The sequence below is a fragment of the Acidomonas methanolica genome (genome assembly GCF_004346035.1).
GTDB lineage: Bacteria > Pseudomonadota > Alphaproteobacteria > Acetobacterales > Acetobacteraceae > Acidomonas > Acidomonas methanolica.
This window is the reverse complement of sequence record NZ_SLZN01000003.1, coordinates 1-57,671: the sequence shown is the minus strand read 5'-3', so window position 1 is coordinate 57,671 and position 57,671 is coordinate 1. Positions and strand designations below refer to the sequence as shown.

42 protein-coding genes (1 of these 42 running past the window's edge) are annotated in these 57,671 nt (G+C 66.0%); 12 read left to right on the top strand and 30 right to left on the bottom strand.

Translation table 11 applies throughout. The features are described 5' to 3' along the window. From EDC31_RS03675 to EDC31_RS03635, 9 genes are all read right to left on the bottom strand, one after another. Nucleotides 1-1,667 carry the 5' portion of a TonB-dependent receptor gene (locus tag EDC31_RS03675; RefSeq protein ID WP_042055914.1) on the bottom strand. It extends 613 nt beyond the left edge of the window, so only the first 1,667 of its 2,280 coding nucleotides appear in the window; the start codon lies at nucleotides 1,665-1,667; its stop codon lies beyond the left edge, outside the window. A 286-nt stretch (nucleotides 1,668-1,953) separates the two neighbouring features. Continuing rightward, entirely contained in the window at nucleotides 1,954-3,045 is a 1,092-nt protein-coding gene (locus tag EDC31_RS03670; protein WP_042055912.1) for an ABC transporter ATP-binding protein, read from the bottom strand. 46 nt (nucleotides 3,046-3,091) lie between these two features. Then, nucleotides 3,092-4,297, bottom strand: a complete 1,206-nt coding sequence (locus tag EDC31_RS03665) for an ROK family transcriptional regulator (RefSeq protein WP_042055908.1) — start codon at nucleotides 4,295-4,297, stop codon at nucleotides 3,092-3,094. Further along, nucleotides 4,294-5,112, bottom strand: coding sequence for a carbohydrate ABC transporter permease (locus tag EDC31_RS03660; protein ID WP_042055906.1), 819 nt, complete (start codon nucleotides 5,110-5,112; stop codon nucleotides 4,294-4,296). The genes EDC31_RS03665 and EDC31_RS03660 overlap by 4 nt, the downstream gene beginning before the upstream one ends. After that, complete coding sequence (locus EDC31_RS03655; RefSeq protein WP_081797409.1) at nucleotides 5,112-5,996, bottom strand: carbohydrate ABC transporter permease; 885 nt, start codon at nucleotides 5,994-5,996, stop codon at nucleotides 5,112-5,114. The genes EDC31_RS03660 and EDC31_RS03655 overlap by 1 nt, the downstream gene beginning before the upstream one ends. Before the next feature lie 25 nt (nucleotides 5,997-6,021). After that, complete coding sequence (locus EDC31_RS03650; protein WP_132126917.1) at nucleotides 6,022-6,939, bottom strand: ROK family protein; 918 nt, start codon at nucleotides 6,937-6,939, stop codon at nucleotides 6,022-6,024. An 8-nt stretch (nucleotides 6,940-6,947) separates the two neighbouring features. Beyond that, nucleotides 6,948-7,820 carry a sugar phosphate isomerase/epimerase family protein gene (locus tag EDC31_RS03645; RefSeq protein WP_042055898.1) on the bottom strand — a complete coding sequence of 291 codons (873 nt, stop codon included), beginning with the start codon at nucleotides 7,818-7,820 and terminating at the stop codon, nucleotides 6,948-6,950. Then, complete coding sequence (locus tag EDC31_RS03640; protein ID WP_052511576.1) at nucleotides 7,817-9,112, bottom strand: extracellular solute-binding protein; 1,296 nt, start codon at nucleotides 9,110-9,112, stop codon at nucleotides 7,817-7,819. Before EDC31_RS03640 ends, EDC31_RS03645 begins: the two co-directional genes overlap by 4 nt. Continuing rightward, entirely contained in the window at nucleotides 9,109-10,212 is a 1,104-nt protein-coding gene (locus EDC31_RS03635) for a glycoside hydrolase family 76 protein (protein ID WP_158310291.1), read from the bottom strand. Before EDC31_RS03635 ends, EDC31_RS03640 begins: the two co-directional genes overlap by 4 nt. A 452-nt stretch (nucleotides 10,213-10,664) precedes the next feature. Here EDC31_RS03635 and EDC31_RS03630 point away from each other — a divergent pair, with 452 nt between their 5' ends. From EDC31_RS03630 to EDC31_RS03620, 3 genes are read left to right on the top strand one after another with little or no spacing between them, the layout of a single operon-like run. Then, nucleotides 10,665-13,520, top strand: a complete 2,856-nt coding sequence (locus EDC31_RS03630; RefSeq protein WP_052511572.1) for a TonB-dependent receptor — start codon at nucleotides 10,665-10,667, stop codon at nucleotides 13,518-13,520. Next, nucleotides 13,520-15,817 (top strand): Ca2+-dependent phosphoinositide-specific phospholipase C, encoded by a 2,298-nt coding sequence (locus EDC31_RS03625; protein ID WP_081797396.1) that lies wholly within the window; start codon nucleotides 13,520-13,522, stop codon nucleotides 15,815-15,817. Before EDC31_RS03630 ends, EDC31_RS03625 begins: the two co-directional genes overlap by 1 nt. After that, nucleotides 15,814-16,911, top strand: coding sequence for a Gfo/Idh/MocA family protein (locus EDC31_RS03620; RefSeq protein ID WP_132126915.1), 1,098 nt, complete (start codon nucleotides 15,814-15,816; stop codon nucleotides 16,909-16,911). Before EDC31_RS03625 ends, EDC31_RS03620 begins: the two co-directional genes overlap by 4 nt. Nucleotides 16,912-17,105: 194 nt before the next feature. Here the strand turns inward: EDC31_RS03620 and EDC31_RS03615 are convergent, their stop codons facing one another. The 18 genes from EDC31_RS03615 to tssH form a co-directional block, all read right to left on the bottom strand. Continuing rightward, nucleotides 17,106-17,516, bottom strand: coding sequence for a hypothetical protein (locus tag EDC31_RS03615; protein ID WP_132126914.1), 411 nt, complete (start codon nucleotides 17,514-17,516; stop codon nucleotides 17,106-17,108). Between the two features lie 139 nt (nucleotides 17,517-17,655). After that, nucleotides 17,656-18,474: a response regulator gene (locus EDC31_RS03610; protein WP_052512187.1), complete on the bottom strand. Its 819-nt coding sequence runs from the start codon at nucleotides 18,472-18,474 to the stop codon at nucleotides 17,656-17,658. Continuing rightward, complete coding sequence (locus tag EDC31_RS03605; RefSeq protein WP_042061550.1) at nucleotides 18,471-19,184, bottom strand: PP2C family protein-serine/threonine phosphatase; 714 nt, start codon at nucleotides 19,182-19,184, stop codon at nucleotides 18,471-18,473. The genes EDC31_RS03610 and EDC31_RS03605 overlap by 4 nt, the downstream gene beginning before the upstream one ends. Before the next feature lie 17 nt (nucleotides 19,185-19,201). Next, entirely contained in the window at nucleotides 19,202-20,215 is a 1,014-nt protein-coding gene (locus tag EDC31_RS03600; protein ID WP_042061552.1) for an FHA domain-containing protein, read from the bottom strand. Continuing rightward, on the bottom strand, nucleotides 20,212-21,858 hold the full coding sequence (locus EDC31_RS03595; RefSeq protein ID WP_052512189.1) for a serine/threonine-protein kinase: 1,647 nt from the start codon (nucleotides 21,856-21,858) through the stop codon (nucleotides 20,212-20,214). Before EDC31_RS03595 ends, EDC31_RS03600 begins: the two co-directional genes overlap by 4 nt. Then, entirely contained in the window at nucleotides 21,855-22,715 is an 861-nt protein-coding gene (locus EDC31_RS03590; protein WP_042061554.1) for a c-type heme family protein, read from the bottom strand. The genes EDC31_RS03595 and EDC31_RS03590 overlap by 4 nt, the downstream gene beginning before the upstream one ends. Nucleotide 22,716: 1 nt before the next feature. Beyond that, nucleotides 22,717-23,916, bottom strand: coding sequence for a peptidoglycan-binding domain-containing protein (locus EDC31_RS03585; RefSeq protein ID WP_132126913.1), 1,200 nt, complete (start codon nucleotides 23,914-23,916; stop codon nucleotides 22,717-22,719). Further along, nucleotides 23,913-25,631: an ATP-binding protein gene (locus EDC31_RS03580; RefSeq protein ID WP_042060639.1), complete on the bottom strand. Its 1,719-nt coding sequence runs from the start codon at nucleotides 25,629-25,631 to the stop codon at nucleotides 23,913-23,915. Before EDC31_RS03580 ends, EDC31_RS03585 begins: the two co-directional genes overlap by 4 nt. A 151-nt stretch (nucleotides 25,632-25,782) precedes the next feature. Continuing rightward, nucleotides 25,783-26,400: a type VI secretion system-associated protein TagF gene (gene tagF / locus EDC31_RS03575; RefSeq protein WP_052512090.1), complete on the bottom strand. Its 618-nt coding sequence runs from the start codon at nucleotides 26,398-26,400 to the stop codon at nucleotides 25,783-25,785. After that, nucleotides 26,400-29,870 (bottom strand): type VI secretion system membrane subunit TssM, encoded by a 3,471-nt coding sequence (gene tssM / locus EDC31_RS03570; protein WP_132126912.1) that lies wholly within the window; start codon nucleotides 29,868-29,870, stop codon nucleotides 26,400-26,402. Before tssM ends, tagF begins: the two co-directional genes overlap by 1 nt. Further along, nucleotides 29,867-31,219 (bottom strand): type IVB secretion system protein IcmH/DotU, encoded by a 1,353-nt coding sequence (icmH, locus tag EDC31_RS03565; RefSeq protein WP_052512094.1) that lies wholly within the window; start codon nucleotides 31,217-31,219, stop codon nucleotides 29,867-29,869. The genes tssM and icmH overlap by 4 nt, the downstream gene beginning before the upstream one ends. Next, nucleotides 31,216-32,541 carry a type VI secretion system baseplate subunit TssK gene (gene tssK / locus EDC31_RS03560; RefSeq protein WP_042060641.1) on the bottom strand — a complete coding sequence of 442 codons (1,326 nt, stop codon included), beginning with the start codon at nucleotides 32,539-32,541 and terminating at the stop codon, nucleotides 31,216-31,218. The genes icmH and tssK overlap by 4 nt, the downstream gene beginning before the upstream one ends. Then, the gene (tagH, locus tag EDC31_RS03555) at nucleotides 32,538-34,133 is read right to left on the bottom strand and encodes a type VI secretion system-associated FHA domain protein TagH (protein WP_042060643.1); all 1,596 of its coding nucleotides are present in this window, start codon (nucleotides 34,131-34,133) and stop codon (nucleotides 32,538-32,540) included. Before tagH ends, tssK begins: the two co-directional genes overlap by 4 nt. 124 nt (nucleotides 34,134-34,257) lie before the next feature. Next, nucleotides 34,258-36,060, bottom strand: a complete 1,803-nt coding sequence (locus tag EDC31_RS03550) for a type VI secretion system Vgr family protein (RefSeq protein ID WP_042060645.1) — start codon at nucleotides 36,058-36,060, stop codon at nucleotides 34,258-34,260. Nucleotides 36,061-36,189: 129 nt separating this feature from the next. Continuing rightward, nucleotides 36,190-36,669, bottom strand: a complete 480-nt coding sequence (locus tag EDC31_RS03545) for an Hcp family type VI secretion system effector (RefSeq protein WP_052512096.1) — start codon at nucleotides 36,667-36,669, stop codon at nucleotides 36,190-36,192. A 300-nt stretch (nucleotides 36,670-36,969) separates the two neighbouring features. Next, the gene (locus tag EDC31_RS03540; protein WP_042060647.1) at nucleotides 36,970-38,076 is read right to left on the bottom strand and encodes a hypothetical protein; all 1,107 of its coding nucleotides are present in this window, start codon (nucleotides 38,074-38,076) and stop codon (nucleotides 36,970-36,972) included. A 32-nt stretch (nucleotides 38,077-38,108) separates the two neighbouring features. Next, nucleotides 38,109-39,119 carry a hypothetical protein gene (locus EDC31_RS03535; RefSeq protein WP_042060650.1) on the bottom strand — a complete coding sequence of 337 codons (1,011 nt, stop codon included), beginning with the start codon at nucleotides 39,117-39,119 and terminating at the stop codon, nucleotides 38,109-38,111. A gap of 59 nt (nucleotides 39,120-39,178) precedes the next feature. Further along, nucleotides 39,179-41,797 (bottom strand): type VI secretion system ATPase TssH, encoded by a 2,619-nt coding sequence (gene tssH / locus EDC31_RS03530; RefSeq protein ID WP_042060652.1) that lies wholly within the window; start codon nucleotides 41,795-41,797, stop codon nucleotides 39,179-39,181. 236 nt (nucleotides 41,798-42,033) lie between these two features. Here tssH and tssA point away from each other — a divergent pair, with 236 nt between their 5' ends. From tssA to tssG, 8 genes are all read left to right on the top strand, one after another. Beyond that, complete coding sequence (gene tssA, locus EDC31_RS03525; protein WP_042060654.1) at nucleotides 42,034-43,149, top strand: type VI secretion system protein TssA; 1,116 nt, start codon at nucleotides 42,034-42,036, stop codon at nucleotides 43,147-43,149. Between the two features lie 71 nt (nucleotides 43,150-43,220). Then, entirely contained in the window at nucleotides 43,221-43,727 is a 507-nt protein-coding gene (gene tssB / locus EDC31_RS03520; protein ID WP_042060656.1) for a type VI secretion system contractile sheath small subunit, read from the top strand. A gap of 4 nt (nucleotides 43,728-43,731) precedes the next feature. Continuing rightward, on the top strand, nucleotides 43,732-45,228 hold the full coding sequence (gene tssC / locus EDC31_RS03515; protein WP_042060658.1) for a type VI secretion system contractile sheath large subunit: 1,497 nt from the start codon (nucleotides 43,732-43,734) through the stop codon (nucleotides 45,226-45,228). Nucleotides 45,229-45,243: 15 nt separating this feature from the next. Continuing rightward, nucleotides 45,244-46,914 (top strand): type VI secretion system contractile sheath large subunit, encoded by a 1,671-nt coding sequence (gene tssC, locus EDC31_RS03510; protein ID WP_052512098.1) that lies wholly within the window; start codon nucleotides 45,244-45,246, stop codon nucleotides 46,912-46,914. Continuing rightward, entirely contained in the window at nucleotides 46,914-47,744 is an 831-nt protein-coding gene (locus EDC31_RS03505) for a type VI secretion system accessory protein TagJ (RefSeq protein WP_042060661.1), read from the top strand. Before tssC (EDC31_RS03510) ends, EDC31_RS03505 begins: the two co-directional genes overlap by 1 nt. Nucleotides 47,745-47,748: 4 nt before the next feature. Further along, nucleotides 47,749-48,237 (top strand): type VI secretion system baseplate subunit TssE, encoded by a 489-nt coding sequence (gene tssE / locus EDC31_RS03500; protein ID WP_042060663.1) that lies wholly within the window; start codon nucleotides 47,749-47,751, stop codon nucleotides 48,235-48,237. A gap of 5 nt (nucleotides 48,238-48,242) precedes the next feature. After that, a complete protein-coding gene (gene tssF, locus EDC31_RS03495; RefSeq protein ID WP_042060666.1) occupies nucleotides 48,243-50,075 on the top strand; it encodes a type VI secretion system baseplate subunit TssF in 1,833 nt (610 codons plus the stop codon). Nucleotides 50,076-50,080: 5 nt separating this feature from the next. Then, entirely contained in the window at nucleotides 50,081-51,154 is a 1,074-nt protein-coding gene (gene tssG / locus EDC31_RS03490) for a type VI secretion system baseplate subunit TssG (protein ID WP_052512100.1), read from the top strand. A gap of 130 nt (nucleotides 51,155-51,284) precedes the next feature. Here the strand turns inward: tssG and EDC31_RS03485 are convergent, their stop codons facing one another. The 3 genes from EDC31_RS03485 to EDC31_RS03475 are packed head-to-tail and all read right to left on the bottom strand — an operon-like array spanning nucleotide 51,285 to nucleotide 56,421. Beyond that, nucleotides 51,285-51,797, bottom strand: a complete 513-nt coding sequence (locus tag EDC31_RS03485) for a hypothetical protein (RefSeq protein ID WP_132126911.1) — start codon at nucleotides 51,795-51,797, stop codon at nucleotides 51,285-51,287. Continuing rightward, a complete protein-coding gene (locus EDC31_RS03480; protein WP_081797777.1) occupies nucleotides 51,794-55,978 on the bottom strand; it encodes an RHS repeat-associated core domain-containing protein in 4,185 nt (1,394 codons plus the stop codon). The genes EDC31_RS03485 and EDC31_RS03480 overlap by 4 nt, the downstream gene beginning before the upstream one ends. Next, on the bottom strand, nucleotides 55,975-56,421 hold the full coding sequence (locus tag EDC31_RS03475; protein WP_042060668.1) for a DcrB-related protein: 447 nt from the start codon (nucleotides 56,419-56,421) through the stop codon (nucleotides 55,975-55,977). The genes EDC31_RS03480 and EDC31_RS03475 overlap by 4 nt, the downstream gene beginning before the upstream one ends. Nucleotides 56,422-56,616: 195 nt before the next feature. Here EDC31_RS03475 and EDC31_RS03470 point away from each other — a divergent pair, with 195 nt between their 5' ends. After that, on the top strand, nucleotides 56,617-57,564 hold the full coding sequence (locus tag EDC31_RS03470; RefSeq protein ID WP_042060670.1) for a GlxA family transcriptional regulator: 948 nt from the start codon (nucleotides 56,617-56,619) through the stop codon (nucleotides 57,562-57,564). Nucleotides 57,565-57,671 lie beyond the last annotated feature (107 nt).

The following is a 57,671-nucleotide window of genomic DNA, read 5'->3' as shown; positions in this document are numbered from 1 at the left end:
TGGTAACGCAGCTTGTAGCCGACTTCATATTCCTCGGCGCGTCCGATCGGCAACGCGATATTGGTGTTGGTATAATACTGGCTGTTCGGCGTCACCGGACCCGCTTCGACCGACCGGCCATAGGTGAAATAGAACGTCTGGTTATCGGTCGGCTTGTACATCACGCTGGTCGTCGGGCTGAAGGCCGCGTTGGCCGAAAAGGTTTTCCTGAGGGCGCTTCTGGCGTTCAGCGCACCGTGCTGGTCGATCCAGCTCCAGGCCAGCGTCCCCATGATCGACCAATGCCGGTCGAATGTCAGCGTATCGCCGACGATGAAGGACTGGCTGACAATGCTGCTGGATTTGTAGCGCCCCTCGTAATAAGGCTGCCTGCCGTTCATGGGCGCGGGGCCATACAGGGAGTATGTGCCCAGACTCTGCGGGGGCGTGACCGCCTTCACCGGGTTGTAGTTTCCCATCATGTAGCCATTGGTGCCGATGACCAGGTCATGCCGGACGGGGCCGGTGTAAACGCGGCCGTTGACATAGGCCATGTTGCTGCCGACGCGGAAATCGTCCGCCGTCGTCGTCGCGGTAGCCTTCGACGCATAGAAGCCGTCAGTGCCGCCCCTGGCGGTCAGGGTGTCGCTGATGCCGAAGGACTGGCGCAGGGCGTCCTGATAGAGGCCACCGAGGGTGAAGCTCCAGTCCCGGGAGAACTCATGCCGGATCTTGGCCAGGTAGGTGTTGGTTTCCATGTTGTAGCCGCTCCAGCCCGGGGCGAGGCGTCGGCCGAGATCGGGGGCTTCGGGCAACTCGCCGCCGATGCCGGTGGGGTTGGCGGCGGTGCCGGCGGGAATGCCGAAGCCGGGCGCGAGGCCCCGCGCGTCATAGGTGTAATGGCTGGCGTCGATTTCGATGACCGTCCTGTCGTCCAGATGGATATCGAAATCGCCGCTGACCATTTCGCGTCGTAGCCAGCTCCCCGACGCATAGCTCGTGCCGTCGGCATGGAGCATGTTCAGGCGGTAGCCGAACCAGCCCTTCCGCCCGACGCGGCCGGAGATGTCGCCGTTGACGAGCGGGGTGCCGATGGAATCGACGCCGACCGACAGCCGCTCGGTCCGCCGGTCGGTCGGGCGCTTGAGGGTGTATTCGAAGACGCCGGCGGGATTTTCCGGCCCATACATCGCCGCGGCCAGACCGTTGAGGACTTGCAGATTATCGACCCATTCGGCCGGATAAGGGGTCGTGGAGACCACGTTCAGCCCGTCGAGACGGGAATTGGCGATGATATCGGCCTCGAACCCGCGCGACTGCGGGCGGGAGATGTTGGGGTCGCCGCGGATCTCCAACTGAACGGAGGGCAGATACTGCGCCATGTCGTTGATGTTGCGGAGCTGCTGGTTGACCACGACGTCATGCGGAACGCCCATGACGGAATAGGGCGTGTCCAGCGTGTCCCGATTGCCCAGCGGGCCGAGATAGATGGTCTTGTTCATGTATCTGGCCGCCGTGCCGTCCGCCACATGGCGGCCGTGGACGACCATTGTCTCGCCATTCGAGCCGTCCAGCGTTCCGGCGATGGGCGCCGCATTGACAGGTTTCCGCGCGGCGCGGGGTTTGGCGGCGGTCTTTTCCGGGGGCGCCGACACCTCGGCGGCCAGGACGCCGTGTGCGAACAGCATGCCCCATAATAGTGCCGACAGGGAACGAACCGATGCGCGGGCGGCGCGCCCTGTTCCTCGCGGCCGTGGACAGTGGCGCCTGACATCGTAAGCGCGATCGGGCATATTTCTTCGTGCTCCTGTAAGGGTGGGGCCCGGCTGGAGAGCCCGCCCCCGGCCGATGCCGTTATATTCAATCAAATATAACGGAAAATCCCCAACACGTGCCACGCCAAATCGTCACCTCGCCTGTCGTGACGACGTGACGGCCAGAGACGCCATGGCGTGCCGATCGGACGCTTCGTCCCTACCCGGCCAGGGCGCAGGACACGCCCGCCGCATCGAAAAGATGGCAGTGCGCCGCCGGGAAGGCAAAAGAGAGATCCGCCCCGATCCGGAGATCCGCGTCGCCCTCCGCCTGGATCACGACCATCCTGTCGTCGGGGAGGCGAACATGCACAAGCGTCAGGGCGCCGAGATGCTCGACGGCCAGTACGTTTCCGCGAAACGCCGCCTCATCGCCATGCGCGATGCGGACATGCTCGGGGCGGATGCCCAAAGTGGCCGGGATGCCGACGAGCCGTGTCTGGTAATGGATCGGGAGCGTGAGCGAAACGCCGCCCGCCAGTTCCACCCGCACTTCATGCGTTTCCGTGGGCACCACCGTCAGAGGCAGGAAATTCATTGCCGGACTGCCGATAAATCCGGCGACGAAGCGGTTGCAGGGACGACGATAAAGCTCCAGCGGCGTGCCGACCTGCTCGATCGCCCCGTCGCGAAGCACGACGATACGATCGGCCATCGTCATGGCCTCGACCTGATCGTGAGTCACATAGATGGTCGTCGCGCCCAGTCTTCGATGCAACGTCGCAAGTTCGACCCGCATGTGCCCCCGTAATTCCGCGTCCAGATTGGACAGCGGCTCATCGAACAGGAACAGCTTCGGGTGACGCACGATGGCGCGGCCAATGGCCACGCGCTGTCGCTGGCCGCCGGACAGCGCGCCGGGCTTGCAGTCGAGATACGGCTCCAGTTTGAGGATGCGCGCGACCTCGCCCACCCGCTTCGCACGTTCGGCATCCGGCATCCTTGCCAGCCTGAGACCGAACTCCATGTTCCGCCGCACGGTCATATGCGGGTACAGGGCGTAGGACTGAAACACCATGGCCAGACCCCGCCCGGCCGGCTCGACGGCGTTCATCACGCGGCCGTCCATCAGCAGTTCGCCCGACGAAATATCTTCCAGCCCCGCGATCATGCGCAGGAGGGTCGATTTTCCGCAACCGGACGGTCCCACGAACACCACGAATTCACCCGGCTGGATGGTCAGGGAGACGCCCCGGACGATTTCCGCCGCATGATAGGTCTTGCGGATGTTTTTCAGTTCAACGAGGGCCATGGACAGGAGGCTCCGCGGCTACGATCGGAAACAGGGCGACGCGCGTTCAGCGATGGTCGAAAGGCCGCTCGTCGCCAGCGATGTGCCGGATATAGAGATGGCGAAAATCCGAACGTGTGTTGACGAAAATCGGCAGGCTCATGCCGCCGATGACCGGACCGTCGGCCAGACCGGCGACGGAAAAGCGCGGCAGCTCGCGCGCGCGGATGGCGCTGAGCGACGGCAGGAGCGGGTAAGTGCGTTCCACCAGCGCCGAGAGGATCGAGTCCGGCAATGCGCCGCCCAGCAGGACGGTCTCCGGATCGAAGGCCGTTTCCATGATGGAAATGAGGTAGCGCAGCGTGGAGGCGGCGTCCTCCAGCCAGTGCATCAGCCGGCTGTCGCGCCGCCGATGCAGCTCGGCCAGAATATCCGGCGTCAGCTCCTCGACCGGCCGCTTCAGCAACCGGGCAACGGCATGGAGCGAGAGCAGATCGTCGATCACGCCTTCGCCGCCGGGCGCGGGCAAGAGGCCGAACTCACCCGCATTGCCATGCACGCCCTTCATCGGCATGGCATCCACGACGATCCCCGCTCCGGTGCCATAGCCGATATAGACGAGCACGAAATTGCGCAGCGATCCGCCGGACTGATGAAGAAGCGTGCCGACCGCCGCCGCCGTGGCATCGTTTTCCATCAGGACAGGTATCTTGAGGCGCCCCGCCAGATCGGCCGCCGGGTCGAATCCACGCCACATTTCCCAGCCCGGCATGCGCATCTCGACTTCATACATGTCGGCATTCAGCGTGGGCAGCACCAGGCCCAGCCCCCAGACGGACGCCTGCCGGGCCCCGCTGCCCGTCATGAGCTGTTCGACCATCCCCGCCATGACCGCCATGGTGGCGGCGGGATTGCTGGTATCGCCGGACCAGTCGACACGGGCGACGATATTGAGCAGAAGATCTCCGAGCACGGCGGAAATCCGGCCACGATCCACATGCATGCCGATCGCGTATCCCGCCTCGGGATTGGGCGCGAGATAGGTCTGCGGCTGGCCCCGCAATCCCGAGGATCGCCCGGCCTCGCGGATGAGCCCCTGATCGAGAAGCTCCCGCGTGATGCCGGAAATCGTCTGCGGCTTGAGACCGACGCGCTGTGCGATATCCACGCGACTCAGCGGGCCGTTCTGATGCAGCAGTTCGAAGACGAGACGGCGATTATAGATGCGCGAGAAGGCCTGTCCCGCGCCGTCGGGTGAGTCGTGCTCGCTCATTTCACCGCTCCCGCCGTCAATCCGGCCGCGATGCGATGCTGGAACAGCAGAACGAGGAAAATCGGAGGCAGGGTCGCAAGCAGGGACGCAGACATGATGATTCCGAATGGGAGTTCGAACCGGCTCGGCGCGGAGATGAGACCAATGCTCACAGGCAGCGTACGCGCGGAATCGCTCAGGGTGAAGGTCAGGGCGAACAGGAATTCGTTCCAGCAGTTCATGAAGGTCAGGAGACCGGTCGCGACGATGCCGGGCCAGATCAGCGGCATGTGAATGAGCGTCAAACGCCGCAACACGCCGCATCCGTCCAGCATCGCCGCCTCGTCCAGATCGCGCGGCAGATCGCGGAAGAACCCCGCCAGGAGCCAGATCGCAAAGGGCAGCGCAAAGAAGAGATCGGCGAAAATCAGGCTGCCGAGCCGGTTATAGAGACCGAGCCGGGAGATGAGGGTGAACAGGCCGGACAGGATCGCGATCTGCGGCAGCATCGAGCAGCCCAGCAGCAGGGCGAGAATCACGCCGCGCCCCCGAAAGGACATCCGCCCCAGCGCATAGGCCGCCGGCAGCGCCAGCAACAGGGCGATCACCCCCACTGCGCTCGCCGACAGGAGCGAATTGGCGGCATCGCGCCACCAGCTCGGGTCCGAGAGTACCTGGCGATAATTGCCGAAATCCGGCCGGGCGAACGGCGCGGTGGAAAAGAGCTGCGGTCCCCGGCGGAAGGACGTCACGAGCGCCCAGTAGAGCGGAAAGAGCGTCTGGACGAGAGCCACGGCGAGAGCCAGCCGACGCGGGAAGGGCGAGCCGGGCCGCATCAGGAACGGCTCCCGCGCCGCGTCACGGTGACGCAGCGCCAGAACAGGATGACGACGAGCGCAATGACGCCGAGCGTCGCCAGCGCCGAGGCCGCCCCGTAGCCCGGCGCGCCGAATTGCACGATCTGCGTCTGGACGAATACGGACAAGGTCATGCCGTTCATGTCCGCCCCGTAGAGCACGCTCGAAAGATCGAACATTCTCAGCGCGTCAAGGAGACGGAACAGGGCCGCGACGATCAATGTCGGCCAGAGCAGCGGCAGCGTGACGTGACGGAAACATTGCCAGCCGGTCGCGCCGTCCATGCGCGCGGCATCCAGAACATCCGTCGGCACGGCCTGAAGTCCCGCCAGGGCGAGCAGCGTCATGAACGGCGTGGCCTGCCATATGTCGACCACGATCATGACGACAAGCATGCCGGTCGGCCCCGCCGTCCACGCGATGCTGTGCCGGATCAGCCCGACATCGAGGAGCACGGCGTTGATAATCCCATACTGGTCGTTGAGCATCCAGCCCCATAACCGCGCGGCCACCACGCCTGGCACCGCCCAGGGTAGCAGCATGACGGCCAGCACGATCCCCCGCGTGGCCGTGTCCAGCTTCTGAAGAAGCAGGGCCACGCCCAGCCCGAGGACAGTTTCGGCGAGAACCGCGCCCAGTGCGAAGAGGATTGTCGTGCGCACCGCATGCCACCAGCCCGAATCGCCCATCAGGATGCGGAAGTTCTCGAGCGTCGCACCCGCCCGCGCGGGAACGAAACCGTGCGGATCATGGCTGAACGCCAGGTGCAGCGTCTGGACGAGCGGCACGAGCACCAGCGCCGCCAGCGTAAGGAGCGCGGGCGCCAGAAGGGCCCATGGCCGCCATGCGGGAGTCTTGTGCATCAGGCTTCCGCGCAACATCGGGCGCCTATCGTGCCGCACAGGCCGCCAGAGCGGCGCCTATGATGCCGGCCTCCTCGCCCAGCCCGGCCACGAGCAGAGGAATATCGGCGCAGGAGCGTTCCCAGATATGGGCGCGGATCTGACTTTCGAGCTGCGCGCGATAGACGCCCGTGGAGCAGCCGAGGCCGCCGCCGAGAACGATCTTCTCGGGATCGAGCATGTTCACCGCCTGCGCGATCAGGCGTCCTCCCATCCCCGCGCCATCGGCGATGACGCCCAGCGCCAGGAGATCGCCCTGCGCGGCCCGTTCATCCAGGCTGTGCACGCCCTGCGGCAGCGGGTCGCCGCCCCTGTCCTCCCACAACCGCGCCATGCCCAGCCCCGAGGCGTACTCCTCGGGAATCGCCGCCGCGAGCGTCGAGCGATCGCTCACCGGCACGGCCATTTCGGAACTGGCGAAATGGATCGCGAAACCATGCGCGCCCGCATAGGGACGACCGTGGAGGCAAAGCGTGAAGCTCATCCCCGAACCGAGAGAGAAATAGGCGAAATTGTCGCAGCCGCGTCCCGCGCCGAAACGCGCCTCCGCGAAAGCGGCGGCCCGGACGTCGCTCTCGGCCCGGGCCGGCGCGCGGGTGACACAGGCAAGGCGCTCGACGAGGCCGGGCAGCGGAAAGTTCCAGGCGCTGCGGATCTCGCCCCGAAGGTCCACCAGTTCGGGAACCGCGACGCCTATACCCGCCGCCGCCTGATCACGCGCGTCATCGGGCGGCGCGATCGCGCCGGCGAGCGCCACGATATCGTCCACGATCGTCTCGCCCGGCGCGTCCCGGCGGGTGGGAATGCGACTGACGGGCCCGAGAGCTCCCGCCTCCATGTTTACCCAGGCGGCCGCGATTTTCGTCGCCCCGACATCGATTCCAATGGCGTAGGAGGAAGGCATCCGTTCTGTCACAAGCCAAGCCGCCGCAGAACGTCGCGGTTATGTCGGGCGATGGGCAGTGGCTTCTCCGGCGGGCATGGATACATGTCCTGCTCGACCACGGCGAAACCATCGAAGTTCCGCGCCCTGAGAAAGGCCACCACCTCCGCGAAATCCATGACCCCCTTGTCCAGCTCGCACATCACGCCGTTCTGGAACACCTCCATGAAAGGCGTTTCCTCCGCCATGGCCCGCGCATGGAGGACGCCGTCCATGTTCTTGAAATGATAATAGGGAATGCGGTCCGCATGGGCGCGCATGAAGGCCAGCGCATCCGCGCCCGTATAGGCGTGATGGCCGAAATCATAGCAGAGTTGCACGAACTCCGCCGGCGTGTCCGCCAGCAGACGCAGGATCTCTTCTTCGGTTTCCACTGCCGTGCCGACATGGGGATGAAAGAGCAGCCGCAGCCCATGATCCTCGGCGAGGACGCGCCCGGCCTCCGTGATGACGCCCATCATCTGGCGCCATGTGTCCGGCGAGGCGACGCGCGCCTGCCGGGTGGGATAGACGTCCGAATCGTCCATGAGCAGCAGCCACGGCGTGCCGGTCGCGACCAGCGTTTCGCATAGCGGCTTCAGGCGCGCCCGCAGCGTCTCCAGAGCGTCCGGCGCCGCGAGAGGATGCACCACCGCCGCGCCGCACAGGCCGAGATCGCGGGACGCCAACGCCTCCGCAAGTCGGGCGCGGTCCGTCGGCAGGTAGCCCCACGGTCCCAGTTCGGTCCACCCATAGCCGGCCTGCGCCACCTCATCGAGATAACGCTCCCAGGGCGTCTGGCGGGGATCGTCCGCATACCACACGCCCCAGGCGTCCGGGGCCGTTCCGATATGAATGGTCATCGAGTCTTCTCCTGAGGAAGGGTCACATCCGCCGGGCGTCCGGGCCACTGCCCGCGATGGGCCATGATCCCGAACACATCCGAGAGTCGGTGCAGCGTGTCCGAGGCGTCGTGCCCGCCGCGCAGCGCATCGTGGAAGCCGTTTGCCGCGAGCCAGGCCACACGCGGATAATCCATGCCCGTCTGCGCCACCGGACGCAGGACCGGACGGGCAAGGGCGGGTCGTATGGTCGCGAGAACCGGCAGGGCAGCCCGCATATCGGGATCGTCGAGGAGCGATCGACGGGCCGGGATATAAGCCCCGGCGACGGCGCGCGCCCGCTCGACGGCGCGCGACGTCAGATAGCGCATCAGCGAAAGCGCCTCGGCGGCATGAGCGGTGCCGCGCGCCATGCCGAGATAGACCGTGCCGTCGACGCCCTGCGGCGGCTCGGAAGCGGTGTCGCGCGGCAAGGGCGCGACCCCGACCTTCCCGGCGATCGAACTCTGCGGATCATTGGCCAGCGCCCAGGCATAGACCCAGTTGCGCATGAACACGGCGTGGCCGGACTGGAAGGCCCCGCGCGTTGCCTCCTCGTCGTCCGAGAGCACGCCGGCCGGAGAAATCGTGCCGATCCAGCCCGAAGCGCGCGTCAACGCCGCGCGCGCTCCGTCATTGTCGAGATCGACTCTGCCGTCTTCGGAGACGATGGCGCCCCCCGCGGGGCCGAACCATTCGAGCACATTGCACAGGAGACTCTCCGCCGCGCGCCCCTGCCAGACATAGCCCCACAGGGCCCCGTCCCCGCGCGCGCGCTCCGCGTCCTGAATCGTGCGGGCCTCGGATGCGAGTTCATCCCAGCTTTGCGGCACGGGAAGCCGGTACCGCGCCAGCAGGTCCTTCCGATAGAACAGCAGACCGATATCGCGGTACCAGGGAAGCGCCACATTCCGCCCGGCGCTGGTGAACGTTCCCGGCGCCAGATCGTCGTCGTCCGGCGTGGGCGCGATCGCGCCCAGCATGGGCGCCAGCGTGCCCAGCCATGTCCCGTCCATGACCAGAACGTCCACGACCGGCGTCGGCGCGGAGAGAAGCTGTCGATAGAGCGGGAGGACCTCACCCCAGTCAGACGGCAGCAGAACAAGCGTCACCGCATGTCCCGTCGCCTGCGCCCAGGCCTGCGTCTCGGACCGGCAGAGCGCCATTTCCGTGCCGCTCGAGGAGCAGAACACCGTGAGACTTCCCGCGCGTGCTCCCGGCGAGAGGAACGAAGCCCAGAACACGGCCAAAAGCAGCGGCAGCCGTTCCCTCATTGAACGACATCACCCGACGCATGTGCTGCCGCCACGAACAGATCGGCTGCCGTCAGTTGCGCCTGCGCCGAGGGCTCAAAGGGCGCAGCTTTCCAGTCGCCGTCGAACCGCATGTCGCGCGACCGGCTCGCCCAGACGCGCGCGCTCTCATCGATCAACCACGCGCCGAGGGCATGGCGCGGCTCGCCCACTGGCAAGACCTGCACGAGACGCCCCAGAGCCCGCACGAAGATTCCGCGAAAAATCCGGCTATCGACGCTCATCGGCTCCCTCGCCTCGGCGAAGCCCCCGTCAGGCGTGGCGCCCGCGGCAATCGCCTGACGGGCGATACGCGCCGCCCGGTCCAGCAGGCGCGCATCGCCCGTCAGATGCGACATGTGGCGCAAGGCATCGAGAATGACCCCCTGATTGTAACTGTAGGGCGCACCGTCATTATTACGACAATGGGCATCCAGCCCGTCATTGACGGCCCGAGATTCCGCGATCATGCCGCTGCCGTCAAACCAGCGCCAGCTTTGCTCCGCCCAGTCCCGATACGGGGCCGCTCCCGTCACGCCATACAGACGTGCGGCCACATCCATGAAAAGCTCGTTGGTGATCGCGTTCTTGTAGGTATGCGCGCGATCCCACCAGACGCCGCCGCCACAGACGCCGTCCCAGTCACGGGCGGCGATGCGGGCGAAGATCCGTGCCGCGTCGTCCGTGTTCTCACGCCGGCGGGTCGTGTCCGTTTCCCGCTCGGCCCAGTCCAGCGCCGCTTCCGCCACCCAGAGGTCGTCATCATTGCCGTCCAGACCCCGGCGGTCGGCAAGAAGATCGCGCGCCAGCGTGTGAAAGCGGCGATCGCCTGACTCCGCTTCATAGCCAGCCAGACCGCTCACCGTCACGAAACGCTGCCATGCGTGAAAATTGCCGCCATCACGATGGGCATGAAGCTCGGCGGCATAGTGCGCGGGCAGAACGTCAAGGGCCAGTGCGGCGTGCTGGAGAAGCAGCGCCTTTGGGAGCGTTGCCGGTGAGGCGAGACACGACCACGGCAAAAATCCCCACGCCACCAGACCCAGAACCCCCAGAGACTTTCGAAGACCCGCCGACGCCACCACCTGCTCCCGTTCCGCGGCCCCGAACAGCGATGAGGGCCCGCAACGGCCCCCCGGGGCTTCATGCACATTAATTACATGGCCCGTATTTTATGTCCAAGAGTTTTCGGTTTTCCGTCACATATCGACAACGACTGACATTTAACACAGCCTTCACACAAATCTTCCGCAAAACGGATTAAAGCCGGTTCGGCAGTGAATTTCCAAGTTTATAAGAGGTTTCATAAGCGTGACTCGGAAATTTATCCGGACAACAGGTTTTTTCGTTACGAAAATGGAAAATAACAACATAGATCAATAAACTTGTTTTATTATCGTCCATCCAGGACGGGCGGCGTGACCTCCACGCCCCTTTCGTCCCCCGCATTTCCCGCGACCCTGCCGTTGGCGACAGCCAGGAGCCCACGCGGCCAGAGCATGGTTCATCTCTTTCCTCCAAGGGGATCCGTTCGATGATATCGTTCAAAAAAGCGCTGACGAGATACCTGATCCCGCTGACGACGGTCGGGGTCATCGCGCCGGCCATGGCGCAGCCGACGTCGCACAAGATCAGGACGCACAGCAAAAAAGCTGAGCCGCGCGCCGTCGCTCATCCCGGAGCCGGAACCGCGCCCGCAGCGGCAAAGGCCGCCGCGCCCGCGACGCCACGGCAGGTCCTCACGCCTGTCGCCAAGGCCGAGCGCATCGAGGTCACCGCCCTGCGCGGCGGGACTGTCGCCGCGGCCCTGGACGAGCAGCGCCGCAGCCTGGGCGTCGCGAGCGTCATGTCCCGCGAGCAGATCGAGCAGGCGCCGGAGACGAATCTTTCCGACATCCTGACGCGCCTGCCGGGCGTGTCGGCCTATAGCGACATGAGCGGCGGTCAGGCGGCCACCGGCGAGTCGCAATACATGACGATCCGGGGCCTCGATTCGAGCTACAACGCCTATATGCTCAACGGCGAGCGCATCGCGCCGGCCGATCCCACGACACGCGCCATCTCGTTCGACATGCTCGCTCCTTTCGGCATCACGTCGATCAAGGTGTCCAAAAGCACCACGGCGGACATGGACGGCGATGCGATCGGCGGCGCCATCGATATCCGGACGCCGACCGCCTTCGATTTCTCCGGCCCCTATCAGAAGATCACCATACAGGGACAGTTGAACGACAACGCCGCACAGATCGGCACGCAGGATCTTGGCGGCACCGGACAGGTGGAATTCGCCCGGCGCTTCGGCAAGGACGGACGTTTCGGCGTCTACGCCACGGGGTATTATTCATCCAAGGGCGTGCTGGCCGACGCCGTCTCGCCCAACACCTCCTACTCCCCGACACTGCTCTCCCAGGCGGGCGTCACGACCCTGAACCAGGCGTCGGAACTCTCGACGCAGCAGTTGAAATACGACCTCTTCTCCAGCTCCATCAAACGGTACGGCGGTTCTCTCTCGCTCAACTACCGGGGTGACCATCAGGAAGTCTATTTCGTCGGCACATACGGCCAATACAATGTGACCATGAACGACAATCAGGTCTCGATGCGCGGCGGGAATTCCGGGTATAACGCCGACGGCATCTATCAGTCCGCAACCGCCTCGCGCGGACAGTATTTCGAGACCGATGACTCGGCCCAGTTGCTGACCACGCAGAAACTCGGCGGCATCACGCGCACCGGTAACTGGACCGTCAATTACGACATCTTCAACAGCTATGGCGTCCAGGCCAGCCCCAATCAGGTCGAGGCCAGCATGTATGGCAACACGACCGTCAACGGCCCCTTCACCTTCGACGTCGCCAACACGACACTGCCGCGCGCCGTCGCGTCGCCGGCGGCCCTGGGCCAGCTTTACAACCAGAATATCGCCCGCTTCTGGAAGACGCAGGGACGCGACTCCCAGAGCACGGCGGACATGTTCGGCATTCACTCGGATGCGACCTATCGCTTCCATTCCGACATCCTGAAATCCGTCGTGTTCGGCTTCAAGATCAGCGACACGCAACGTGAGGCCTGGCATCATCCCTATTTTCACGACGACAACAACTTCATCTATGACGGCCCGTTCTTCGGCGGCCAAAACTGGCCCTATTACAATGGCGCCGGTCCCGTCGTCGGCAATATTCCAGGAAAGAACGTGAACGCCTTCGGCGGAGCGACGGGCGATTTCCGCCTCCTCGACCGCTCGTGGATCCAGAACACGACGGTGCCGTATAAATATCAGAACGATCCCAACGGCGCCGGCAATTACACGAAAAACGACTGGAACGCGAATACCAGCCGCGGTTCCGAGCGCATCTATGCAGGCTTCGTCGAGTTGAACCTGCAGGCCGGGCCGGTCGATATCCACCCGGGCTTCCGCTACGAATATACCGATTTCAGCGGCTCGCACTGGAAATCGAACGGCGACGACGCGACGGGCGAGTTTATCAGGGTCAAGCAGTCCTACGGCAATCCGCTGCCGTACCTCAACATCAACTATCGCCCGACGGAGCTCAGCGTCCTGCGCTTTTCCGTGCGCCGCGCCCTCACGCGCCCGGCATTCGGCCTGATCAACGGCGCGACCACGCTCTCGCTGGACTCCCTGACCAACCGCATCATTTCCGTGTCCCAGCCCAACCCGAACCTGCGGCCGACCACCGCCACCGTCTTCGATTTCTCCGGAGAACTCTACAACCACCATGCGGGCGTCATTTCGGCATCGGTCTACTACAAGCAGATCCAGAAATTCATCTTCACCTCCGTGTCCGGCACGTCGAACAGCTCGACGCTCGGCGGAAACGTGCCGACCAACGCCTATACGGATAACGGCACGGAATATCAGATGCCCAAGAACGGCGGCGGCGCGACGCTCGAAGGCATCGAACTCAACGCCCAGCAGACGCTGTATTTCCTGCCGCGCTGGCTCGGCGGCTTCGGCGTGAACGGCAACATCACGCTCCAGCATTCGACCGCCAAGAGCAACATCGCCGGACACCCGAACACGGCTCTCCCGCGCGCGCCGGAGATGATGTATAATCTCGGCGTCTTCTACAATCGCGGTCCGGTCCATTTCGACCTGAACTACAATTACATCGGCACCCAGCTTCTCAGCGTGAATTCCTCCCTGCCGGACTTCTACCTGCAACCGACGCAAAGGCTCGATCTCAGCCTGAAATACAGGTTCGGCTGGGGCCTGACAGGAACACTGGCGATGCAGAACCTGCTGAATACCCCCGCCTACTGGGAAACGATGGGGAAGGGAAAATCCTATCTCGCCTATGACGGCTCGGCCAACGGCGCCTTCGTTCAGACGGGCCGCATGTATCTCGCCGGCCTCACCGGACAATTCTGATGAACGCGCGCCCGAGACACCGTCGTCACTGGAGCGCGGCCCTTCTGGCCACATCCTTTCTGCTCGCCTCAGGTTCGGCGAGGGCCGAAGCGCCGTTCGATCCCGCTGCCTTGCGGCTCGACCAGTTGCAGGTCATCGGGTCGCATAACAGCTACCATGCCGGGGTCGAGCCCGGCATCATGGCGAAGATCGAGCGCGCCGATCCCGATCTCGCGCATCTTCTCGATTATGCGCATCCCCCGCTCCCGGTCCAATTGGACCGGGGCATCCGCCAGTTCGAACTCGATATTTACGCCGACAGCCGGGGCGGGCGGTTCGCCACGCCCCATCGCCCCGGTCATCCGGAGGAAAAATGGCCTCTGCCGCCGGCCGAGGCGGCGCTCATGCGCCAGCCCGGTTTCAAGGTCATGCATATTCCTGACATCGACCAGCACGCGAACTGCGAGCCGCTCAAGGCGTGCCTGCTGGAAATCCGCGACTGGTCGCATGCCCATCCCGACCATGTCCCCGTTTTCGTCATTCTCGAAGTCGAGCAGGACAACGACGTGCCGGGCGGGACACCTGCCGAACTCTTCAACGCCGGAACGTTCGACGCGCTCGACGCCACGATCCGGTCCGTCTTCGCGCGGCATGACCTTCTGACTCCTGACGATGTGCGGGGAGACGAGGCGTCGCTCGCGGCGGCGATCAGCGCCCATGGCTGGCCGACCCTCGCCCGGAGCCGCGGCAAGATCGTCTTTCTGCTGGACCAGCGCAGCAACGGGCCGCTTTATCTTGAGGGCCATCCCGCCCTGAAAGGCCGCGTCGCCTTCACCAACGCGGCACCCGACGCGCCGGACGCCGCCTTTACGGAACTCAATGACGGTCCGGATGATCAGATAACGACGCTGGTCCGCCGCCATATGCTCGTACGGACGCGCGCTGACGTGAATACCATCGAAGCCCGCGACGGCACCATCGCGCGACGCGACGCCGCCCTGGCAAGCGGCGCGCAGATCGTCAGCACGGACTATCCCAACGGTGAAGCCGCGCGCTGGAGCGGGTATCGCGCCGGCTTTCCGTCCGGCGGGCCGGTGCGCTGCAATCCCGTCACCGCCCCTCCGGGATGCGTCTCACGGCTCATCGAGCCCGCGGGACGGCACGGATTCCATTTGCGCCGGGTCGTCATGGTCATGCGTCATGGCATCCGCTCCCCCCTGCCGGGCCAGGAACCCGCGACGGCGACGATTGCCGGCGGATGGCCGCACTGGGACGTCGCTCCGGGCGATCTGACGCCCCACGGCGCCGCCGGCATGCGCTCCATCGGCCAGTTCGAGCGCGCATGGCTCGACGAAAACGGCCTTCTCCCGGCGCATGGATGCCCCGCCGCGGGCAGCGTCGCGATCCGCTCCAACTCGGCAGAGCGCACGGTGGCCAGCGCCCAGTCCTTCGTGGACGGCTTTGCGCCCGCGTGCTCCCTCGCCATCGCCCACCAGCCGCCGGGCACGCCAGATCCGCTCTTCTCGGCGCTCGATGCCGATCCCGCGCGCTTCGACATGCGGTCCATCGTGCCGCACCTGCCGGATGCGAACGCGATGTTCGCGCCGCACAAGGATATGCTGGCGGCGCTCGGACGCCTTGTCCGGTGCAACGACGGTCCGTGTGGCTTTCTGTCGGCACCGAGCCATGTCGAACCGAACGACACGAATCACGGGCTGACCCTCTCCGGTCCGATCCGCGAAGGCTCCTCGATCGCCGAAGCGCTGATGCTGGCCTATCTGGACGGCAAGCCGACACCCGTGACGGACGGAAAATCCCTGGATGCCGGGCAACTTGGCGCATTGTCGGCCCTGCATGCCGCGATGTTGGACAGCATCGTCCGGCCGCCCGCGATCGGCGCGCCGATGTCGCGCGATCTGCGCGCACGTCTCGTAGCGGATCTGACCGACAAGACCGGCCCCGATTTCCGCCTTTATGTCGGCCATGACGACACCATAGCCCCGCTCTTGGGCCTGATGGACACGCATGTGCGCGCACCCGGCTACGCGCCCGACGAGATACCGGTCGGCTCGGCGCTGGGATTTGCCGTCTACGGCAACGATCTCGGCGAGACCGTCGTCCGCGTGTTCTTCCAGTCCCAGACGCCCGAAGCCCTGCGGACGACGCCGGACAGCGCGTGGCCCTCCCTGAGCTTCCCCTCCGTCCCGGCCTGCAAAGGCGCCACGGGCCTCTGCACCATGGACGAGGTGATCTCCACACTGAAGAACATCCGGTCACGGGACGCGTCTCAGTCGCACACAGGAACGAAACCGTCATGAAGACGCTCTCCAGGACGCTCTCTCTGGGCCTGCTCGGCGCGGGCGAAGTCGCGCAGTTGATCCACCTGCCGATCCTTAGGCAGTTGCGGGACCGCTATCAGGTCACCGCGCTGTATGATCCGTCTCCTTCCGTCCTGTCGCAGGTCGGCGACGCCTGGGGCATACCGCATCGCCACCACACGGCGGACGCCCTTGTTGCCGACCCGGCCATCGACGCCGTCATGATTCTGAGCCCGGACCAGTTCCATGGCGAGCACGCGCGAGCCGCGCTCCGGGCCGGGAAACATGTCTTTCTCGAAAAGCCCGCCTGCCTGACGGTCGCGGACCTGCAGTCTCTGATCGAGGTGGCGCGACAGACCGATCGCGTGACGATGGTGGGATATATGCGCTGTTACGCCCCTGCCTTCACGCAGGGTCAGGCCCTTCTGAAGCAGATGGGCGAAACGCGCTATGTCCGTGTGCGGGATCTGATCTGCGAAGGCCCCTGGTTTTTCGCCGGCTGGAGCGAGGTCGTCACGCCCGCCGACGACATTCCGGGCGATCTGATCGCGTCGAGCCGCGCCAGACGGCTCGCCGACCTGAAATCCGTCTGTGGAGACGATGCCCCGCCTGCCATGCTGAAGGCCTACGAGGTTCTCACCGGGCTGGGTGTGCACTCGCTTTCCGCCCTGCGCATGCTGCTGGGCTCGCCGCGGCGCGTCATCGCGGCGCATGTCGCGCAGGGCGGCATGCAGATCAACGCGCTTCTGGACTACGGAACTTTCGTGACGAGCTATGAATGCCTGATCGACGACGTGGTGCGGTTCGACGCGACCATCGAGGTGATCTCAGGCCGCGAGAAACTCGATATTCATTACGACACGCCCTATATCCGCAACCTGCCCGGCCGCACCGTGTTCCAGACAAGCACCGATACGGAAAATACCGTCCAGAATTTCGGCCCTTTCTACAAGGACCCGTTCCGCGTGGAACTCGAACATTTCCACGACGCCGTCATTGCGGGCCTCCCCATGCGCACCCCGCTGCAGGACGCGCTCGCCGATCTCGATCTCTGTCGGCAGATCATGGCCGCCGCCCGTCAGAGCGCGGCCTAGAGTCATATCCGTTCACACTGGTTCACGGATATGGCTCTAGAGTATTGATTTTTCGAGCATCTTTATCCGACCAGATGGGTCCATCTGGTCGGATGATGCTCTAGCGCCGCCCCGCCGCCGCTCGGGGCTCCGCTTTCGCCGGCATGACCGTTCCTGTCATGATCGGGTTGTCGAGAGGCGATTCCCCATACGCCCTAACCCGGCGGCGGGTAGGTCAAATGAACCGGCTTTCCCGCCGCTTGCATCTCCTGGTTGGCCGCATCAACGAGTTTATTCCCGACGGCACGCACGGCGCTTCCCATCGCCTCGTTCTGGTCCTGCCTGCACTCCGCATCGAGAGACGCAAAGAACTGCCTGAACAGGCGATCGGAGGCCATATAGGGCGAAAGCTCCTGAATATAGGGATTCATCATGTCGACGATCGAAGACAGGCGCGCTTTCGCCTCAGGCGTCGGAGCGCCCCGATTGTCCTCAGCCGTGTAAAAGAGAAGCGCCGCGCAGGACGTGTGGGGGGTGAACACCGTGGCGTCCGCAGCCGACGCCTCGAATCTGCCGAAAGGAGCGGCCAGGACGAAGGCCACCAGAACACCTGAAGCTTTAAACACCTGCCGATTTCCTCTTCAGCATCGGAATTTCTGAAACAGCCTCATATCGAACAGCTTAACAACATAGCCGGACAGGGAAAAGTCACCTCCGCGCGGAAGCCCGGACACCTTTCCGGCCCTCTGCGTCCATTCACGCCCGTCATGACACGACGTCGAGCGTGAAGACATATCCGGCTCCGCGATCCGTCCGTATGATCTCGCGCCCGCTGCGGCCGTACCCTCCCCCGCCCCTGTCCAAACGACGGCGGAGGCGGAGAATCTGGACGTCCACACTGCGATCGAAGACATCTTCATGCATGCGCGTCGCATTCAGGAGATATTCCCGCGAGAGGGGACGCCCGGGCATGTCCAGAAACGCGACCAGAAGCGCGAAATCGCCTTTCGTCAATTTCACCACGCGCCCGCTCGGGTCCTTCAGGATGCGCAACCGCCGGTCCAGCTCCCATCCGCCGAATTTATAGATCCGGCGGTCGACGCCCCCCTTGCCTCCGTCCGTCTCCGACCGCGCCCCCTGTTCCGCGCGCGCCGAGCAGAGTTCCTCATGCCGGCGCGCCAGAACGCGAATGCGCGCAAGAAGCTCGCGCGGCCCGAAGGGTTTCAACAGGTAATCGTCCGCGCCCAGTTCGAGGCCGATGACGCGGTCCATCTCGGTGATCCGATGCCCGGTCATCAGGATGATCGGCGCGTCGGTCGCCTCGCGCAGCATGCGCATCACGTCCATCCCGTCCATGCCGCCAAGCTGAAGATCGAGCACGATGACGGATCGCGACCAGTCCGGCGACCAGTCCCGGAAATCCTCCGGGCCGCTCGCGGACCAGACCTCAAGCCCGTTCATGGCGAGATAATTGCCGATCACCGAACGAAACTCGTGATCGTCATCTATCAGGACGACCGAGAGAACCGTGCCCGCTCCCGTCGACGCCGCCCCGGCGGGCCGCATCGGTCCCCCCGCCGTCATGGCCGCACCACCACCACGACGGACACGTTGTCCCGCGCGCGCCGCCGCAGCGCGGTCGTCAGCATGGCCTCCGCCACATCGCCGTCCTGCCCTAAAAGATGACAGATCTCGTCCTCGTCCATCGCCTTGAGCAACCCGTCGCTGCACAGCAGGAAGCGGTCGTTCGGCAGGGCGACTCCCGTGCATTTGTCGAGCTTGAAATCCGGCTCGGCACTCCCCACCGCGCGCGTAATGATGTTGGCGCGGGGATGATTCCAGCTTTCGTCCGCCGAGAGCGACCCGGAATCAACCATCTGCTGCACGAGTGTATGATCATGCGTCAACTGGATCATCTCATTGTCGCGCAGGAGGTAGACGCGCGAATCTCCCGCCCACAGCACGACGAAATAATCACCCGCCAGCAGGAGCGTCACCAGGGTGGAAACCGCGCCACGCTTGCCCTCGCCCGCGAAATCCTTCAGCCGCCTGTGCGCGTCGTCCACGGCCTGGCGAAGAGCGGGAAGACGCTCCTCCGGAGGCAGCCAGGGCGGAAGCGCCGCAATGGCGTCGATGACCGTCGTGGCGGCGAAGCGCCCGTCCTTGTGTCCTCCCGCACCGTCGGCCACCGCATAGACGCCGATATCGGGCCGACAGACGAGCGCGTCCTGGTTTTCCGTCCGGAACGGCCCCTTATGGGTTGCGTGATAACTGTGTTCTCTCAGGGCTGCCATGATGCCCGCGATCCGGCTCAGGGCCCGCCGCCGGAGGCCCGGCCGGCGAATGACGGGCCGGAGCCGGATTTCTCCAGCTCGTCCCGATACGCCGTCGCGAAGAGCTCATCGACGATGTCATTGAAACCGTCGCGCAGCCGCTGATGACGCTGGCGAAGACCGGCGGGATTTTCCACCTCCTGCGGGTCCAGCATATCCAGAAACTCACGGAGGCATCGCCGATAGGCCCGCTCGCGGCAGAGGTGACGGCGCTGGAGATCCTCGAACGCGTCCCCGATGAGCCGCTCCGGCGTGGCGGCGGGAGACAGACCCGGCGGTCGCGCCGTTCCGGCAATCCAGCCGAGCGCTTCGGCCGTCGAATAGGACTCCCCGAGAAACGGCGGACCGCTTGACGATCCATCCTGATGAAGATGTGCGGAAAGACGACGCATCCCGCGCAGGGCGGCATCCATGGAAGCGCCAAGGCGGAACAGGATGACGGAACGTCGCTCCGGGGGAAGGAGCGCCCCGGCGAGCCCGAGCAGTTCGAGAAGCGGATCGGCCGGCCATTCGCCCCGCTCCGGTCCGGAGCGGGGACGCGGTGACGGGCGCGGCGCGGGCCGATCGGCGGCGGGCATGGGGGAGGGAACGGACCGTCGCGAAAACTCCCGCCTGAGATCGGCGATGAAATCAGGCAGCGGCATGATCCGGAAGGAGCTTTCGTCTTCCTGCACCGTCACGGAGATTTCATACTCTCCAAGACGGAGCCGGTCTCCGGACACGAGCCTGCATGCTCCCCTGTCGCGGGACAGCGCCACGCCCTGCCGGCCTTGCGCATGTATGATGCCGTTGCGGCTCAGATCGGCCACGGCCCAGCCCTCGCCGATCCGCGAAAAGAGACAGTGGTGACGGGAAATGCGGCGCGCCGGATCGGCCAGAATCCAGTCATTATCCGGATCGCGTCCCACGGAATAGCTGTCGGTCTCGATGTACCGCGTTTCGCGCGGAACACCGGCGGGCGCGTCCGTGAGGGACAGGATGAGAGAGATCATCGCGCCCGTCTCCGCATCTGTGGTCGGATACGCGCCGCCTCGTCGTTCCCCGGACGCTCGCTGACATACCGCAGGAACGCGGCCCGCTCGTCCACGTCTCGGATGAAACGCGCGCATTCCTCGACGAGATTCTCGGGATGCGCATCATCCTGGAGCCGGGACACGACGATCGGCCCGATCGGTCCGATGACGCGGATCAGGCACTGCGCCGTCCACTCCCGCCAGGCCTCCCAATCCTGCACCGGCGCGAGAGGGGCGACAGGTGACGGCTCTTCGGCCGCATCGCCGTCCTGCGCGGATGCGGGAGCGGGCGGCGTCGGAAGGAGGGTATCGTCCGCAGCCGGCGGCGCGTCGCTGCGCGGCGTTTCGACTCCGGCCCCCTCCTCGCCATGCGCATGCTGCCCCTCGCCCGGCAGCTCCTCGCCCGGCAGATCCGGCGGCAAGGGAGGCGGCGGCACATCGGCCCCGTCATGAAGAACCGGCATGGACGCGATGCGCGTGAGGTCGTCCTGCGACCCGAGATCGAGATCGTCCGGTCGTGACGGTGCGGGCGGCTCCTGCAACGACGCATGTCCGCTCACGGCGACGGCAGGAATCTCCTCCGCGGGCTCCGGCGCGCCGACATCCGGCCCGACCGGCGGAGGCGCGACGGGGCGCGTCACCAGCATCGTATCGTCGTCATCGTCCATCGGCGCGGGAAGAGGCTCCGCCGTAGGGACCGGCGCTTCCGGCTTCTCCTGCCGTTCCTGCATCCGGGCCTGCGCCGCCATTTCCACGAAGACCCGGGGAATCGCGGGCACACGGAATAACGATCCCGCGATCCGTTCCAGCGCCCGAGCGAACGCGTCGGCGCTGGGAAAGCGGTCCTCCGGCTTCTTGGAGAGCGACCTGTCGATGGCCGCGACGAGATCAGGGGAAAGATCGGGCCGGATCTCCTCCAGCGGGGTATGGGGCCGGTTGATGATCCCCAGGATGGTGTCGGTATAATTCGCGCCGGTGAAGGGACGGTGCCCGGCCAGAAGCTCATACAGGACGCTGCCGAGGGAAAAGAGGTCCGACCGCCCGTCGAGCGCCGCCCCCATGCACTGTTCGGGCGACATGTAGCTCGGCGTCCCGATCAGCAGCGGCGTCATGGTCAGTTCGGTGCTCGCAAGCCGCGAGATGCCGAAATCCGTGATCTTGAGCTTCGAGTCCGGTGAGATGAGGATATTGGCGGGCTTGACGTCGCGATGCACGATCCCCCGCTCATGGGCATAGTTCAGGGCGTCGAGCACCTGAAGCGCGATCGGGAGAACCTCTTCCTCGCTGCGTTGCGAGCCGCGCGGCAGCACCTGCTGGAGACCGATTCCGCTGACATATTCCATGACGAGGTAGGGGTTGCCGTCATGGAAGGAGAAATCGTAGAGCCCGACGATATTGGCGTGCACACAGCGCCCGGCGATCTTCGCTTCGTTGCGGAAGCGGCGGAAGTAGCTCTCGCGCTCCTCCCCGGCCAGCAGATCGGCCCTGATGAGCTTGATGGCCACGGGACGGTCGATATGGTCGTCATGCCCCTTGTAGACGATACCCATCGCCCCCCGCCCGAGCACGGCCTCTATGCGGAAGCGCCCGATGCGCGCGGGCATCTCGATCGTCGCCGTCATGAATCGACCAGCGCCATCGCGCTTTCCATGCTGCGGCGCAGGCGGTTGAAGGACATCGCCAGAGCCCCGAGTTCTCCCGGGCGACGGGTATCGAATTCCTCGACACCCTCCGCGCCCATCGAGATCCGCTCGGCGACCACGGCGATGCGCGAAAGCGGGCGCAGCACGAAGAGTTCGACGAGAAGACAGAAGATGAGGGCGAGAGCGAGCACGACGAGCGCGGCGAGGAAACGCAGCGACGCGAAGAACGGCGTGGGAGGGGGAAGCGGGACGGTCGCGATCGTGGCGCCGACGATCTCGCCGGGATGCCGCCCGAAACCGTGCGCCGCTCCGAAGGCATCCCGGACCCCCATGGGCGCGCTGTCAAGCGACGGGTAACAGGTCGCGCACGCGCCCTCCCGCATCCTCACGGGAGCGACATAGGACACCCCGACGCCAGGCCGCACCTCGCTGAAGCTCGCGCCGCCTCCGGCGCCGCGCAGGCGCATGATCGCATCCCGCTCCCACGCATCAGGCGTGTCGGCGGGGCCCGTGGAGTCCAGCACGACGCGCCGCAGGCGGTATCCGGGCAGGGATTGGCCGATCAGCCGCCCCTCGGTTTCGACGGCATAGAACCCGGCGCTCTGCGGGATGAAGACGAGGTTGCCGCCCCCGATGTGAGTGAGCAGGGGCGACACCTCCTTCCGGATGTAGCTGTCGGTCACGTCCGCGTTCGCAACCATCTCCCTGGCGATAAACTCGGCGGAGGCCACGCGCTCGGTCCGCTCCGCATGTGCGAGGAGCGTCCACAAGATCAGGTACGCCACTATCGCGACAGCGGCCACCACCGTGTAGATCTTAAAGCGAAGCGTCATCATCTCACCCGCCCGTCAATGCTTTTTGCTCGTCCGGTGTCAGATGACCGGTCGGCTGGTGGCCCAGCTTCTCCTGGTAATGTTGAATGGCGACGGTGGTTGCCGCATTGTCCTTTCCCGTCACGGTCCCGTGATAGACGCCCGCCGCCAGCAATCCGAGCTGAACCGAGCGGATCTGGGGATCGGCCTTCTGGACGGGGGGACGCCTGGTCGCGGCCGGATTTGCCCTGCCGCCGGATTTGACGTGCGAACGCACGGGGGTGACGGACGCCGTGACGACGGGCGACGCCGGAGCCGCCGCGACGTGTGGTGTATCCGTCGCCGCCACCGGGTCGTTCTTGCCCGCCGCCGCGTCGGCCACAGGCTTCGACTGGGCGGCCGGCGCCGAATCCGGCGCAGATGCGCCCGCGACCGGGTGCGGGGGAACCGGGGCGTCCGGCGGCGATACGCCTGCGCCCGACGCGGCGGCAGACAGCGGCGGGGGGGCTTCCGGGGCCGTGCGGCCGGGCTTCGGCTGAACGCCAAGGAAAGCCGCCAGCATGGAATCGCCCCGGCCCTGCGCGGCGACGATCAGCTTCGCAAGGAGTGGAACCTGATCGCGGCCGTGAGCCACGCTCGCCAGCCGGGAGGTGTCGGGCGCGGCGGCGGCTTGCCACTGGCTGACCGCGGCGTCCGAGAGATCCGCCCCGGGGAGCGGATGAAGGTCCAGCGCCGTCAGGCTGCCCGGACCGGCCACGCGGGAGAATGTGTCCGCACTCACGCCCGACCGGCTCAAATCGGCGTTGCCCGAGAGTCCATCGGCAGGGGCAATGAAAACCTGCCCCGCCGGAGAAGCGCCATACCCGCAGAGCACGATCATGCGGGGGCCACCGCCACGCATGCCCATCTGCGCCAGAGACAGGCGCAGGGCATCGGCCGTGGGGGCGTTGATCCGCTGGGTCGGGATGCCGGCGCCATCCAGCGCGTCGCGCAGTTGCGACAAGGCAGGCGCACACGCCGCGATCACGGGCCCGTTCTGCACCTTCGACAGATCAATGAGCGTGACCAGGGACGGGCGGGCCACGGCGCGTCCGGACGCGCCGCCCAACCCCGCAAGCAGGAGCCCCGCCGCAATGGCCGTGCCCGGGCCGAGCCGCAGCGCCTCCGCGCGCCAAGACGTCCGGCGCCTCGAGTCCGACGCTTCAATCTGGCGGATAGACCTCACCTCGTCGCTCCTTCGCAAGAATGATCGGCGGCGTCGATCATGAAACCCATACAGGCCGCTATGGCTGAATTGTTGTCGGCGCCTGCCAGCCAGGTCGGCCGATTCGCGATCGACCCGAGCAACGTCGCGGGCATGCGCCCGGGTACGGCGATCGTCAGCGGCACGGCGCGCGGCACCAGACGGAAACGCTCCGCCATGACGATGCACCCGTCCAGATCGGTGCCAGAGGTGCAGAGCAGAATGGCGAGGCAGCGGCAGGGATCGTCCGCGAGCACGTCAAGCGCGGCGTCGACATCCCCGAAACCGTCCGGCTCGTAGCCCAGAGCCGCCACGATATCCTCGAAACGCTCCCGAACGGCGTCGGGGGCGACAACCACGACGCACTGACCGTCCCCGCGCGACGGAGACGAGGCGCGCGGATCGGCCGCGCCCAGCGGCAACCATATCTCGAAAACCGACCCGCCCTGCTCCGCGGCGAGACTCCTCACCGCGCCGTCATGCGCGCCGACGATGTCGGCGACCGCCGAAAGACCGAGGCCCGAACCGGCGGGGCGCGTCGTATAGAACGGACGAAAGATCGCGGCACGAAGCGCGGGGTCGATCCCGATGCCGTCGTCTTCGACGGAGAGAACCATATAGGACCGATCCGTCAATGCGCCGATCTGCATGGGCAGGCGGGGCTGACCGGCGCGGCGCTCGATGCGGGTCGTGATCCTGCCGTCGCCCCCGATGGCCTGGGCGGCGTTGCGAAGCAGGTTGAGAAGAATCTGCTGCAACTCGGCGGCGCGCCCATGGACGACGATGTCGCCCTCCCGCTCTTCGAATAAAAGGATGATACGTTCGGGGATGGCCGGGCGGATCAGCTCGATCGTCTCGGCGGCGAGCCTCCCCATGGAGACGGGCTCCTCGGGGACGTCACGCTGCCCGAAGCCGAGGATGCTCTCGATCAGTTCTGCGGCGCGCTCGCTCGCATTGCGGATCGACATGACCGCGCCATACCCCCGCGGCTGATCGCGAAGCGCATCGAGCGCGATCTGGGTCTGGCCCAACATGGCCGCGAGAACATTGTTGAGATTATGCGCCAGAGCCACGGCGGTCGTGCTGGCGATATCGAGATTCTGCCGTTCACTGAGCCGACGCAACAGCGCCCTGCGCTCCTCGGCATGGTCCTCGCGCCGCAGGGCGGACGCGATCAGGGCTCCGATACGACGCGTCAAGGTCGCGGTCCCCGGCGGAATCGCCCCGTCGACCTCCCGGAACGGCCGTTCCCCGTCTCCCGCCGCCCTCCCGGTCCAGCGCAGCACGAGCATCGCCGCCCTGCTTTCTTCCTGCTCGCAGCCTCGGTCGTGATCGAGACAGCGCGCCAGCACCACGCCGCCCGCTCCGGCCCAGTCCGGCAGATCGTGCAGATCGTCCGGACCGGCCGCCCTGTGCGATGCCCAGACCTCCCGCACCCAGCAGGACTCGGGAGGAAGCGGCATGGCGTCTCCCGCCCCGGGAGAAACATGCAGGAGCAATCCATGACAGCGTGCGAGCAGAACGACGTCCTGCGCGCCGCACGCCTTCGCGAGTTCGAGCAGCGCATGGCGGATGGTCGGCCGGATCTCGCGCGACGTGCAGGCGGCGAACGCGCAGGCGACCCCGTCGATCGTGGCGGAATCGTCGGAGCCGCGCTCGCAGGAGAGCGTATCGTGATCCATGCGCCCGACAGTCATCCGACGGCTCCTCTCCTCGCAGGACGGTAGATCGACCCGTCCCGCTGACCCATATTTCGGGACATTATCGTTAAAAAAGGAGTAATCGCTCGTGACGCGGAAAGCTTCTGTAACGTTCGTTGGCCGGGGGATGCAACTTTTATCCACGCGTTCATGCGCCGTCCCTCGTGGTGAAAGGCAGCGCCTGGACGGCCGTCGCCGTGGACGCGTCCATGACGGGCATGACCCCGTTGTCCGACATGCCCCCGATCAGCCAATCGAACGCATTTCCCGCCGGGAGCGCCCCGTGAATCGTGCCGCCGCCGGCCTGCCCCGAACACCACCAGACATCCTGCACGGGCGCCGCGGGCGGTATCGGCATGCCCTCGGCCCGACTGATCGCCTCGTCGAGGACATGAATGGGCTGCGTCCGTTCGATCGCACGGCGGATCGCCGCCTCGAAGACAGGCAATGCACGGAACTGCGCGCTCGCCGGGTCGTGCAGAATCCCGAACACGAACGGAAAGCACCGCCCGGCCGAATCGACGCTGGGCGTCCAGACGCCCGATACCGCGCATGCGGGATGCAGCACGCCGTCGCGGAGCGTGAACCGCCATGCGGGCGCGGCGTGCCAGAGGGTCTCGAACCGCTCGCCATGACGGCGCGCGGCCGCCGCGAGTTGCGCGCAAATCCAGCGATCGAGCCGCGAGACGACGTCTTCGGGGAAACCGGCGCGGAGAAAATCGCCATGTGCCGGCAGTTTGCCCCAATATCCCGTGAACGGCTCCATCAGGGCACGTCCGGACAGGAAAAACCCGCCAGAAGATCGAAAGGCGTCACGATGTCATGTATGTCATTGCTGGTGGCGGCGAGTTCCTCGCCATCGGGATAGACGACATCCCTGCCGCCGCCCGGGGCCGGTTGGGAGATACCCTTGTGCAGGAGCCGCGCAAGCCCCCACGGCCCGTCTCCGCGTTCGAGGACGGTCGTCCGGCCTCCGCGGGTCAACGAGATCACCGCGGGCGACAGGCCGTCCGATCCGGGCCAGCTCAGCGTCGTCGGCGCATCGGGACGAATCTTCGTGGCGCCGAGGGTCAGGGCGATGTCCGGCCCTGACCGGAACGTCACCGTCAGCGAGAGGAAGGGCGGCCCCGCCACGGGAAAGAAGGCATGCCGGATCGCGGCGATACGCTGGAAGGATGCGAGTTGGCTCGCGGTATAAGGCGCGCGCACGCCGTCCGCGTCGCGCACGCGCCAGATCCGGCCTGACCGGTCGACGAAGGGGGCGACCGACTGCTCAACATAACGATCGAGCAGCCCTCCCGGGGCAAAGACGCGCACGAAGCCGTCCAGCGGCGCATCCTCCGGCGAGTCCGGATCGAAGGGAAAATGCCCCTTCACGAGCGCCTTGCAGGCATTTCCCGGCCCGTCGACGCCGTTGAAGGCGCCGGAGGACGCGGCGCGCACCTCCTGCCCCCGCGAGGCTTCGCCCGCATCGGCAATCTCGCGCAGCCAGGTGGCAACCGGCTCCATCTGGCGCAACGCTTCCGCCCGCAATCTCTGTCCCGGGTCCGGCATCCCGGCGCCGAAGGAACCCGCCTGCCCTTGCTGAATCCCGCCCCCCGTCGCCACCGCGTTGTCGAGATGGCCGATCAGCGCGGTGATCGTCTCCATGGGCGGCGCCACGCCGTTATTCCCATGCAACAAGGACACCATCGGCGACAGCTTGCTGTTCCATTCGGCGGCCACACTGTCGACGGGATCGAGCGCGTCGGTTTCCCCGGACGTCGCTCCCGCTGCCGTCCTGGCTGGAACCGGCATCGGGATCGTTTGGGCGGAGACAATGGCGCGCACCATGTCCCGCAGGGGCGACTGCGGTGAGGAGAGAAGATAGAGCGCGCCCGTGACCTCCGACGGCGTGCTGCCGAGATGGATGGTCAGGTCGTTCAAGGTGGCGGCCCACCGCGCGCGCGCATCCGCGACCCAGAGTTCCGCCACCTCCCGCTCCAGAGCGGACGCGTCGTTGCCGCGCACGGACAGGGCCGGGTCGTGGCCCATGACCCAGGATTCGTTGGCCACGGCGTGCGCGGCGGCAGGGAGTTGCCGCCTGATTATCTCGGCATAGCCCGCGCCGGTGAAGAAGCCGGGCACGCCGTCGCTCAGGGGCGCGCCGCTCCGGCGGGCGAACACCTCGTCGCCGACGGTGCCAAGCGCGGATCGCGGCGACCAGTCATGAACCCCGGCTGGAATCGGCAGATCGCGCAACCGCCCGTAAATCCGCTGTGCCGGCGTGATATGGCCGAAGGCGATGCGCGCGCGGCGCACCAAATCGCCATCCAGCGTGACGTCGTCCGGCGCCGGCCTGTCGAGAAGCGCCGCGAGGTGGACGCCGAGCCGCTCGCGCAAGGCATGGTTGAGCGTACCGGCGTATCGGCGCTCCCACTCCGCGGCGAACCAGGACTGCACGATCTGCGCGTCGTGGGGTCCGAACCCGCCGAGAAGCAGATAGGCCCGCGTCGCATCGTAGAGAAAGGCGGGGTCTTGAAACCGCGCACGCATGTCATGCTCGAGCCGCCAGAGCAGGCGCGGGTAGAGCAGTCGCGCCAGCGCGTTTTCATAGGCGGTCCGCCCCGCTTCGGCGGCAGCCTGATCGGGGGCGATGGCGAGCCATCCCGCCAGCCCTCCCGAGGCCGGCGCCGTGGCGAGCGCCCGCGCGCGATCGAGCGCGTCCGAGACGGCCGGGAGGTCGGCATCGCCCGCGACCGTCTGCCCCGCGAGCGGTGCGACGACGTCGTGATAGGCGGCGAAACGCGCGAACTGCGCCTGCACCATGGCGCGCGCCTCCATATGGCTGCGCCAGATCACGGCTACGCCGAACAGCGTCAGAACGCCGATCCCCGAGAGGGCGACGGCCCGCGTCAACTTGCGCCTGCGATAGCGCTCCGGAGCGTAGGCGCCGAGCAGGGCTTCTCCGAGAATGACGTCATGCACGAGGCGCGAGAGAAAATACGCGCGGCCGCGCGGCCCGGCCGCCGGGCCGGAGCGTTTCTGGTCGATGCCGAACGAGCGGGCCAGGGCGCCCGACAGACGGTCCAGCGGCGCGCCCACCTGTGCTGCCGAAGTAAGATAGACGCCGCGCAGAAACGGGGCCTGATCGAGGCGGCTGTCACGAAACGCGCCGTCGAGGAAAGAGCGGATCGGATCGGCGAGGCTCGCGACCTGAAGCGGAAAGCCGCTCATCAGAGCCCGCCGATCCTGCGCGCGCTCCGCCTGAAGCCGATCGATGAGGCGCCGGTCGAGCCGCTCGACCAGTGCTGCAAATTCAGCCGGGAAGCGACCGATCCCGCCATCGACCGGAAAGGTGACACCCCAGACCTGCGCGCGTCCCGCCTCGTCCAGATCGTCGAAAAACATCTGGAATCCGGCCAGACGGTCGATCTTGTTGAAGATCAGATAGACCGGGGTGCGGACGCCGAACTTCTCCGTCAACTCCTTGATGCGCAGGCGCACCTGCCGCGCGTGGGCCGCACGGGCCTCCGGCGAGGCCGCGACGATGTCGAGCACCGAGATCATCACGATGACGCCGTTGACAGGCTGCCGGGGGCGCGCCCTGCGCAACGCGTCGAGGAAGCCGAGCCAGCCGGCCTGGTCCGAGGCCCTGTCGGAATCCTGCGTCGTGTACCGCCCCGCCGTGTCGATCAGCACCGCCTCGTCGGCGAACCACCAGTCGCACAACCGCGTGCCGCCGACGCCCCGCAGGGAGTCTTCGCCCTCCTCGCCGAGCGGGAAGTGAAGTCCGGAATGCCGCAGGGCCGTGGTCTTGCCCGAGCCGGGCGGACCGATGAGGACATACCACGGCAGGTCGTACAGCCGTCGCACGCCGTGCTTGCGCAGCATCGCGATCGCCGCGGACAGGCGACGCCGGAGTTCACGGACCTCCGCCGCGCCGGCCTCGTCCTGAGCCTTGCCGCGCGCGCCCGGCGTCGCGGCGCGCTCCCCGCTTCCGCCGTCGGTCAGCACGGCGTCGATGCCGGTCTCCTGCCGGTTGCGCCGACGCTGCATGAGAAACGCGACGGCGAACACGACCAGCCACACGACGCCTATCGCCACGATCCGCCGCCAGACCGGCAGGAATATCGCCAGCAGTGGCAGATAGAGCCATAACAGCCCGGTCAGGAGAACCGAGACGCTCAGTGCCTGCGTCCAGCGGCTGCCGACGAACCGCTGGAAAGAGGAAAGCAGAACGTAAAAGACGTTCACGGGGGCGCCCCCTCGTCAACCGCGATTTCCACGCGGCGATTGGCGCGGCGGCCGGCCTCCGTCGCATTGTCCCCGACCGGCGACTGCGCGCCCTGCCCGGATGCGGTGATCCGCTCCGCGCCGACATAGGGCTCGATCACCGCCGCCGCCGCGCGGGCGCGGGCCAGCGACAGCGCATAGTTCGACGGAAAGGCGAGCGTGCGGATCGGCTGGGAATCCGTATAGCCCACCACGTCCGTATGGCCTTCGCTACGGCCGATCGCATCGCCCACCCGCCGCAATACAGCGACATATCGCGGCAGGATCGTCGCCGCGCCGACATCGAACATGCCCTGCGCCTGCAACCGGATGACCGGCACCCGCTCCGTCCCCGCCACAATGAGGTTGCCATCGCGGATATCGGGCTGCAACGCCGCCTGCAGACGGGCCCTGAGGGTTTCGCGATGCGGCCCCTCGGGCACCGGCGTCACGGGAGCCGGGCGCGCGATACCCGGCATGACATGCGGCGGCAGGCCGGACACCCCCGCCAGAAGCGAATCCGACGCGGTCCCCGCGGCAAGGAGCGCCAGCGCATAGGCGATGCCAAGCAACCCCACGCCCAGCAGGGCCGCAAGCCAGATCGGCATCTCGAAGCGCAGCGCGCGATAGGGTTCCCCCACGCCGGTCCAGTGCGGCGAAAGATCGGCGGCGCTCGCCCCGCGCACGCGCAGGATCGCCGCATAGGTTTCCTCGCGTACCTTCTCCAGTTCCGCGGGCCCGCGCGGCATCAGACGGTATTCGCCCCGCATGCCGAGCGACATGCTCAGATACAGCAGCTCCAGCACGTCGATATAGGCGTTCGGGCTTTCCAGCAGCTTCCGCAGGATCACGAAGAACCGCTCGCCACCCTTGACGTCACGATGATAGGCGGAGGTCAGGGACAGGTCCGCCCAAGGTCCGTGCGATCCCCAGGGTGTGCATTGCACCACGTCGTCGAGACTGGCGCACATCGCGTAATGCGCGAGCCGGATCGTCTCGAGCGGCAGCCGCGCCTCGCGCAGCGCGGCCCCGTACTGCTCGATCTCCGCCGCGGTCCGCTCGCGCAACGCGCCCGCATCCGGCACGCTGATCGCATTGCGAAGCCGCGCCATGAGTGTCAGCAGCGACCCGGCGCAAGCGACGACCGGATTCTCCCCGGCCTGCGGCAGGGCTGCGAAATCGATGTCGCGTTCGCCCGCCTGCTCGACCGGGGCGACATGCTGACGCGCCGAAAGGGCGGATATCGCGTCCCGCCGCATGATGATCGTGCGGTCGTCGTCCTCGGGCTCGGCGAAGGGGTTTCCCCCCGGGGGGCTGTCCGCCGGGCTCACGCGCGGATCGCCCAGAGTTCGAGCGTCAGATTGGGGAAATCATGCGAGACGTGGATCGCGACCCCCGCCGATTGCTTGAGCGCTTCCCATTGCGACGAATGCCGTTCGAGCTCGAAATAGAGCGCGTTGGGAATGAACGGCATCTGGCGCGGCGCGACAGGCAGCAGCCGCAATTCGATTCCCGGCAGTGCGACGTTGACCAGATCGCGGATATGCTCCACCGCGCCGATCTTGGCCGTGGTGGGAAAGACGCGCCGCAACGTCTCCAACGGCACATCGGCGCGCACGGCCAGCACGAGGCTCCCCCCCGTGACGACGGTCCGGTCGGCGATCGTCCCGACCCGCACGCCATGCCGGTGCTCCTTGAGCGGGATCTGGACGGCCGTCTGTTCGAGCACGCTCGACAGCGACCGGCGGATCGACGCGGCGACGGGCGACAGGCTGCGCCGCAGGTCGTCATGCCGGTAGGGTTCGAAGGGTTCGGGCCGCCGCGACGATTCGGTGAATGTCGCAAGCTCTCCGGCCATGACCAGAAGGATACGGAACAGTTCTTCGGGATGCAGCCTCCCGCCATCGGCCAGATGGGAGATCAGGGCCTGCCATCCGTTGAGCGATTGCAGCAACATGAAATCGGCGATCTCGGTGTTGCTGCGCGCGCCGATCGTGCTCAGACGCCCGGCGATCGCCGCGCCGCGCTGATGGAGAATCCCCGCGAACTCAATGAGCAGATTGGTCAGCATGGATGTCGCCGCACAGGTGATGACGGGCGGAATCCATGTCGCGTCGAGCACGACGCGGCGGTCTGCCGCCACCTCGACGATCCGCGCGACGGACAGGCAGTGATATCCCGCGCGATCGTCGGTTCCGAGCATGAGGCGCGGCGCTAGCTGCCCGACCTGAAGCGTCGCCAGCTCGGGAGAATCCGTGTGGGTATCGTAAATATCCACCTGCGTGCCGACGAAGCGCGCGGTGCGGCCGCCGCTCTCGAATTCCGCACGACCCGGCTCGACGATGGGAATGGCGAGATGGACGAGCACGTCGCGTGCGTCGTCCGGCACGGTCAGGGGTGTCGGCAGCAGACTCTCCGCAGGCGCGGAAAAGCGCGTTCCGTCCTCGAAAAACCCGGAGGCCGCCGAGAGCCCGACACGCCCCGAACCGAGCAGATCGCGCGCCAGTTCGAGTTCCGAGAATCCCCACGCATAGGCGCGCGCGAGCGTCAGGCCCTGAGCGAGGTCATGCGCGGTCCAGCGGTCCTGCTGCTGGAAATGCTGCGCGCGGAGGAACATGCCCTCCTGCCAGACGACACGACTGGCCCAACTCATCGTTCCTCCTTCGGCGTCCGGTGCTTCCCGGCCCGCGACGCATGGGGCGCGGATGACTCGCCTGCCTCGATTTCCTCGATTTCCTCGCGTGCCGCCTCGTACGCACGCCCGAACGCCCGGCCGAACGCGCCGTCGAGCGTCTCCGTGGCCGTTACGGAAAGCTCCTCGTGCAGACGCACATAGCTGCTCCACGCCCTGGCGCGGCGCAGCAGGGAGAGCGGCTGATCGGCGGGGAAGGCAAGCTGTTCCAGCACGGCGTTCGGGCCGTTCGCGGCGAGAAAATCACGCAGAGCCGGTTCGATCGCGCGCGTGACGGCCATCTCATGGACCCTGATGTCGTCAAGCGCGTCCGTCACCGCATCAGCCCCGGAGACGCCAGTGCGCCGCCCGACGCCAAGAAGGGCGGAAAGAGCATCGTCATCGTCGACGGCGAATTTGAGCGGATTATTGCCGAACGGCTGGATCATCGTCTGCTCGATGCGGAATTCGCCCTTGATTTTCGCGCGCGCGATCATGGCGCGCCGCAATCCGACGACGAAGGCACGGAACGTTCTCCCCAGCTCTTCGAAGAAATCGTCGGGCACATCTCCGGACAGACCCGCGAGGCCGGCGCCGTGCAGGAACGCGGCCGCGATCTCCGCCCGCAGGCCGACATCGCGACTTCTGTCGCCGGAGGACGGCGTCGGGCCCGACGCATCGGGAACGGGGGTGCGCACCGCATGCGCCACGCCGCGCCTCTCTCCCGGCGGAACGCCCTCCACCCCGGGCATGACGCTTTCGCTCCGTCGCGGGGTGCTTACGCTTTCCGTCCCCGCAAGGGTCTCGTTCTTCGTTTCGAACGGGGCGTATCCGGCCTTATCCGTGCCGCCGCCTTCGGGCAGGCCGGGCGCGGGAATGTCCCAATCCTCGGGCAGAAGGTGCGACGCGGGCCGTGGCGGCTGAAACGCGTCATGCAACCCCGACGCCTGACCCGACGCCCGACCGGAAAGAGAGGACACCTCGCCGGAGGCCGTCCCGCCCGGCAGGTCGAACCCGCTCTCGCTCTCTCCGAGAGACAGGCTGAAGGGATGAATGATGGACAGCGTTTCGACCGAGCCGCGCCCGTAACGCTGCTGGTCGCCGAGGGTAAAGACAGGCGCGGCCCCGTCCGGAGTGTCCCTCGGCTCTCTCAATGTCGAATGTTCGTCGTCATGCGGCGGAGGCGGAGCGTCGGCGCTGACGGGCGTGTCCCCGGCGAAACCGGCGGCCGGAAACGTCTGAGTCGGCTCGTCGGTCCCGACCGCGCCCAGAACGACATCGACCTGATAGCTGCCGCATCCGATGCTGTCGCCATCATGCAGTTCCTGCGGCACGCCGGGCGGCAGCATCTTTCCGCAGACGGTCGTGCCGTTGCTGCTCAGATCCGTGATCATCCAGCGACCATTATGCAGCGCGATTTCACAATGTCTTTTCGACAGGAGGCGCTGCGGATCGGGCAAAATCCAGTCGCAATGCGCGCCCCGCCCCAGGGAGACCGTCCCCGCCTGGACGCGGAACGCCGTCAGCGCGACGCCGGACGGCACACGGCGCGGCACGAGCGAAAGATCCGCCATCTCCTGTTCTCCTCTCACAACGGCACAGGCCGGTTGCCTTGCCTCACGCGACCCGGCCATCCGCCCCGCGATGGTGCCGGACGGGCAGGCGGCGATCGCCGACAGATGGGGTGCTGAGCACTCATCATGGCTGTATTTGGACAAGACCTCCTTTGATCGTCACGTCAATCCCGCCCTCTATGGACATGGTCGGCGTTTCGATGCTCACGCCTTCCGGCGTCAGCGTGATCGACGACGCGCCGCAGACCAGCCGGATCGCCTGGGCCGCCTTGATGGTGACCGTCTTCGAATCCGCCTCGACGTGGATATCCCCTTCCCGGCTGTTGAGCGTTTCGTCGCGCGTGACCACCGTCGTCCTGTCGCGCCCGATCATGTCGGCCTGGTCGCGCTCCACCTCGAGCGTGTGATCGCGCTGGGCATGCATGAACAGCATTTCCCGGCCCAGGGCGTCGTCGAAGGACAACTCGTTGTAATCGGCCGTTCCGCCATGCATCGTCGATCGGCTACGGAAGCCCATCTTGGTTTTCTCGGCCGGCAGATCGAAAATCGGCAGGTTCTGCTCGTGATAGAACCCCCCCAGCACAACCGGGTTGTCGCAATCGCCGCTCATGAACGAAACAGCCACCTCCGTGCCCACGCGCGGCAGGTGCAGCCATCCCCATTTATTCCCTGCCCAGGCATGCATGACACGCGCCCAGATCGCCATTCCCGCCACCGTGTCCTTCCGATGATCGAAGAGCAGGCGCACCTTGATCCGCCCCAGACGGTCCGTGTGGATCTCTTCCCCGCCTTCCCCGAGCACGATGGCGGAATAGATTCCGGGCATGGCAGGCCGTGGATGCGTGAGCGGATCGCGCCAGCGCAACGTATTGGCGAAGGCCGTGAAACTCACCTCGTAACTGGAGGGCGCCGTGCCGCCGAGCCAGCTTTCGTCGCGCGCCGTGTGACGCGTGGCCTCCACCACGAAATCATTGCCTCCCGCCGCCGGATTATGCGCGATCTGAAACCGGAAGCCGGGGCAGAAATGCGGATCGTGACATGTGCCATCCGCGAGGCCGGCCCGCGCCGCCTCGGCTTCGAGCGCATATCGCGCCCGGTCGCGTGCCACGTCGTTTTCCATCGTCATGGCCGGCCACAGGAAAGTCCGGCGATTTCCCGCTCCCGGCCCCCCGTCCTCCGCGGACGCCGTGCCGGTGACCGGCGTGGAGGGCCGCGTCGGGTCGTAATCCTGATGGCGTGCCACGCCCGGAGAGACGGTTTTGGCCGTCTGCCACGAGCTGATGATGTCCACGTTGTCACCCTGCGCTATTACACGATGCAACGGATCGGTCATCGTCCGGAATCCCTGGTTGGCATTCGTGACGACGAGCGTATGCTGCGATTTTTCATGAACGAAATAATAGAAGAGCCCGCTCTCCTGCATGAGGCGATGGCAGAAGGCGAGATCGCTCTCGTTGAACTGCGTCGTATATTCCCTTACCGGCTGCGCCCCCGTCACACGGAAATCGACAGGCTGGACCTCATGCTCCGAGAAGATCTGCCGCAGAATATCGACGGCCGATTTCTTCTGGAAAATCCGGCAGTCACAGCTCTGCGAGAGGAACCAGAGAGTGGGCACCACCTCCAGCCTGTATTCCCACCGACCCCTATGCTCCACGCCGCCGGAGGAGACGTGTTTGACGCGACCGTTGAAATAGCGGTCCGTTCCGTCCTTGCGGCGCACCGTCACGGTCACGGACTGATGCAGGAGAGCATCGGGCGCCAGGCGTTTGTCCGTGGAAACGACATCGAGGCTCAGGAGAAAGGGCGTGCTCAGCTGCTCCGTCGCCTCGAGACCGATCGCATGAAGCGTACCGGCCTGAAACGGCTTCGTGTCGTCGCCGAGCGGCGACGTCAGCAAGAGAAGGTTCTGGAGCTCACCCCCCATTTTATCGACCTTTTCCGCCTTCCGGCGAGGCGCTTTTCACGATGCGCCCCTGGAAACGCCATGACCCACATCCCACGCCCGTGGCGTCATGGCCCGGCGAGACGCTCCATGCCTCGGGTTGCCGCACCGTTACGATGTCTTGGCTTCCGTCAGGTCATAGATGATCCGCTTCGGGCCGGTCTTGCTGCCCATGGCATCCTCGCCGTAATCCTCGATGGTGATCTCGGTGAAGTTCAGCGTCAGCGTCTCGGTCGGGCGGTCCTTGCCGTGGCCTGTATTGACGAGGCTCGACGTGATCGAGTCCTTGAGGATGATCGAGCGGAACAGCGTCTCGCCGCCTTCGTTGACGCGCGTGAAATCGATCTGCGCCTGCTTCGCCTGGCCGACGAAGGCGTAGGTCGAGAGCGTGTGGCTCGAATCGTCGATATATTTCGTCAGCGTCAGCTCGCTGACATAGGCCGAGGTGGATTCGCGGTTCTTGCCGATTCCGACCGAGCTGCGGATCGTGCGCGACATGCTCCATTGCGCGTCGAGCAGCTCCACCCAATTCTTGTGATTGGTTTCGGTCACGTCGCCCTGGGCGTCGCCGTATTTAAGATAGATCCCCATCTTCCGTATGCACCCTTTTCTGCCGGGGAGCCCGGCCGGACCGCTTCCGCGTTCCGACCCCGCTCCGGATTGTGATTTCGAGAGACCGATGGACGGTCGGGGTCATTTTGACCCCAACCAATTCGAGCTCCAGCCGATACGTCCGAGGGTCCGCCAGCGGCAACCCCACCCCGAAAAGGTAGGCGCTCCGCCCTGGGACGTCCCTCGGTTTCGCGTTACGGATGTAAGAGATCGCAAGGAAATTCGGGGCGTTGCTCCGCGCGCGCCTAGAGCAGATCGTGATTGGGCGGAATCATCTCATCACGACACGCTCCAGCCGGCCAGCCTGCGCCTCTTCGCTTGCGGCGCTCCGGGAAGATCCGGGCCGGAAAGAGCCTCGGCGCGTGTTCTTTTCGTCTTTTTCCTCGCGCACAGGATCAGGCCGAAATGATCGCTCATCGTCGCCCCGGAGATGTCGGAGGGGATGTAGCGGGCCGATTCGATTGCCGTCGTCTCGGTGTTGTACACGATCTGATCGTAGAAAAATTTCCGGGTCGAGTTCGTGCCCATCATTCCCAGGTTGAAATCGGCCGGGCGGGCGAAGGCCGGGGTCCGGGTCCGGGGAAACTCCGCGTAGGGCGCCCCGAGCCGCGGCGCGATGCTCGTGCGCTCGTTCGTGTCGCCCATCACGATATCGGGGTGGTAGTTTCGGACGATATCGCTGTAGAACCCGCCTGCCGCGGGCTTGTTGGCGATTGCGTTCGGCGTATGGATGAAGGCCGCGACCAGATCGTTGACGCTCAGAACGAGAAAGCTCCGCCCGCTGCCGACGAAGCTCGCCCGGCTGCTGAAATTCAGGGACGAGGATTCGTCGCAACCGTCGATGAAGCTGAAGCCGTTCGACGTCTTGCGGTTCGGACTCTCCGAGACCTCCGCACGATAGCCCCGCGGATCGAGCCCACCTTGCCGGAACGTGGCGATATAGGACGGATCGTCGAGATAGCCTTCCCCGATCACGGTCAGGTCCGCGTCCCGGCCATAGGTCGCCCTCGGCGCGCTTCGCAGCATGGTCCGCAGGCGGAGGTCGTCCACGGCGGAGCCGTTCCGGTCGGCGGTGCCGCGCAAGAAGGAGACGTGATCGACCACCCGTTCGGCCTGACGGGCGTTCGCGATGGCGGCGTCCAGGGGGCGGACGAGCCGCCTCGGATCGGGAGCCTGACCGCCGGTCCTGACGAGTGGCGCGGCGGGCCGGGAGCGCGCGCGGGGGTCCGCATCGTCGATCGCGGCGGTCACGTGGTCTCGCCGGTTCAGGTCATGCTGCGCCTGCGAGAAGCTGTTCGCGCTCAGATTCTGCGAGGCGACGGAGCGGTAATTCGAGGAACCCGACGCTTCGAGCGAATGGTAGGTGATGATGGTCCGCCTGGTCATGCGCGTGCCCCTTGTCCCCGGCCGCCGGCCCGTTACGCGAACCTGAGCGCGACGCCGGCCACGGCGACAACGGAGGCGACGGCGGTGAGCCAGAACGCGATCTTGCCCAGGCTATAGGCGTTGTTCGTCGCGGATTTCTCGCGGATGTCGGCCACGAGCTTGTTGGTCTGGTCGATCAGGTCTTCGAGCATCTTGTAGAAGGCCTTGATGTCCTCCATCTTCAGATCCCAGGCGGGAACGTCGGCCTCGACCGGGACGGCGAGGACGCCGTTGAGCAGCGTCGTCAGTTCCGTATGGCCGTTGGCGTAGCGGGTGCAGATGGTGTTGGCCGTTGCGTACCAGCCGGGCAGGAGCGCCGCCGTCACCTTGCGCTTGTTGTGCATCCATCCGTGCATCCGGCGGACACGGTATTGGGAATAATAGCCGAGTGTGCCCTGGGCTTCATTCTCCGCGATTTGCGCGGCCCCGGGCTTCGCCCCCACCTTGCTCTTCTCGCGGACCTCTTCGAGCAGGCTGGCGAAGTTCTCTCGCAGCTCGGCGGGAGGATATGTTCCGATATCGTCTCTCTGGCGTTGCAGCTTCGCGCGGATATAGGTGCGGTCCTCGATTTTCTTGCGGTCCTTGCTCTCGCTCTCGGAGGTGCGTTGCGCCACCCGGTCGTCATGCGTTTCCCGCATGGCCGAGAGCATCTGGCCCAGCGTCCGGTTGACGCTGGTCATTTCGCCCGTGAGCCGGTCCGTTCCGATGGCGGGAGGGACGCTGCGGAGCTGCCCGGCGAGCTGGGCGTAGAGGGCCTGAATCTCCGGATCCCCCCTCTGCTCGGTCGCGGCGATCACGTCGCGGAGCACCTGCTGGGTGCGATTGATGTCCTTCATCCGGCTCGCTTCCTCGCGCACGGCGCGGGCGCGCTCCGCGCCGTCCTCGATGCTCGACGGGCGGCGCGACTGGCGGCCGCCCGATCCGTGCGCCTCGTAATAGACGGAGGCGCTATCGTCGAGAACCGGCGAAGACCGGCCGTCGGCTTGGGAAGATGAACCGGACATGATTGTTTGTCTCCTTGTTTCCGCTGACTCAGAGGATTGACTGCCTCAGGGGCTTTGACTCAGGGGATCGACAGGTCGAAGCGCCAGCCGCCGTGCCAGGACAGGCGCCCGCTTCCGCCTTGCGTCCGCGCGCCCTGACCCAATAGCCGGGACGCCAGCAGGGGCATGATCTCGCCCGCGATCGTCCGCTCGATCACGCGGGCGCCGGAAGCCGCCGAGCCCGACCGCTTGGCCAGGAGGTCGGCGGCGTTCTCGTCCACCTCCAGCGTCAGGCCGTAGAGATCGGCCACGCGCCGGATGACCTTGCCGATCTGGAGGCCGACGATCCGCCGCCGGGTCTCTTCCGAAAGCGGAAGGTACGGCACGGTCGTCACGCGACCCAGGAACGCGGCCTTGAAATGCTTGAGCATCTCGTCGTGCAGCGCCGCGGCCAGCCCCTCCGCGCCCGGCGCCGTGTCCGGATCGGCGAAGAGCGCGTCGATCAGTTGCGTTCCTGCATTCGTCGTCATGATGACGACCGTGTTGCGGAAATCGATGTCGCGCCCCTCGCCGTCCTTCATCGTCCCCTTGTCGAAGACCTGGAAGAAGACGTCTTGCACGCCGGGATGGGCCTTCTCGAACTCGTCGAGCAGGAGGACGGAATGGGGGCGCCGACGCACGGCCTCGGTCAGGATGCCGCCCTCTCCATAGCCGACGTAACCGGGAGGGCTACCCATCAGGAGACTGACTTTATGCTCCTCCTTGAATTCGGTCATGTTGATCGTCGTCAGGCTCTGGGGACCGCCATAGAGCAGATCGGCGAGCGCCGCCGCCGTCTCCGTCTTGCCGACGCCCGACGTGCCCACCATCAGGAACACACCGACGGGTTTGCGCGGATCGGTGAGACCGGCGCGCGAAACGCGGATCGCCTGGGCGACGGCCTGGAGCGCGTGATCCTGCCCCACCACGCGCGAGCGCAGGTCATCCTCCAGCCGCAGCAGACGCAAGACCTCGTCCGCGCGCATCCGCCTGGCCGGCACGCCGGTCCAGTTCTCGACGACCTCCGCGATCACCTGCGCATCCACGACGGGGTGGATCATCGGATGGTCGCCCTGCACGGCCTGCAACTGCGCCGCGATATCCAGCGCCTGCCTGCGCAGCTCGGGCGCCTCGTCCGTGGCGGACTCCGCCTGATCCCGCAGGACCGCGAGCTTTGCGACCAGTTCCGCCTCCTCGGCGAAACGTCTCTCGTCAGAAACCAGCGTCTCGTTCAGATCCGCCAACTCCGTCCGCAATTCCGAAAGCCGCGCCTCATGGCATGCGCCGGAGCGTTCCTCGCGTTCGAGAAAGCCGATCTCCCGCTCGATCGCAACGATCCGGCGGCGACGGCTCTCGATGCTGCCGGGCGTGCTCGCCTGGCTCATTGCGACGCGCGCGCAGGCGGTGTCCAGCAGGCTCACCGCCTTGTCCGGCAGTTGACGGTCGGGAATGTAGCGGCTCGAAAGGCGAACGGCGGCTTCCACGGCCTCGGCCAGGATGCGCACGCCGTGATGCGTCTCGAGCACCGTGACCAGCCCGCGAATCATGTCGAGCGCGACAGGCTCCGCCGGTTCCTCGACCTGTACCATCTGGAAGCGTCGCGTCAGCGCCGCGTCCTTCTCGAAATAGCGCTTGTATTCGGCCCGCGTCGTCGCGGCGATCACGCGCAGTTCCCCGCGCGCCAGAGGCGGCTTGAGCAGATTGGCGGCGTCCCCCTGCCCCGGCTGACCCCCGGTCCCGATCAGGGTGTGCGCCTCGTCGATAAACAGCAGAACCGGGGTCGCGGATTTGCCGATCTCGTCGATCACGGCATGCAGGCGGTTCTCGAATTCGCCCTTCACGCCCGCACCGGCCTGAAGCAGACCGAGATCGAGCGTCCGCACGGCAACTTCGCGCAGCGCGTCGGGCACGTCGCCCACGGCGATGCGGAGCGCCAATCCCTCGACCACGGCCGTTTTTCCGACACCAGCCTCGCCCGTCAGGATGGGGTTGTTCTGCCGCCTGCGCGTCAGGATGTCCACGATCTGACGGATCTCCCGATCACGCCCCAGGATCGGGTCGATCCGCCCCGCGCGGGCCAACGCCACCAGATCGGTCGTGAACCGATCGAGCGCCGGAGTGCCGGTCGGCGCGGCCGGCACCGCACCCCCCTCCGCCACGACCTTCCCGGGCGTGCCTTCCTCGCTGCTCCCGGCCGTCAGCCGCGCGAAGTCCCGCACGAGCATCTCCCCGCTCAGCCGCCGCAGGGCGGGAATCGCCGCTTTCAGCCGCGACGCGACGACCTCGTCGCCGAGACACGCGCACAGCACGTGCCCGGAGCGCAGAACCTCTTCCCGCAGATCCACCGAGGCGATCAGCCACGCATCCTTGAGAATGCCGACGAGTTCCGGCGCCAGGGCGGGGCTGCGCCCGTTGCCGGTGGAAAAACGGTCGAGCGCCGCGTTCAGCCCGGCCGCCACCGCGCCGCTCCCGATTCCCTCATGCGCCAGCACACGGCTGACGTCCGAACCGTCCGCCTGGAGAATCTGGAGCAGCCAATGCTCGATCTCCACCGTATAATGAGTCCGCGACAAGGCGGTGCCCGCCGCCGCCTCGAGGGCTCTGCGACCCGCATCATCCAGACGTTCGATCAGTCGCGGAAGGTCGATCGCCGCCGCCATGCTGCCTCCATTGACCGCCGCCCCTGCGCGACATGCCGGGCCGTGCCACGAGCCGCCTCGCACCGCACGGGCCCGCGTTGTGAGCCCCCGATCTTCCGCAGGTTCGAAAGAAGCGTCCATCGCATTGACGTTTCATTTGTAGCTTTTTCGTCGACGCGACTGTCTTGTGACGACGCATTTCCCCCGCGCATAGTCGGAGCATACGGAACGGCTTCGAGAAGGTATTTCCAATCGACATGTCCATCTCCGCCGACGACGCCATGCTTGCGAGGATCGCCGAGCCGATCGGGAGGGAGGCTCCGTGCGGACGCGATCTGCGCGAGGAGACGGGCGCGGACGCCCTCTATCCGGCGATCCGCGACGCACGTTCGGCGGCGCGGGCGCATGAACGCTCCCTCGACGACGATCCGCAACGCGCCACCGGCGTGCCGGAGGAATGGCGCCGCGTCGAGACGCTTGCGGTCGAGGCGCTCGTCTCGCGCACGAAGGACATCGAACTCGCAAGCTGGCTCGTCGAGGCGCTCACCCGCCGCGCCGGACTGTCCGGGCTCGCGCTCGGCGCGCGCGTGATCGCGTGTCTCGTCACGGAATTCTGGACGCGGGGCCTGTATCCGGCGCTGGAAGCCGACGATCCCGAGGCGCGGACCTTCGCCGTGTCCGGCCTGAGCGGAATGGATCGCGACGGCTCTCTGATCCAGCCGATCCGCAAGATCGTCCTGTTCGAAATGGCCGACGGGCGTCCGGTCACATTGTGGGAGTATGAGCGCGCGCGGTCCCGCGCGGCATCGCTGGCGCAAGGCGAGCACGTGCCCCGCATCGCCGACGAACTGCCTTCTCTCGACCAGATGGAGGCCATTGCGCGCGGGCCGGGACAGGCGAGCCTCGCCGCGACAGGACGCGCGGCAGAGGATGCGTGCGCCGCCTGGAGCGCGCTGGAAGCCGGTTTCGCGGAAGCGTGCCGGTCCTGCGAGCCGCCCGCCGCGGCGCCCTCGACCTCGCGCGTCGGGAGGCTCCTCGAAGATATCCGCACGGCGGCGCTGCGATATGTGCCTCGGAGCGAGCCGCCCGCGGCGATTCCCGGCGAAGAGGACATCTCCCCGTCGGAGGAGATCCGGGCCGAAAGCGCCGCGACGTGGAAGCGCGGAACACGCGGCGAGTTGCTCGACGATGCCCTGGATATCGCCATGCGTTTCCGGGCGATGGAGCCGCATTCACCCTTCAGTTACACGCTGGAAAACGCCGTCCGGCGTGCCCGCCTCCCCCTGCCCGAACTGCTGCGCGAAGTCGTGGCGGACGAGGCGTCCCGCGCCGAAATCCTGATCCGGCTGGGCATTCAGGAACAGGAAACATAGCGCGTATTTTTTTGATCGGAACGCCCTGCCGGATCGGCTGCACGGGCACTTTGGCAAGATTGGAGCGAGTCATGAGCGCAAGCATTCACGAGAAACTGGCCCGCGTCCGTCGGCCGCGCGTCCACATCACTTATGAAGTCGAAACGGAAGGGGCCGAGGTCGTCCGCGAACTGCCGTTCGTCGTCGGCGTCATCGGCGATTTCTCGGGCGACCCGACGATCCCCCTGCGCCCCTTCGCGGAGAGGCGCTTCATCCAGATCGACCGCGACAATTTCGACGAGGTGATGCAGCGCATGGCGCCCGGGCTCAAGCTCAAGGTCGCCAACACGCTGAAAGGCGGCGACGAGACGATGGCCGTCGATCTCGCCTTCAACAGCATCGAGGATTTCGAGCCCCAGCGCATCGTCGAGCAGGTGCCCGCCCTCAAGGCGCTCCTCGAAACGCGCAACCGGCTGCGCGATCTCATGAGCAAGGCGGACCGCTCCGAAGAACTCGAGGCGTTGCTGGAACGCATCCTGAAGAACAACGACGAACTCTCGGCCCTGAACGCCGAGTTCGCATCCCGCACGGAGGGCTGAACCCATGTCCGGACCCGATCAGGCCGCCCAGGCGACCCCCGTCTCCACCACGGAAGAACATGGCGCGGCCCTGCTCTCCCAGGTCGTCGCCGCCACGCGGCAGACCGAGCCCGACCGCGCGGCGGAACTCGTCCGCACGCTCGTCGAGGAGGCGGCCAAGGGGACCGTTTCCTTCGACCGCAACCTCACCCGCACGATCGAACGCGCGGTCGATGCGCTGGACGTGGCGATCTCCACCCAGCTCAACGCGATCATGCACGATCCACGCTTTCTCACGCTCGAAGGAAGCTGGCGCGGGTTGCACTACCTCGTCATGAACAGCGAGACGAGCAGCAATCTCAAGATCCGCGTCGTCAACGCCAGCAAGCGCGAACTCCATCGCGACCTCACGCGCGTCGTCGAGTTCGACCAGTCGCTTCTCTTCCGCAAGATCTACGAGAACGAGTTCGGCACGCCGGGCGGCGAACCCTACGGCGCGCTCATCGGCGATTACGAATGGACGAACGTCCCCGAGGACATCGAGACGTTGCGCGAGATCAGCCACGTCTCCGCCGCCGCCTTCGCGCCGTTCGTCTCCGCCGCCGGCGCCGGCATGTTCGGCTTCGCCGACTGGACGGAACTCGCCCGCCCGCGCGATCTCGCCAAGGCGTTCGACACGGTGGAATTCCTCAAATGGCGCGGGTTCCGCGAGAGCGAGGACAGCCGCTTCGTCTCCCTGACCCTGCCGCGCGTGCTGAGCCGTCTGCCTTACGGCGAAGGCGTGAAGGCGGTGGACGAATTCCGCTTCGAGGAAGCGCCGCGCGCGCCCGACGGCAAGCCTCTCGCCCTGCCGCATGGTCATTATTGCTGGATGAACGCGGCCTATGTGATGGGCGTGCGCATGACGGACGCCTTCGCGCGGACGGGTTTCTGCACCATGATCCGTGGCAAGGAGGGCGGCGGGCGCATCGACGACCTGCCCCAGCATATCTTCCAGTCCGATGACGGGGACATGGATGCGAAATGCCCGACCGAGATCGGCATCACCGACCGGCGGGAGAACGAACTCTCCACGCTCGGCTTCCTGCCGATCTGCCATTACAAGAACGAGGATTACGCCGTCTTCTTCGGCGCGCAGACGACCCAGAAGCCGAAGATCTACGACCGGCCGGAGGCCACGGCGAACGCGGCGATCTCCGCCCGCCTGCCATATATCATGGCAACGAGCCGTTTCGCGCATTATCTGAAAGTGATGGCGCGGGACAAGATCGGCTCGTTCATGGAGGTCGGCGACTGCGAACGCTGGCTCAACGGCTGGATCAGCCGCTATGTCAACGGCAACGACCTCGCGGGACCGGAGAGCAAGGCGCGCTACCCGCTCCGCGAGGCGCGCGTCGAGGTGGCGGAAATTCCCGGCCGGCCCGGCGCCTACAACGCGGTGGCCTATATGCGCCCCTGGCTTCAGCTTGAGGAGCTGACCACCAGCATGCGCATGGTGGCGCGCATCCCCGAGCGTCTCTGACATCCGGTCGGCCTCATGCGTCACGCCACCGGCCCCACGCGCGACGACAACGCGCCAGAAGCGCCTGGCACGCATGAGGGCGCGGGAGCCGGTGCGTCGCGGGCGAGGCGGGATTTTCCCGTAGGCGCGCGCGACGGCCTGCTCGCGGGCGCTCACACCACGACCGGATGGGAGTGCACGGCGTTCGAACGTTTCTTGCGTGAGGATGACGTGGCGCTCGCCGCCTGGTTCGGCGACGGAGCGCTCGACGAGATCGCATTGCGTCCCGCGGCGTCGGAGGCGCTCAGGGGGCGCGTGGATCGCGACATCGCGCGGATCGACGCGATGATCGCGCGGCAAATCGACGCGATCCTCCACCATCCCCGCTTCTCGCGCCTCGAGGGATCTTGGCGCGGCGTGTGGTGGCTCGTCTCGGATTCGGACCCGGAGGAAGGCTGCCTCGTGCGGGTCATGTCCCTGCGCTGGGCCGAATTGTCGCGCGACCTCCTGCGCGTGCTGGAGTTCGACCAGTCCGCCTTCTTCAAGCTGGTGTATGAGGGGGAATTCGGCCATGCGGGCGGCCATCCCTTCGCCCTGATGGTCGTTGACCACGAGGTCGCCCATCTGCCGCCGAAGCGATCCGCCTTCGACGATGCGCCGGTGGACGACGTGGAGGTTCTGCGCCAGCTCGCCTCGATCGCAGCCGCCGCCTTCGTGCCGATGGTTCTGTCGGGCGCGCCCCGTCTGCTGGGCGTGGAGGCCTTTTCCGCCCTCAGCCTCACGCAGGACATCATGGCGGTGCAGGACGACGCGGATCACCGCCGCTGGCGCGCCCTCACCACCATCGAGGATTGCCGCTTCCTCTGCCTGACGCTGCCGGGCATGCGCGCGCGTCCCAGATGGACACGCGGCAACAATGCCCTGCGGCACGAGGAATATGCGCCCGACGCGGCGCGACAATGCTGGCATGTCGCCGGATACGCCTTCGCACGCAACGTCCTGCGTGCGCAACGCCGCTATCTCTGGCCCGCCGACATCCGCGGCGTGACTCCGGGGCGCCATGCGGGCAGCTTCGTGTCCGGCGCGGTCTCGGACCCGCTCGCCTTCGGCGCCGTGACGCGGGTCGCGCGCGCGCCGACGGAGCTGGGCTTCACGGACCGCCAGTCGCAGGCCCTGGTGGAGGGCGGCGTCATGCCGCTCGACACGCTTCCCTTCGGCGGTGTCGCCTTCGCCTCGACGCGGAGCCTCCGGGCTCGAGCCGCGCCGCCCCGGCAGCCGGACGCCGCGGACAGAAACCAGCGTCTCTCCGCGGAGATCGCTCCGCTCCTGTGCGTCTGCCGCTTCGCCCATCACATCAAGATGCTCGGACGCGACATGATCGGCCGCATGGCCACGCCCGGCGAAATCGAGCGTGAATTGCAGGACTGGCTCGGGCGACACACCAACGCCAGCAGCCTTTCCTCCGGTGAGAGCCGGGCGCGCTATCCGCTGCTCTCCGCCCGCGTGCAGGTCACGACGCGCGAAGGCCAGCCGGGCCATTACGGCTGCATCATCCACCTGCAACCGCATTATCAGCTCGACGACATATCGACCACCTTCCGCCTCGTGACCAACCTCTCCCTCGCCGAGTCCATGACTCCTCCCCCGGACCTGTCCGCCATGGGAACGAGGCGCGGCGGGGGCGGACAACTGGAGATCGCCGGATAATGTCCTCCACCACACAAGCCTCACCCTCTCCCGGAGACTTCTTCCGGAACGGCGATCTGAGCGGCGCCATCGCCGCGGCATCGGCCCTCGTCAAGGCGTCGCCGAGTTCGGTCGCGCCCCGGCTCCTGCTGGCCGAACTCTCCCTCTTCACCGGCGATCTGCAACGCACCGAAACCGTGATCGCCAGTCTTGCCGCCATCGATCCCGGCATGGAACTCGTCGTGGCGGAATTCCGCCAGCTTCTTCGTGCCGAGATACAACGGCGCGCCGTGCTCGACGACGGCGCCGCGCCGGAGTTCCTGACCGTTCCCGGCGCGAGCCAGCAGCACGCCCTGCGCGCGCTCGCCGCCCTGCGCGCGGGAGAGATCGAGGACGCGACCCGGGAGGCGGCGGCGGCGGAAGACGCACGGCCGCGCCTCGCGGGAACCCTGGCGGGCGGGGATGGTCCAACGGCCGCCTTCGACGATTTCCGCGATATCGACGACATTCTCTGCGGATCGCTCGAAATTCTGACCACGACCGGCAAATGTTACTGGGTGCCGGCGGACTCGCTGATCGAGATCACGTTTCACGCCCCGCGGCGCGCCCGCGACCTGTTCTGGAGACGAGCGACGGTCGTTGTGCGCGACGGCCCGGAAGGCGAGGTCTATGTCCCGGCGCTGTATCATCCGGCCGGCGCGAGCGATGCGCTGCGGCTCGGCCGCGCCACGGACTGGTCGACCGCGCCCGGGCCGGTGCGTGGAAGCGGGCTGCGAACCTTCCTGGTGGGAAATGACGCCCGCGACATCCTCGCGCTCGACCACCTGATCTTCTCCGCCGCCGGCACGTAGCGCCGTGCGAAGCCCGGCCCTCGCGACCCTTTCCGTTCTCGACCGGCTCCTGGACGACAGGCCCGGCCAGGCATCCGATCCGCCATCCTCCGGTCCGCTCACGCTGGGCCGGATGCGCGCTTCCGTCCGGCGCGATCTGGAGGCGCTGCTGAACGCCACGCGTCCCTGGATCGTCCCCGCGCCGCACCATGCCGAGCTGACGTGCTCGCCCCTCGGATACGGGCTGGAGGACGTCACCGCGCGCGTTCTTTCGAACGAGAGCGAGCGGGAGCGGATCCGCGCGGAGGTGGAAACGACGATCCGACGCTTCGATCCGCGCCTGACCGATGTCCGGGCCACGCTTCTGCCTGACGATGCGCCGCTCTCCACCGCCATCCGGCTGCGGATCGACGCCGTCCTGCTGATCGACCCGGCAGCGGAACTCGTGCGCTACAGCACGGCGATCCTGCCGCCGGGACAGGCCATTTTCGTCCGTGCGCTCCACGAGACATAAGTCCGATGGCCGACGACTTCATCAACGCCTATCAGCGTGAGCTCGAAGCCCTCCGCACTCTGGGCGACGCCTTCGCCCGGACGCACCCGAAGATCGCGGGTCGGCTCCGGCTTTCGCGCGAGACGGTGGACGATCCGCATGTCGAACGGCTTCTCGAAGGGGTCGCGTTCCTGACGGGGCGGGTGCAGCAACGGCTGGACGATGATTTCCCCGAACTCACGGACACGCTGCTCGATATCCTCTACCCGCATTATCTCGCGCCGCTGCCTTCCGCCTGCATCGTCCAGATCGAAGGCATGCCGGATGCGAGGACGGCCATTCCCGTCCCGCGCGGCGGGGCGTTCCAGACCGTGGTCCCGGACCGCCCCGCCTGCCGGTTCCGGACCGCCGCGCCCGCGGAGATATGGCCGATCCGCGCGCATGACGCACAGTTGCGGCCGGCGCCGTTCGACGCGCCGGCTCATCCCACCTCCCGCCATGCGCAGGGCGTCCTGAGCCTGCGTCTTTCGCTGACGAATCCCGACGCCTGTTTCAGCGATATCGCTCCCGCGCAGCTCCGGTTCTTCATCCACGGGCCGCCAGATCAGGCGACGGCGCTTCTGGAACTGATCTGCGCGCACACGATCGGGATCGCCCTGGCCTCAAGCCCGAACGACGACCGGCCGACCCCCATTCCCGTGGGAGGATTGCGCCCCTGCGGCTTTGAGCCGGACGATGCGCTCTATCCCTGGCCGCGCCGGTCGTTCAGCGGGTTTCGCCTTCTGACGGAATATTTCGCATTTCCGGAAAAATTCCTGTTCTTCACGCTGGATGGCCTCGAGGCGCGCACGCTTGTCGAGACGCGCGCGGAGATCATGCTCTTCTTCTATTTCGACACGATCTTTCCTACGCTGGCCCGCACGCTGCACCCCGACGCGCTCCGCCTCAACTGCGTGCCGGTCGTCAATCTCTTCGAAGAAGGATGCGAACCCGTAACGCTGACCCACTGGCAGACATGCTATCCGGTGGACCCGCCGCGCCATGCGAGCGACACGGCGGAAATCTGGCAGATCGATTCCGTCCGCGAGATTCACGATGACGGCACGAGCCGTCCCTGGCGCCCGCTCTATCGCCATCTGGCGACCGGGGAGGCGGAAGCCGCCGGAGAATACACGGTGTCGCGGCGTGCCTCCCCGATCAATGGCGCGATCGAAACTCATCTCGCCCCCGTCAGTTTCGACTCCGGAAGCAGCCCCGGAAGCGACGAGGACGCGTCAGAGGCGCGGCTCCTGTCGATCGACGCGACACTGTCCGACGGCGACCTGCCCGCGCTTCTGCCTTTCGGAGGCGGCGCTCCTCTCTTCACGCCCGAGCGGGGCCTCGGCGGTCTGACGCGCATCCTCTGTCTGACCCCGCCCACGCAGGGCTGGCGTCGACGCCAGAGGGAGCGCAGCGCCTGGGCGCTCATCACACACATGACCCTCAATTATCTCAGCCTGACGGATGGCGAGGACGCGACGCCCGCCCTGCACGACCTGCTGACGCTCTATGACGTCCGGGGGTCGGCCCAGACGCGCGCGGCGATCTCCGGCCTGCTGCATGTCCAGTCCCGCCCGACGGTCGCACGCCTTTCCGACGGATTGAAAATCGGCCTGTGCCGCGGGATCGAGGTCATTCTCGTCTTCGACCCCGCCGCATGGTCGGAACATGGGCTTTTCCTGCTCGCCAGCGTGCTCGATCGCTTCCTGGCCTTGCACGTGGCCACCAATAATTTCGTTCGCACCACAATCCGGCTGCGCGGACACCCCGACGACGCCGTGCGCTTTCCACCACGCGCCGGCCACCGCCGCATTTCCTGACGACGATGCCGTTTCCGCTCGACACGACCGGCGCCCGCCTTCCCGAGAAGCCCGACGGCGGCACGGAGGGCGCCACCCCCCGAGCCGACGAGGCCCCTTCCCGCGCTCTGGCCGCGCTGATCGAAACGCCCGGACGTTTCTCGTTCGACGCCGCCATCGCGTTGCTGCATTCCGCGACCGGAGTCCCGCTTTCCCAAAGCGTCCACTTCCGCACGCCGCCCGGCCTCGCGACGCCCTGGCGCGATATTCTGGAGGTGCGCCCGCTTCCGGACGGAACCTATGAAGTCACCATCGGCTTCGGCGGTCTGACCGGCCATGACGGCGTCCTGCCGCGCCATTACAGCGCCATGGCGGATGAGGCGTATCGAGCCCGTTCCCCCGCTCTCGCGGCCTTCCTCGATCTTCTGGCCCAACGCCCCCGGGTGCAGTTCGCCGAGGCGGGAATGAAATATACGGCGCGGGCCGCCATCCGCGCGGAGCCCGGGGCGGGGACGGCCTGCGCCCTCGATCGCGCCCTTCTCTCGCTGATCGGCGTCGATCCGGCCAAGGGCGTGGCCCTCGCGGGATTCGACACGCGTCACCTCCTTTATTTCTCCGGCCTCCTCGCCACCCGTCCACGCTCGGCGGAGCGCCTGCGCACCCTTCTGGAAGAATGGGTGCGTGCGCCTGTCCGTGTCGAACAATTCGTCGGACAATGGATCAGCGTGCCGCCCGACCAGCAATCCCGCCTGCCGGGCCCGAAAGCCGGACAGTTCTCCCAGCTGGGTGTGGATGCCGTCATCGGCGCATGCATGTGGGAGATGAACGCGCGCATCGAGATCGTCATTGGCCCCCTCACCCTGAATGACTTCCGCGCCTTTGCGCCAGCCGGGGAGTGCCATGACAGTCTGGCCGCACTGATCCGATTCTTCGTCGATGACGACGTGGAATGTGTCGTGCGTCTGGGGCTGAAACGCGAGGAAGTGCCTAAGGCCCGAACGGAAACGGCCAGATTGGGTATAGACGGATGGCTGGCGCGGGCGGCCGAAAGGAATGCCGACGCCTATGACGTCTTTTTCCCCGTCTCCACAAGGCAGTGACATCGCCCGTGTATGGCCCGCGGCCGGATTCCGCCTCGGCGTTCACCATCACTCCCACTCCGGGCTTCGGTGAATTCCAGCGGGCATCCGGCATGCGCGCCGTATGAGAAGGGTCAGCAGACCGGCATTTTTACAGAATCATGTCGTCATTTATATCCGCCGTCAACGGCGGAAGGTGATCCCTCTTGGACAATTCAATGATGTATCCGGCATCCGCCACGGACTCGAAATGATCCCTGTCATTATATAATTTTACGGAAACAGCATACATGCCGGGATTTATTGCCAATTTTACAGGAATAACCTCCTGCCCATGAGCGCCCCATTCCATAAATGCCCCCATATCAGCAATATAACATTCATTTTTTATCAATAACGGAAAATAGGCGTTTTCCTTCCACACTGAATTTTCTTTTTCCGTTTCCTCAGAGTCGTCTTTTATTATTATATGATAATTATATTTTGGTATGTTTATCACGGGCACCAGACAACCCGCCTTTACGATCTCATCTCCAACATCCGTAGAAATGAACAGATCGAGAAGATTTTTTCCAGATATGTCTTCTTCAAAAAAACTCTCGACAACCCCTGGGTCAAAAATTGCAAACCCGTTTGTTCTGACCATTAAATTCAAATTCATCATTCGCACAACCCCCTGCTTTTGTTATGCCATTCCATCAATTTTACATAAGCGTCCTTTGGAGATACATCCTGCGCGAGCATCTCGCCAGTCCGTGGGATCTTCAGAGACCCCCGCATGTTGGAAACCCCGGCGTCCGACAATCCTTTTCCGGATGCCTGAAGTAACTCGTCGGATGTGCCTTCCCAAGGTCCCTGACGGCTGCCGAGATAGGGCGCCTGCACCCTGTGGAGCAGTTCGTGGTCGCCGGGCCGGTACGGTTCCGGAAAATAGGTCGGCGTGTCACGTGCGGTTCCGAGATTTTCCAGATTCAGACCTGCCGTATTTGCCTTGTTCCGCCAGACGAGATGATGTCCCATCCCATCGGGATTCCAGCGCCATGGCATCAGGCCCAGCGGGTCACTCTCGGCCAATGGATTGTGCGGGTACGAATACAAATTGAAGCGCGCGAGCAGCCCGATGGGATCTTGCTGGATATAGCACCCTGTTTCCGGCGCATAATATCGGAATCTGTTGTAATAAAGCCCCGTCTCCATATCCTCATACTGGCCCTGAAAACGGAGGGGCTGCGCGATCGCGGCATCCGACGCCCGCGCAACGGCGCCCCATGCCTTCATCCAGCCGCGCCAGATCACCTCGCCACGGTCATTCGTCACCTCGCGCGGCGTGCCGAGATGATCCAGATGGTAGTGGCAAACCGCGTCGCCCCGGATCATCGCGAGAGGCCGGAAGCTCTCGGGCTCATGCAGATACACGGTGTGGAACGGCGATCCTTCCGGCCCCTCGCCCAGCAGCACGTCGCCCAGCCAGACAAAGGCATGGCGCTCGGCCGACAGCCGCGCCAGCCGCCCTTCCGCCCCCGCGTCATTGGCCGCGGGCAGCGTCCAGCGCTCGATCTCCTTGCTCACGCGCCGACCCAGCGGGTCATAGCGATAGCGGGCGCGCAGCGTGCCAAACCGCGTGCGCTCCTCCATCTCCCGCAACTGGTTATCCGCGCCGTAGCGATAGTCGCGCTCCACGCCGCCGCGCGCACCGCGCCGCTCGCCGATCCGATTGCCACGCGCGTCATAGGTGAAATGCCGGTCGCCGTGAAATTCCAGCCGGTTCCCCGGCGCAGCGGCGGCCCCCTGCAGAATATTGCCCGCGGGATCGAAGTTGAAACGTTCCTCCGCCCAGCCCTCGACGGAAATCAGACGGCCACACGAATCATAGCCATAAGCCATGTTCCCCAAGGCCAGATCGGATAATTCGCGAAGCTGATCCGCGCCGTCATAGCGATAGCTCCGGTCGATCAGAGGCGGGCGATGACTTTTCTCCGCCCGCTGCCGCGCCAGCCGCCCTTGCGGATCATAATCCGTACGCGTGGTGAGCCCCCCCGCGACCCGCTCGATTTCGCGCCCCAGAACATCCCGCGCGAAACGGACGACGCTTCGCCCGGCAAAGAAAATTTCCTCCGCCGCGTCCCGACCGTCCCAGCGTGTCTCCAGCCTGCGGCCGTCCGGCAGCACAGTCGCGATCCGCCGACCGCGCGCGTCATGCTCGTGGGTGAGTCTGTGCTCGCCCTGCTGCTCGCTCAGCAGCAGCCCGGTCGGGTCATACGCAAATGTCAGCGCGCCCCAGCCATTCGTCGCCTCGACGAGCCGGCCCGCCGCGTCATAGCGATACTGCGTCGGCGCGTCTCCCACAGGCTCCAGCGACACGAGCCGCCCGGCCTTGTCGCGCCGATGACACGTGCGGGTGCCGCCCGCATCCTCGTGCTGCAACAGGAAACCCGCCGGATCGTAGCTATAGGTCTGTCTCCGGCCGTCAAACCCGCGTTCGCGCACGAGTTGTCCGGCGGCGTCATAGGTCAACTCGCACACCTCATCCTTCTCATTGGTGAGGCGGATGAGGTTGAGGTCGCCATCATAAGCATAACGCAGGATGCCGCCATCGGCGGCGCGACGTTCCAGCGGCACCGGCAGCCCGTCATAACGCCAGCGCGTCTCCTGCCCCAGCGTATCGCGAAACGCTATCAGCGCGCCTTCGGCGTCGTAGCTGTACGCCGCGCACTCGCCGGTCTGGCGCTTTTCCTCCACAACCCGCCCGACCAGATCGCGCCGATAAGACGTCGCGGCCACGCCGCCATACGCGACCCGCTGCAACCGCCCCAGCCTGTCCCAGTCGTAGCGGACCCGAATGGCCCCCGTTCCGTCCGCCTCGCTCGCCGGCAGACCGTCAGCCGTCCAGCCAAGGCGGCGGTGCACGCCCAGCGCATCCTGAACCGCGAGCGGACGTCCCCGCGTGTCGCGCAGGAAACGGCGCTCCCGCCCCGCCGCGTCAGTGGAGCGGATCAAATTCAGGCGTTCGTCCCATTCGTAATGCGAGATGCCGCCATCGACCGCCTGTATTTGCCGAGGACGATCCGTGACCAGCCCATCCTCGCGCAGAGGAGAGAAATGAAAGGACACGGATGATCCGTCAAACCCCTGACGGCCCGAAACGCGGCCATGGGCGTCGAAGCTCAGCCGCGCGGTCGCGCCATCCGCCCGCGTCTCGAGCGTCATCCGTCCCAACGCGTCATAAAGACGCGAACTGCGCCGCCCCAGCCCGTCGACGATCCGGGTGATTCTCCGCGCCTGATCCCAAAAATACTCTTCGCACGCACCGTCGCGCGCGACGACACGGGTGACGCCACGCGTCAGGTCATAGGAAAAATGGCGTTCATGCAGATTGCCGTCCCCCCATGTCGACACGCAACGCGCGGCCCGGCCCAGCGAGACATCGTCATAGCGGAAATGATACCCCAACCCGGCGGGCCGCGTCTCATCGACAAGAAGATGGCCGTGATAGACGTAGGCAAAGCCGTTTCCCAAGGCATCGGCGGACCGGATCAGATCGCCCGCCGCATCATATTCCAGTTGCAGGAGCGGGATCGTCTCATGCCCGATCGTCGGATGCGGCGCGATGACGGACAGGACGCGACCGGCCTCATCGGTCGTGACTGAAAGATGCCGCCCGGCACTGTCGATAATAGCCGTCAGCCGGTCGCCCCCGCTGCGCGACAGGGTGATGGCATTGCCGTTCGGATCGCTGATGCGTACGAGGCGACGCAAATCTCCCGCGAGAGGCGGCCCGAAATCCCGCCGGATGCCCTGAAAATCGGTTACCCAGTACGCGCGCCCGTCAGTCCATAATTGCAGTTGCTCGACCGCATCCAGGCTGGGCCTGCCCGGGGCGGGGGGCGCGAAGACAATCAGCCGCCCTTCTTCATTGCGATAGGTCCAGCTCCGGCCGGATGCGCCGGGCCAGAGCGCCATATCCAGACTGTGATGCCAGCCATGCCCGCACTCCCCCACAAGACTCGACGATGACATCCAGAGCCGATGGAAGCGGAGCGGGATCGGTCCGGGGAGCATGAAATCCTCATGCTCCGTCATGACTTCGCCACTTGCCACGTCGACCGGATGCCCGGACCAGCAGCGGGATGAAAGCCTGTCACCCGCAAAGCCCCCGGCCAACCCGCCAATCGTGCCGCCGATCAGCGCGCCGATTGCCTGCCCTTTTTCGCCATAGCCCAGAGCGGAAGCCGCCTCCTGCCCGGCATATCCGCCCAGCGCGCCCCCGGCAGCGCCCAGCGCGGCGACGGCCAGCCCTCCGGTGACGGCGGCGCCGGCGAACGCCACCCCCATGAGCGCATAATTCACTCCGGCCGGCACTTCAGGGTTGATGGCCAGGCCTTGCGCGGTCGGACCGCCGATCATCGTGTTGGGCGAGCCTTCGGTGATCACGGCGGAACAGACCAGCTTGTCGCCCACGCGCGCAGCGGGAAGCCCGTTGATGAGCACTGTTTTCGATCCCGTCGCGACGGGGATCATCGGGTCGTGCTCGCAGCAACTTCCAGCGCCGCGGAGGGCCATGACGGCCGGCCGGCCGTTGATGAGCACATTGACGGAACCGATTTCCAGCACGCCGGTCGGCGGCCCGTCGAGCAGCGCGCCGATCGATTCGCCCATCAGCCCCGCGCCCGCCGCCCCGGCCGCGATCCCGCCGACGATCACCGGCAACGCGGCCCCTCCGGTCGCGACGACCGCCGCGACGGCGACACTGGCGGCGAGGCCTATCGCCAACCCCGCCAGCAGACCGTTCATGGCCTCGGAATGGCCGAACGGATCTCCGACGCGCGCGGCGGACATTGCGCTCATGCAGAGAGCGTCACCGAACCGAGCAACGCCGCGAAAGAGCGGGCATGGTCGCGAAATTCAGCGTCCGCTGCGGTTGCGGTCGCAACCAGAACATGATCGTTGCCCAGCGGGTAAAATACGATCCATTGCCGCACGCGGAGAGCGCCGGACATCCACGTCACATTGACCCGGATGACCGGAACGTCGCGAAGGATCAGCTTTTCCGGTGGGTCAAAGAGTGGATCACGCAGATGCGGCGTCATGGCGCGAATCTGGCTCCGGACATAGGCCATGAGTTGATCCGGACGCTGATCGGGGGCGCCGCCGGGAAGAGTTTCGCGCGTCAGCACGACATTGGGCGCAATGCCCGACGGCGGCGTGGGCTGCGGCGCCGAATGGATTTCCAGCACACGACTTTTCCAGCCGGCGGGCGACGTCACGCCGAAAGCAGGGGGGACCGCCATTCAGGCTCTTTGTCCTTTATTTCCGTCAATTTCCGGGATCACTATGGTGGCCTGACGACACGCCGTAAACTCGGGGAGCGTTTCGTTCGTAACATTTCACGATGCCGAGGCGGCCGGTATGGACCCGGGATTTGACGGCATCGCCTCGAGAAGAAACATATGGCGCGAATCGCCTTTTTCCCTTAAATTCAGACCATGCATCATATCGGATTTTTCATCTGCCCGAACCACCGGATTCTCGACCTTGCTGGTCCTCTGGGCGCTTTTGAAGAGGCGAACAGCTTCATCGAGGGTGACGCCTACCGGCTGACGGTGATTTCCGAGTTCGGAGGCGTCGTTGTCGGGAGTTCAGGGGCTCCCATTCACACTCAGTCGTTCCGCGATGCGACGTTCGACACGATTATGTTCATCGGCGGGGATATCGGTTCTTTTCAGAATCCTGGCGTCATCGCAGCCGCAAAGGACCTCGCAGCGCGTACACCCCGTGTCGCGAGCGTGTGCACAGGCGCGTTCCTCCTTGCGGAAACCGGGCTTCTCGACGGCCGCCGCGCAACGACCCACTGGCGTCTCGCACCGGAGTTGCAGCAGCGATATCCGTCGATCAGGGTCGAGGCCGATCGCATCTTCATCGCGGATGACAATTTCTGGACCTCCGCGGGGATTTCGGCCGGGATCGATCTGGCTCTGGCGCTCATCGAGGCCGACCGCGGAACCGATATTGCACGCGAGGTCGCGCGTGAACTCGTCGTTCCCTATCGGCGCTACGGGGGCCAGTCGCAGTTCTCGGCCATGTCCCAGATGGAACCGGAATCGGACCGTATCCGCATGGCGCTCGCGTTCGCGCGCGATCATCTGGCGGAGCCGCTGCCGATCGAGCGGCTTGCGGACGCCGCCAGATTAAGCGTCCGCCAATTTGGACGCGCTTTCCGGCGTCAGACCGGTGAAACACCGGCCAGGGCGGTGGAACGTTTGCGGGTCGAAGCGGCATGCATTCGCTTGCAGAATGGCTCAGAACCGATCGAACAGATCGCAAAGTCTGTCGGCTTTACTGATCCGGAACGCATGCGCCGCGCCTTCGTCAAGCTGCACGGTCAGCCCCCGCAAGCGATCCGGCGCGCCGGTCGTCAGGAGAACGCCGTCTAACACTACAGTTGCATTTTGTGTTGAGTTCTGAATCTATGGGTAACCATGATTCAGGATATGATAAGTGGCAGTACGTCTGTTGAAGAGACGCTGGATTTGTGGTCGTC

Coding starts and splice junctions, on each gene's coding strand:
- EDC31_RS03470 (WP_042060670.1), top strand. CDS start 56,617: ATGCATCATATCGGATTTTTCATCTGCCCGAACCACCGGATTCTCGAC.
- tagF (WP_052512090.1), bottom strand. CDS start 26,400: ATGGAGCCGTTCACGGGATATTGGGGCAAACTGCCGGCACATGGCGAT.
- tssC (WP_052512098.1), top strand. CDS start 45,244: ATGCGTCACGCCACCGGCCCCACGCGCGACGACAACGCGCCAGAAGCG.
- EDC31_RS03600 (WP_042061552.1), bottom strand. CDS start 20,215: ATGATCTCTCTCATCCTGTCCCTCACGGACGCGCCCGCCGGTGTTCCG.
- EDC31_RS03480 (WP_081797777.1), bottom strand. CDS start 55,978: ATGAGCGCAATGTCCGCCGCGCGCGTCGGAGATCCGTTCGGCCATTCC.
- EDC31_RS03475 (WP_042060668.1), bottom strand. CDS start 56,421: ATGGCGGTCCCCCCTGCTTTCGGCGTGACGTCGCCCGCCGGCTGGAAA.
- EDC31_RS03650 (WP_132126917.1), bottom strand. CDS start 6,939: ATGCCTTCCTCCTACGCCATTGGAATCGATGTCGGGGCGACGAAAATC.
- tssB (WP_042060656.1), top strand. CDS start 43,221: ATGAGCGCAAGCATTCACGAGAAACTGGCCCGCGTCCGTCGGCCGCGC.
- EDC31_RS03550 (WP_042060645.1), bottom strand. CDS start 36,060: ATGGGGGGTGAGCTCCAGAACCTTCTCTTGCTGACGTCGCCGCTCGGC.
- EDC31_RS03610 (WP_052512187.1), bottom strand. CDS start 18,474: ATGACGGCGGGGGGACCGATGCGGCCCGCCGGGGCGGCGTCGACGGGA.
- tssA (WP_042060654.1), top strand. CDS start 42,034: ATGTCCATCTCCGCCGACGACGCCATGCTTGCGAGGATCGCCGAGCCG.
- EDC31_RS03545 (WP_052512096.1), bottom strand. CDS start 36,669: ATGGGGATCTATCTTAAATACGGCGACGCCCAGGGCGACGTGACCGAA.
- tagH (WP_042060643.1), bottom strand. CDS start 34,133: ATGGCGGATCTTTCGCTCGTGCCGCGCCGTGTGCCGTCCGGCGTCGCG.
- EDC31_RS03625 (WP_081797396.1), top strand. CDS start 13,520: ATGAACGCGCGCCCGAGACACCGTCGTCACTGGAGCGCGGCCCTTCTG.
- EDC31_RS03590 (WP_042061554.1), bottom strand. CDS start 22,715: ATGATGACGCTTCGCTTTAAGATCTACACGGTGGTGGCCGCTGTCGCG.
- EDC31_RS03535 (WP_042060650.1), bottom strand. CDS start 39,119: ATGTCCGGTTCATCTTCCCAAGCCGACGGCCGGTCTTCGCCGGTTCTC.
- EDC31_RS03660 (WP_042055906.1), bottom strand. CDS start 5,112: ATGCGGCCCGGCTCGCCCTTCCCGCGTCGGCTGGCTCTCGCCGTGGCT.
- EDC31_RS03670 (WP_042055912.1), bottom strand. CDS start 3,045: ATGGCCCTCGTTGAACTGAAAAACATCCGCAAGACCTATCATGCGGCG.
- tssH (WP_042060652.1), bottom strand. CDS start 41,797: ATGGCGGCGGCGATCGACCTTCCGCGACTGATCGAACGTCTGGATGAT.
- EDC31_RS03540 (WP_042060647.1), bottom strand. CDS start 38,076: ATGACCAGGCGGACCATCATCACCTACCATTCGCTCGAAGCGTCGGGT.
- EDC31_RS03580 (WP_042060639.1), bottom strand. CDS start 25,631: ATGACTGTCGGGCGCATGGATCACGATACGCTCTCCTGCGAGCGCGGC.
- tssF (WP_042060666.1), top strand. CDS start 48,243: ATGGCCGACGACTTCATCAACGCCTATCAGCGTGAGCTCGAAGCCCTC.
- EDC31_RS03605 (WP_042061550.1), bottom strand. CDS start 19,184: ATGGCAGCCCTGAGAGAACACAGTTATCACGCAACCCATAAGGGGCCG.
- EDC31_RS03630 (WP_052511572.1), top strand. CDS start 10,665: ATGATATCGTTCAAAAAAGCGCTGACGAGATACCTGATCCCGCTGACG.
- tssG (WP_052512100.1), top strand. CDS start 50,081: ATGCCGTTTCCGCTCGACACGACCGGCGCCCGCCTTCCCGAGAAGCCC.
- EDC31_RS03595 (WP_052512189.1), bottom strand. CDS start 21,858: ATGACGGCGACGATCGAGATGCCCGCGCGCATCGGGCGCTTCCGCATA.
- EDC31_RS03645 (WP_042055898.1), bottom strand. CDS start 7,820: ATGACCATTCATATCGGAACGGCCCCGGACGCCTGGGGCGTGTGGTAT.
- EDC31_RS03620 (WP_132126915.1), top strand. CDS start 15,814: ATGAAGACGCTCTCCAGGACGCTCTCTCTGGGCCTGCTCGGCGCGGGC.
- tssK (WP_042060641.1), bottom strand. CDS start 32,541: ATGAGTTGGGCCAGTCGTGTCGTCTGGCAGGAGGGCATGTTCCTCCGC.
- EDC31_RS03655 (WP_081797409.1), bottom strand. CDS start 5,996: ATGCACAAGACTCCCGCATGGCGGCCATGGGCCCTTCTGGCGCCCGCG.
- tssC (WP_042060658.1), top strand. CDS start 43,732: ATGTCCGGACCCGATCAGGCCGCCCAGGCGACCCCCGTCTCCACCACG.
- EDC31_RS03505 (WP_042060661.1), top strand. CDS start 46,914: ATGTCCTCCACCACACAAGCCTCACCCTCTCCCGGAGACTTCTTCCGG.
- EDC31_RS03640 (WP_052511576.1), bottom strand. CDS start 9,112: ATGAGGGAACGGCTGCCGCTGCTTTTGGCCGTGTTCTGGGCTTCGTTC.
- EDC31_RS03485 (WP_132126911.1), bottom strand. CDS start 51,797: ATGATGAATTTGAATTTAATGGTCAGAACAAACGGGTTTGCAATTTTT.
- EDC31_RS03665 (WP_042055908.1), bottom strand. CDS start 4,297: ATGAGCGAGCACGACTCACCCGACGGCGCGGGACAGGCCTTCTCGCGC.